The 57,671-nt window shown below is 45.4% G+C and carries 50 protein-coding genes (1 of these 50 running past the window's edge); 47 read left to right on the top strand and 3 right to left on the bottom strand.

Annotation, left to right across the window (positions count from 1 at the left end; translation table 11 throughout):
- The 22 genes from MH117_RS06160 to MH117_RS06055 all read left to right on the top strand — a co-directional run.
- Window positions 1-562, top strand: partial view of a sensor histidine kinase gene (locus tag MH117_RS06160; protein ID WP_239327810.1) — the 3' portion only. Its footprint begins 686 nt before the window's first position; the window shows 562 of its 1,248 coding nt (coding positions 687-1,248); its start codon lies beyond the left edge, outside the window; its stop codon occupies window positions 560-562.
- An 18-nt stretch (window positions 563-580) separates the two neighbouring features.
- Entirely contained in the window at window positions 581-1,234 is a 654-nt protein-coding gene (locus MH117_RS06155) for a response regulator (RefSeq protein WP_239327809.1), read from the top strand.
- The gene (locus tag MH117_RS06150) at window positions 1,227-2,120 is read left to right on the top strand and encodes a hypothetical protein (RefSeq protein WP_239327808.1); all 894 of its coding nucleotides are present in this window, start codon (window positions 1,227-1,229) and stop codon (window positions 2,118-2,120) included. The genes MH117_RS06155 and MH117_RS06150 overlap by 8 nt, the downstream gene beginning before the upstream one ends.
- A gap of 123 nt (window positions 2,121-2,243) precedes the next feature.
- Window positions 2,244-3,797: a nitrate/nitrite transporter gene (locus MH117_RS06145; protein WP_239327807.1), complete on the top strand. Its 1,554-nt coding sequence runs from the start codon at window positions 2,244-2,246 to the stop codon at window positions 3,795-3,797.
- A 13-nt stretch (window positions 3,798-3,810) separates the two neighbouring features.
- Complete coding sequence (locus MH117_RS06140; protein WP_239327806.1) at window positions 3,811-5,085, top strand: molybdopterin molybdotransferase MoeA; 1,275 nt, start codon at window positions 3,811-3,813, stop codon at window positions 5,083-5,085.
- A gap of 16 nt (window positions 5,086-5,101) precedes the next feature.
- Entirely contained in the window at window positions 5,102-5,671 is a 570-nt protein-coding gene (gene mobB, locus MH117_RS06135) for a molybdopterin-guanine dinucleotide biosynthesis protein B (protein ID WP_239327805.1), read from the top strand.
- Window positions 5,672-5,789: 118 nt separating this feature from the next.
- On the top strand, window positions 5,790-9,470 hold the full coding sequence (locus tag MH117_RS06130; protein WP_239327804.1) for a nitrate reductase subunit alpha: 3,681 nt from the start codon (window positions 5,790-5,792) through the stop codon (window positions 9,468-9,470).
- Window positions 9,460-10,929 carry a nitrate reductase subunit beta gene (gene narH, locus MH117_RS06125; RefSeq protein ID WP_239327803.1) on the top strand — a complete coding sequence of 490 codons (1,470 nt, stop codon included), beginning with the start codon at window positions 9,460-9,462 and terminating at the stop codon, window positions 10,927-10,929. The genes MH117_RS06130 and narH overlap by 11 nt, the downstream gene beginning before the upstream one ends.
- Before the next feature lie 43 nt (window positions 10,930-10,972).
- On the top strand, window positions 10,973-11,632 hold the full coding sequence (narJ, locus tag MH117_RS06120; RefSeq protein WP_239327802.1) for a nitrate reductase molybdenum cofactor assembly chaperone: 660 nt from the start codon (window positions 10,973-10,975) through the stop codon (window positions 11,630-11,632).
- Complete coding sequence (gene narI, locus MH117_RS06115) at window positions 11,632-12,312, top strand: respiratory nitrate reductase subunit gamma (RefSeq protein ID WP_239327801.1); 681 nt, start codon at window positions 11,632-11,634, stop codon at window positions 12,310-12,312. The genes narJ and narI overlap by 1 nt, the downstream gene beginning before the upstream one ends.
- A gap of 24 nt (window positions 12,313-12,336) precedes the next feature.
- Window positions 12,337-12,963, top strand: a complete 627-nt coding sequence (gene mobA / locus MH117_RS06110) for a molybdenum cofactor guanylyltransferase (RefSeq protein WP_239327800.1) — start codon at window positions 12,337-12,339, stop codon at window positions 12,961-12,963.
- Window positions 12,953-13,984 (top strand): ThiF family adenylyltransferase, encoded by a 1,032-nt coding sequence (locus MH117_RS06105; protein ID WP_239327799.1) that lies wholly within the window; start codon window positions 12,953-12,955, stop codon window positions 13,982-13,984. Before mobA ends, MH117_RS06105 begins: the two co-directional genes overlap by 11 nt.
- Window positions 13,985-14,023: 39 nt before the next feature.
- On the top strand, window positions 14,024-14,254 hold the full coding sequence (locus tag MH117_RS06100; protein ID WP_239327798.1) for a MoaD/ThiS family protein: 231 nt from the start codon (window positions 14,024-14,026) through the stop codon (window positions 14,252-14,254).
- Between the two features lie 15 nt (window positions 14,255-14,269).
- Entirely contained in the window at window positions 14,270-14,755 is a 486-nt protein-coding gene (gene moaC / locus MH117_RS06095) for a cyclic pyranopterin monophosphate synthase MoaC (RefSeq protein ID WP_239327797.1), read from the top strand.
- 26 nt (window positions 14,756-14,781) lie between these two features.
- Window positions 14,782-15,267 carry a molybdenum cofactor biosynthesis protein MoaE gene (locus tag MH117_RS06090; protein WP_239327796.1) on the top strand — a complete coding sequence of 162 codons (486 nt, stop codon included), beginning with the start codon at window positions 14,782-14,784 and terminating at the stop codon, window positions 15,265-15,267.
- A 34-nt stretch (window positions 15,268-15,301) separates the two neighbouring features.
- Complete coding sequence (gene moaA / locus MH117_RS06085; protein WP_239327795.1) at window positions 15,302-16,312, top strand: GTP 3',8-cyclase MoaA; 1,011 nt, start codon at window positions 15,302-15,304, stop codon at window positions 16,310-16,312.
- A gap of 11 nt (window positions 16,313-16,323) precedes the next feature.
- Window positions 16,324-17,148, top strand: coding sequence for a molybdate ABC transporter substrate-binding protein (gene modA / locus MH117_RS06080; protein ID WP_239327794.1), 825 nt, complete (start codon window positions 16,324-16,326; stop codon window positions 17,146-17,148).
- Entirely contained in the window at window positions 17,145-17,822 is a 678-nt protein-coding gene (modB, locus tag MH117_RS06075; protein WP_239327793.1) for a molybdate ABC transporter permease subunit, read from the top strand. The genes modA and modB overlap by 4 nt, the downstream gene beginning before the upstream one ends.
- An 8-nt stretch (window positions 17,823-17,830) precedes the next feature.
- Entirely contained in the window at window positions 17,831-18,571 is a 741-nt protein-coding gene (locus tag MH117_RS06070; protein ID WP_343224441.1) for a YwiC-like family protein, read from the top strand.
- 227 nt (window positions 18,572-18,798) lie between these two features.
- Window positions 18,799-18,978, top strand: coding sequence for a spore coat associated protein CotJA (locus tag MH117_RS26490; RefSeq protein WP_239328662.1), 180 nt, complete (start codon window positions 18,799-18,801; stop codon window positions 18,976-18,978).
- Window positions 18,975-19,244, top strand: coding sequence for a spore coat protein CotJB (locus MH117_RS06060; protein ID WP_239327792.1), 270 nt, complete (start codon window positions 18,975-18,977; stop codon window positions 19,242-19,244). The genes MH117_RS26490 and MH117_RS06060 overlap by 4 nt, the downstream gene beginning before the upstream one ends.
- 93 nt (window positions 19,245-19,337) lie before the next feature.
- A complete protein-coding gene (locus MH117_RS06055; RefSeq protein WP_239327791.1) occupies window positions 19,338-19,907 on the top strand; it encodes a manganese catalase family protein in 570 nt (189 codons plus the stop codon).
- 312 nt (window positions 19,908-20,219) lie between these two features.
- On the opposite strand, the gene MH117_RS06050 is transcribed toward MH117_RS06055, so the two are convergent.
- The 3 genes from MH117_RS06050 to MH117_RS06040 all read right to left on the bottom strand — a co-directional run bounded on the left by MH117_RS06050 (window position 20,220) and on the right by MH117_RS06040 (window position 23,355).
- The gene (locus MH117_RS06050; protein ID WP_481857247.1) at window positions 20,220-21,053 is read right to left on the bottom strand and encodes a carbohydrate ABC transporter permease; all 834 of its coding nucleotides are present in this window, start codon (window positions 21,051-21,053) and stop codon (window positions 20,220-20,222) included.
- Window positions 21,053-21,937 (bottom strand): carbohydrate ABC transporter permease, encoded by an 885-nt coding sequence (locus MH117_RS06045; RefSeq protein WP_239327790.1) that lies wholly within the window; start codon window positions 21,935-21,937, stop codon window positions 21,053-21,055. Before MH117_RS06045 ends, MH117_RS06050 begins: the two co-directional genes overlap by 1 nt.
- Before the next feature lie 65 nt (window positions 21,938-22,002).
- Window positions 22,003-23,355, bottom strand: coding sequence for an extracellular solute-binding protein (locus MH117_RS06040; RefSeq protein WP_239327789.1), 1,353 nt, complete (start codon window positions 23,353-23,355; stop codon window positions 22,003-22,005).
- Window positions 23,356-23,588: 233 nt separating this feature from the next.
- On the opposite strand from MH117_RS06040, the gene yhfZ reads away from it, so the two are divergent.
- The 25 genes from yhfZ to MH117_RS05910 all read left to right on the top strand — a co-directional run.
- Complete coding sequence (gene yhfZ / locus MH117_RS06035; RefSeq protein WP_239327788.1) at window positions 23,589-24,509, top strand: GntR family transcriptional regulator YhfZ; 921 nt, start codon at window positions 23,589-23,591, stop codon at window positions 24,507-24,509.
- A gap of 149 nt (window positions 24,510-24,658) precedes the next feature.
- A complete protein-coding gene (locus MH117_RS06030; RefSeq protein ID WP_239327787.1) occupies window positions 24,659-25,015 on the top strand; it encodes a PRD domain-containing protein in 357 nt (118 codons plus the stop codon).
- The gene (locus MH117_RS06025; protein ID WP_239327786.1) at window positions 25,009-25,374 is read left to right on the top strand and encodes a DUF2620 family protein; all 366 of its coding nucleotides are present in this window, start codon (window positions 25,009-25,011) and stop codon (window positions 25,372-25,374) included. The genes MH117_RS06030 and MH117_RS06025 overlap by 7 nt, the downstream gene beginning before the upstream one ends.
- 3 nt (window positions 25,375-25,377) lie before the next feature.
- Window positions 25,378-26,724, top strand: a complete 1,347-nt coding sequence (locus MH117_RS06020) for a YhfT family protein (protein WP_239327785.1) — start codon at window positions 25,378-25,380, stop codon at window positions 26,722-26,724.
- A 43-nt stretch (window positions 26,725-26,767) separates the two neighbouring features.
- Window positions 26,768-27,682 carry a phosphotriesterase family protein gene (locus MH117_RS06015; RefSeq protein WP_239327784.1) on the top strand — a complete coding sequence of 305 codons (915 nt, stop codon included), beginning with the start codon at window positions 26,768-26,770 and terminating at the stop codon, window positions 27,680-27,682.
- A 76-nt stretch (window positions 27,683-27,758) separates the two neighbouring features.
- On the top strand, window positions 27,759-28,925 hold the full coding sequence (locus tag MH117_RS06010) for an alanine racemase (protein ID WP_239327783.1): 1,167 nt from the start codon (window positions 27,759-27,761) through the stop codon (window positions 28,923-28,925).
- A 6-nt stretch (window positions 28,926-28,931) separates the two neighbouring features.
- Entirely contained in the window at window positions 28,932-30,137 is a 1,206-nt protein-coding gene (locus MH117_RS06005) for a phosphopentomutase (RefSeq protein WP_239327782.1), read from the top strand.
- Window positions 30,138-30,536: 399 nt separating this feature from the next.
- Window positions 30,537-31,226 (top strand): aspartate/glutamate racemase family protein, encoded by a 690-nt coding sequence (locus MH117_RS06000; RefSeq protein WP_239327781.1) that lies wholly within the window; start codon window positions 30,537-30,539, stop codon window positions 31,224-31,226.
- A gap of 643 nt (window positions 31,227-31,869) precedes the next feature.
- Window positions 31,870-32,817 (top strand): carbohydrate ABC transporter permease, encoded by a 948-nt coding sequence (locus tag MH117_RS05990; RefSeq protein WP_239327780.1) that lies wholly within the window; start codon window positions 31,870-31,872, stop codon window positions 32,815-32,817.
- Window positions 32,818-32,836: 19 nt separating this feature from the next.
- Window positions 32,837-33,673 (top strand): carbohydrate ABC transporter permease, encoded by an 837-nt coding sequence (locus MH117_RS05985; RefSeq protein WP_239327779.1) that lies wholly within the window; start codon window positions 32,837-32,839, stop codon window positions 33,671-33,673.
- Between the two features lie 175 nt (window positions 33,674-33,848).
- Window positions 33,849-35,231, top strand: a complete 1,383-nt coding sequence (locus MH117_RS05980) for an ABC transporter substrate-binding protein (protein WP_239327778.1) — start codon at window positions 33,849-33,851, stop codon at window positions 35,229-35,231.
- A gap of 131 nt (window positions 35,232-35,362) precedes the next feature.
- Entirely contained in the window at window positions 35,363-39,745 is a 4,383-nt protein-coding gene (locus MH117_RS05975) for a polysaccharide lyase family 8 super-sandwich domain-containing protein (protein WP_239327777.1), read from the top strand.
- Between the two features lie 302 nt (window positions 39,746-40,047).
- Window positions 40,048-41,559, top strand: a complete 1,512-nt coding sequence (locus MH117_RS05970) for an alpha-L-fucosidase (RefSeq protein WP_239327776.1) — start codon at window positions 40,048-40,050, stop codon at window positions 41,557-41,559.
- Window positions 41,560-41,687: 128 nt separating this feature from the next.
- Entirely contained in the window at window positions 41,688-42,650 is a 963-nt protein-coding gene (locus tag MH117_RS05965; protein ID WP_239327775.1) for a sugar kinase, read from the top strand.
- Between the two features lie 63 nt (window positions 42,651-42,713).
- Entirely contained in the window at window positions 42,714-43,379 is a 666-nt protein-coding gene (locus tag MH117_RS05960) for a bifunctional 2-keto-4-hydroxyglutarate aldolase/2-keto-3-deoxy-6-phosphogluconate aldolase (RefSeq protein WP_239327774.1), read from the top strand.
- Between the two features lie 273 nt (window positions 43,380-43,652).
- Window positions 43,653-44,306 carry an L-fuculose-phosphate aldolase gene (locus tag MH117_RS05955; RefSeq protein ID WP_239327773.1) on the top strand — a complete coding sequence of 218 codons (654 nt, stop codon included), beginning with the start codon at window positions 43,653-43,655 and terminating at the stop codon, window positions 44,304-44,306.
- 291 nt (window positions 44,307-44,597) lie between these two features.
- A complete protein-coding gene (locus MH117_RS05950) occupies window positions 44,598-47,066 on the top strand; it encodes a glycoside hydrolase family 95 protein (protein WP_239327772.1) in 2,469 nt (822 codons plus the stop codon).
- Between the two features lie 210 nt (window positions 47,067-47,276).
- Complete coding sequence (gene kduI / locus MH117_RS05945; protein WP_239328660.1) at window positions 47,277-48,107, top strand: 5-dehydro-4-deoxy-D-glucuronate isomerase; 831 nt, start codon at window positions 47,277-47,279, stop codon at window positions 48,105-48,107.
- A 41-nt stretch (window positions 48,108-48,148) separates the two neighbouring features.
- On the top strand, window positions 48,149-48,955 hold the full coding sequence (locus MH117_RS05940; protein WP_239327771.1) for a gluconate 5-dehydrogenase: 807 nt from the start codon (window positions 48,149-48,151) through the stop codon (window positions 48,953-48,955).
- Between the two features lie 131 nt (window positions 48,956-49,086).
- Entirely contained in the window at window positions 49,087-50,910 is a 1,824-nt protein-coding gene (locus MH117_RS05935; protein WP_239327770.1) for a DUF2264 domain-containing protein, read from the top strand.
- A gap of 121 nt (window positions 50,911-51,031) precedes the next feature.
- Entirely contained in the window at window positions 51,032-52,219 is a 1,188-nt protein-coding gene (locus MH117_RS05930; RefSeq protein ID WP_239327769.1) for a glycoside hydrolase family 88 protein, read from the top strand.
- A 74-nt stretch (window positions 52,220-52,293) separates the two neighbouring features.
- On the top strand, window positions 52,294-54,060 hold the full coding sequence (locus MH117_RS05925; RefSeq protein WP_239327768.1) for a sensor histidine kinase: 1,767 nt from the start codon (window positions 52,294-52,296) through the stop codon (window positions 54,058-54,060).
- The gene (locus MH117_RS05920; protein WP_239327767.1) at window positions 54,035-55,630 is read left to right on the top strand and encodes a response regulator transcription factor; all 1,596 of its coding nucleotides are present in this window, start codon (window positions 54,035-54,037) and stop codon (window positions 55,628-55,630) included. The genes MH117_RS05925 and MH117_RS05920 overlap by 26 nt, the downstream gene beginning before the upstream one ends.
- Before the next feature lie 40 nt (window positions 55,631-55,670).
- Window positions 55,671-56,474: a carbohydrate-binding protein gene (locus MH117_RS05915; RefSeq protein ID WP_239327766.1), complete on the top strand. Its 804-nt coding sequence runs from the start codon at window positions 55,671-55,673 to the stop codon at window positions 56,472-56,474.
- A 171-nt stretch (window positions 56,475-56,645) separates the two neighbouring features.
- Window positions 56,646-57,671: 1,3-beta-galactosyl-N-acetylhexosamine phosphorylase N-terminal domain-containing protein (locus tag MH117_RS05910; RefSeq protein ID WP_275444550.1), on the top strand; the 1,026-nt coding region annotated here is incomplete at its 3' end.

Here is a 57,671-nt window from a genome sequence, read left to right as displayed (position 1 = left end):
TAGTATTTTGATTCAGACGGAAGTATTAAAAGCCTCACTCGAATCGGAGGAACATCCTGAGGCAGACGAGCTCTTGCTTGCCTTACAGGAATCCATTCGCCATACCATTGAGGATATCCGAGATTTGTCTGTAGAACTGCGTCCTTCAGCGCTCGATGATATAGGACTCGTAGCAGCGCTCCGCAACTACGTTAGGCTGTATGGGCAGAAATTCGGTATTCAAGTGTTGTTCACGATTGAAGGAGACAGCGGACGATTGCCGTCGGCACATGAAATTGCATTCTACCGCATCGTGCAAGAGGCGCTCACCAATGCAGCGAAGTATTCGCAGACCGAAGTGGTCGATGTTAGGCTTAAGCTGCTGCCGACGCTCGCCGAGCTGCATATTCGCGATTATGGGATAGGCTTTGTGATTACAACCGAACTGCGTCAAGGCGTTGGACTCTATAGTATGGAGGAGCGTGTGAATATTCTGGGCGGGGAATTCGAAATGCAATCAACACCAGGGCAAGGGACTGCGATTCAAGTCAAGGTACCAATTGTCGATCAGTTAGTTAAATAAACGGGGGAATCATATACGATGGATATCAAAGTGTTAATTGTCGATGATCATGCAGTTGTTCGAAGTGGACTTCGTGCAGTTCTGGATAGTAAACCGGGAATTCAGGTTGTGGGAGAAGCGGCGGACGGCATCTCGTGCATGAAGAAAGCCTTTGAACTGCATCCAGACCTTGTGCTTATGGATTTGAGCATGCCGAATGGTCGAGATGGTCTATATACGACAAGCGAGCTGCTGCAATCAATGCCAGAGGTCAAGGTTATTATTCTTACGATGCACGATGATGAGCAATACTTATTTCGAGCACTGAAGGCAGGTGCGTCGGGCTATATTCTTAAGTCTGCGCCCATATCGGAGCTCGTGACGGCTATTATGCAGGTCCAACAAGGGCTTGTCTATTTGCATCCAACTGCGACGAAGAAAGTGATCGAAGGGTATTTGCAAGCGCAGACCAGAGAGACAAAAGACGCCTTTGAGACGTTGACTGAGCGAGAAAAAGAGATATTGACGCTTGTTGCAAAAGGGTATACGAACAAAGAAGCTGCTGAGCTGCTAACGATCAGTGTCAAGACGATTGAAAACCATAAGGCTAATATCATGGAAAAGCTCCAATTAAATAATCGTCGCGAATTGATGAAATTCGCTGTTAGAAGGGGGTTGCTTGATTTTGATTAACGAAAGTGACCAGCCGTTGACGATCCAACAGCGAATTCAACTGGAATTGCAGCAGTTGAAATCAGACATGGCATTTGACTTCGTCGCTGTAGCACTCGCGGATGCGAATTATCGGGACATTTATTGGAAAATTGCGCTTGGTGCCAAATCGGAGCGATACAAAAAAATTACAGTACGAATGGGCAACGGAATGGCAGGAAAGGTATTGCAAGCCAGACGACCGCATATAGTCACTTCTTTTCCTGAAGAAGTGCAAGATGAGGTATTGGAGTACCCCATTTTCCTCGTGGAGTCGTTACGCTCTGGAATGGGCGTCTCGGTAGATTCGGCGCGGGTCGAGCAGAAGCAATCTTACGGTGTTTTGCTGGTTGGTCAGCGGGAGGAGCGGGCATTTGGTAAACAAGAGATAGGGCATGTGGAACGAACTGCCGCAAAGCTCGCGGAATTATATGATAGCATCACGATCCATCCTGTATCGGAGGATACGCAAGGTGCTGTGCAGCATGACAAAACAACCCCGCTCCTGCAGCGGCTACGGGATTTTCGTGCTAAAGGTATTATTTGCGAACTATTAGATCAACGTATCACACAATTGTCGCAAGAGCGGCAAGAGCAGATTGCAGCGATTCTCGAACTGCTCGTACGCCCTTGCATCCAAGCGAATACGCTAGCTAAGATCGTGCTGGGGCAGGACGATGCGGGACATACCTTGGTTGAGTATGAATGTGAAGGGGAATGCCATTTATCTCGAGAAATGTTTAATCCCGTTAAAGATCAACTGATCGCGCTAAAGTGCGATTTAGAAATCATGATGGACGAGCGACGCCAGTCGGTGCGATTTACCGTACCCACGCGATTATTGTTAGATGAGATGAACTGGAACTAAATAGTGCAAATCCGAAATTGGGGAATTTCCTAGAAAGCAAATGAGGGAATTCCCCAATTTTTTTCATGACATACTCCACGGATAATGAATCATAGCTAGTCGAGTTCACGAGGAGGAATGGGCATGAGACCATCCAAAGCAATTTTACCCTTACAAACCTTGAGTCTAATTCTTGGATTTGCGGTATGGGGCATCTTATCATCATTAATTGTATTCATCAAAGACGGAATTCCATTAACACCAGGGCAATTATCGTTAGTCACGGCTGTACCCGTTGTACTTGGGTCGATTTTACGAATTCCGTTCGGCTATTGGACGAATAAATACGGGGCGCGCAACATGTTTTTGATCAGCTTCGTCTTGCTGCTCGCTCCTGTATTCTACATCAGTCAAGCGAACAGTTTCTTCGATTTGATTATAGGTGGGTTGTTCTTAGGGATCTCGGGTGCGACATTCTCAGTAGGGGTTACCTCCTTGCCCAAATATTATCCCAAAGAGAAACATGGGTTCATTAATGGAATTTACGGGCTTGGAAATTTGGGTTCGGCGCTGAGTACATTTTTCGCCCCGGTATTAGCGACGCAGATCGGATGGCGTTCGACAGTTCAAGTCTATTTGCTTCTGCTCGCGATCTTTGCTATTGCAAACTTCTTTATCGGGGATCGGAAGGAATCGAAACTTAATGTCGCCCTCATGGAACAAATAAAAGGCATTTACAAAAATGAGAAGTTGTGGCTGATTTGCTTCTTCTATTTCATTACATTCGGGGCATTTGTAGCCTTCACCGTCTTTTTGCCCAATCATCTCGTGAACAATTTCGGTATCAGTAAAGTCGATGCAGGCTTGCGTACCGCTGGATTTGTTACCCTTGCAACCTTTATGCGGCCGGTGGGAGGATGGCTAGGGGATAAATTCAATCCATTCAAAATATTGCTGTTTGTGTTCAGTGGACTCACGATGGGCGGCATTCTACTCGCTTTCTCTCCTTCGATCCCGCTCTTTACCGTGGGCTGTTTGTTGATTGGCCTATGTGCGGGACTAGGTAACGGGACGATCTTCAAATTGGTCCCACTCTACTTCGCGAAGCAATCCGGGATTGCAAACGGTCTGATATCCGCGCTTGGCGGTTTAGGCGGATTCTTCCCGCCGCTCATGTTGTCTTTATTACTTGCGATGACAGGTCATTATGCGATCGGATTCATGGCGCTAGCGATGGTCGCGTTGTGCAGCGTACTTCTTGTACTCTACATGTACTGGCAGGATCGTGTGAAATTAGCAGAACAAATTGTACAGAGCACTTCGCAAGCGGTATTGGTCACCAATCCCAAAGGGCTCATTCTAACCGTCAATCCGGCTTTCACAGAAATTACAGGTTATAGCGGGGAGGACGCTATGGGACAGAAGCCAGGCTTCTTGAAATCCGGAAAGCATGATCAAGCGTTCTATGAGTCCATGTGGAAGCAGCTCAAGTCGAAGCACGCATGGTCGGGAAACATCTGGAACAAAAAACAAAATGGCGAATTGTATCTGCAACATCTAACGATTAACGGAATTCAAAATGACGTCGGAGAAACAAATTATTATGTCGGCGTGTTCAGTGAAATCGACCCTGTAGACATTCAGAACCAATCACGCATAAATCATTCCCGCAAAAACACAACAAATATCGTAATGTAGTGGGGGGATTTACATGAACGGCAGAAAAGAATTGAAAACTTTTATGCGCCATGCCATTAGCGTATCTGAGGCAACACGTCTCGTTCTGGATCGTGTGCGTGTCATGCCAACGGAAGAAGTACCTTTGATGCAGAGCATTGGCAGAACATTGGCTGTAGAGCTTGTCGCACCACAGCCAATGCCTCATTTTCGCCGTTCGGGCATGGACGGTTTCGCGGTTATGGCTGCGGATACAAAACAGGCGTCGATCGGTTCGCCCGTCTCGCTGCATATCGTCGACAATGTTCCCGCAGGGCAGGTGTCAAAGATGACATTACAACCTGGTCAATGCATTCGGATTATGACAGGGGCTGCGGTACCAGAAGGCGCAGATGCTGTGATCAAATACGAGATGACAGCGGAAGAGAGCGGACCGGATGGTACGGAGCTATGTAAGGTGAAGGGGGTTGTTGCCATAGGGGAAAATGTGTCCCCAATTGGCGTCGAAATCACCGAGAGGGAAACCGTCCTGTGTTCGGGTGTTCAGATCGGTGCTGGCGAAATTGCGCTGCTGGCGATGTTCGGTATCCATACGGTACAAGTCTATCAGCAGCCTCGGGTTGCGATTCTTGCCACCGGTGCGGAGCTGCTGCGTGTGGAAGATGCCTTAGCGCCTGGGCGTGTTCGAAACAGCAACGCGTATATGTTGGCTGCCGCCATTACGGCGTTCGGTGGGATTCCCGTTGTAATGGATGAAGTACCAGACGATGCGGTCATTGCGAAACAAATGATCCGTAAGGCAATTTTAGAACATGACGTCGTTGTTACGACGGGCGGTGTATCTGTCGGGGATCATGACATTCTGTATGATGTGACGCAGGAATGGGATGGCGATTTGGTATTCAACAAGGTGATGATGCGCCCAGGAAGTCCGACAACGTTTGGGATGTGGCACGGGAAGCTGATATTCGCGTTGTCCGGCAACCCCGCTGCATGTTATGTGGGCTGCAGATTGTTCCTTCGCCCTGCACTCCGCGGTATGATGGGGGCCGATCTCATCCCTGAACCCCGTATAATGGCGACATTAACCGTGAATTATGTAAAATCGGATCGCTTTACGCGTTTTATCCGTGGACGTATGTCCGAACAAGCAGGCAAACTAACGGCAGCACCCGTAGGCTATGATATGTCGAGTGTAACCGTATCTTTGCGAGATGCGAATTGCTTGATCTGTCTGCCAGGTTCTCCGGACGGGTATCAGGAAGGTGCGCTCGTCGAGATTATTCCCTTAAAGGGAATCTGTGAATAAAGGAGCAAGAAGTGGCATGAGCATTCGATCTGATGACAACTTCATCGTACGAGCAGTTCCCGTTCTGCAAATTATCGGTTACAAAAACAGCGGCAAAACAACGCTTGCTTGCAAGCTTATCGCCGCACTTACTGCGCAAGGGCTGCGAGTCGGCTCGGCTAAGCATGATGCGCACGAATTCCGTTTGGATGACTATGAGACTGATAGTGAGAAGCATCTGTCTCATGGTGCGCTAGAGACCATATTAACTTCATCGACGGCGACACGCTCTATGAGGAAAAGCTCTACATCGCTAGATGAAATTGCGCAGCAGCTGTATGGCAAGGTAGATATTATTATCGCCGAAGGCTTTAAATCGGCTCGATATCCAAAGATCGCGTTGATTCATCATGTTGTGGAGATGCGTGATTTACTCGCTCAAGCAGCAGATATTCGCCTTTGGATCAGTTGGGAGGCGCATGAAGTTTTGCAAGAACAAGGCTCGACACTCCAAATTGCGGATATATCATCAAAATTAATACTGTATATCAAAGAGCAGGAAGACATCCTGCACAAAGCCATTTCCCTCGCTCGATCTCTCCTGTAGTCCATTTTTATCGTCGATATCGGGGAATCCCTACCATGGAATGAGGGAGTTCCCCACTCTTAACCACCAGCTCCAGCCTCTACAATAGAAGTATCATAAGGCGCAAGGAGCTGGAACGATGAACAAGACCAACCCGCTAATACAAAAGCTGAAGTTTTTCCGTAAGCGCGAGACGAATGCGGAAGGGTGGAGCGAAGAATCCACAGCCGATCGTTCTTGGGAGAATATGTACCGGAATCGCTGGCAGCACGACAAAGTTGTTCGTTCAACACATGGCGTAAACTGTACAGGTTCATGTAGTTGGAAAATATTTGTGAAAGACGGGATTGTCACGTGGGAGACGCAGCAGACGGATTATCCAACGACAGGACCGGATATGCCGGAATTCGAGCCGCGCGGCTGTCCGCGTGGAGCCAGCTTTTCCTGGTATCTCTACAGCCCGCTGCGTGTGAAATATCCCTATATTCGTGGCAAGCTGCTGAATCTATGGCGTGAAGCAAAGAGCAAACATGCTGATCCCGCTGCGGCGTGGAAATCGATTGTACAAGATGATAACAAAAAACTAATGTATAAATCGGCTCGCGGAAAAGGCGGCATGGTTCGAGCATCGTGGGATGAAGTATCTGAGATCATCTCTGCTTCCATGATCGATACCATCAAACAATATGGTCCGGACCGTGTGATCGGGTTTTCCCCGATTCCGGCGATGTCGATGGTCAGTTATGCAGCAGGCTCACGTTTCTTATCCCTCATCGGCTCGCCGCTGCTCAGCTTTTACGACTGGTATGCGGATTTACCGCCAGCATCCCCGCAAATCTGGGGCGATCAGACGGATGTTCCTGAGAGCAGTGACTGGTACAACTCGAGTTACTTGCTCGTCTGGGGCTCGAACTTGCCGATGACAAGAACGCCGGATGCGCATTTCATGACGGAAGCTCGTTATCGCGGGACCAAAGTCGTATCGATCAGTCCGGATTACGCGGAATTCGTGAAATTCGCCGATAAATGGCTGCCAGCGAAGCAAGGGACGGATGGCGCACTCGCCATGGCGATGGGGCATGTCATACTGAACGAGTTCTATGTGAAGCAAAGAACGTCGTATTTTGAGAGTTACTCGAAGAAATATACCGATTTCCCGTTCCTTGTACTGCTTCAAGAACAAGATGGTGCATACACGGTGAATCGGTTCCTCACGGCGAACGATCTCGGAATTGAGACGAATAACAAGGAATGGAAGACGGTTCTTATCGATGAGATCTCAGGTGAACTTCGTATTCCAAACGGCACGATCGGCTCACGTTGGGGCGAGGAGGGTAAATGGAATCTGGAGATGACAGATACGTTAACAGGTGAAGAGATCGCGCCGCAGCTTGGATTGCGGGAATCTGCTGACGGCCAGCTTGAGATCAAGCTTCCTTATTTCGCCGAAGAAGGCAAATCTGCGATTTCTCGGTTAATCCCGTACAAGGTGATTAAGGGGGAAGGCGGTGCGGAATATCGTGTCACAAGCGTGTTCGATCTCATGCTCGCTCAATATGGCGTCGATTCGCTCCATGGCAGCGACTACGATGACGCGAGCATCGCATATACGCCTGCGTGGCAAGAACAAATTACGGGCGTTGATCGCGCATCCGTTATTCAGATAGCGAGAGAGTTTGCGCAAAATGCGGTCGAAAGTGAAGGCCGCTCGATGATCATAGTCGGAGCGGGGATCAACCACTGGTATAACTCGGATACGATCTATCGGAGTGTGCTGAACCTGGTCTTAATGACAGGCTGCCAAGGAGTCAATGGCGGCGGTTGGGCGCATTACGTGGGACAAGAGAAACTGCGTCCTGCGGAAGGGTGGTCGAACGTCGCCTTCGCAAGAGACTGGACGATGCCCCCGCGTCAGATGAACGGGACCTCCTTTTTCTACTTTGCAACGAATCAATGGCGGTTCGAATCGAATCCTGTGGATGGACATACGTCAGCCCTAGTCGACAAAGCACGTTATGCGCACTATGCAGATTACAACGTCATGGCTGCACGCTTAGGCTGGCTGCCTTCTTATCCGCAGTTTAACGCAAATTCCATTGACCTGGCTAATGAAGCGGCCGCGCAGGGACATGACACCCCCGAGACGATTGCGAGCTATGTTGCCAACAGGCTCAAGAATCGCGAATTGAAGTTTGCGATCGAAGATCCAGATGCCGAGATGAATCATCCGAAAGTAATGTTCGTCTGGCGCGCGAATTTGATCTCCAGCTCGGGAAAAGGGCATGAATATTTCTTGAAATACCTGCTTGGTGCTCATAACGGTCTATTAAATGATGACTCGGAGACAATTCGTCCTGTGGAGATGACATGGCATGAACAGGCAGCTGAGGGTAAGCTCGATCTCATGGTGGATATCGATTTCCGCATGTCCGGAACAGCCGTATACTCCGATATCGTCCTGCCCGCGGCAACCTGGTATGAGAAGAGCGATCTTTCGTCGACTGACATGCATCCCTTCATCCATCCCTTCAATCCAGCTGTACCGCCATTATGGGAATCCAAGTCGGATTGGGAAACATTTAAAACGATTGCAAAGACCTTCTCGGAAATGGCAGCCACGCAATTCGATGCGCCACAGCGCGATATTGTTGCCGTGCCGCTGCAGCATGATACACCCGATGAGCTTGCGCAGCCTTTCGGCAAGATTCTCGACTGGAGCAAAGGCGAGATCGAGGCGATTCCAGGCAAGACGATGCCGAAGTTCGTGATCGTGGAGCGGGATTATGCCACGGTGTATAAGAAAATGACGGCGCTTGGACCGAACATTAAAGATAAGCCGTACGGCATCAAAGGAATGAACTGGTCTGCGGCAGATGAATACGAATTGATGAAAAAAGTGAATGGAGTCGTCGATGAAGCCGGGATCAGTGAAGGATGCCCAAAACTCGTCACGGATCGTCACATGTCGGAAGCCATTCTCACGTTGTCCTCCACGAGTAACGGGAAAATGGCCGTCAAAGCGTGGGAGGCATTAGAGAAGAAAACGGCACTTAAATTGAAAGATTTGGCGGAGGATCGCATTGAAGAACGATTCACCTTCAACGAGATTACGACGCAGCCGAAGACGGTCATCACTTCACCTGCCTTCAGTGGATCTGAGCAGCATGGACGCCGTTATTCACCATTTACAACGAATGTTGAACGCTTGATTCCATATCGCACGCTGACAGGACGTCAGCATTACTTCTTGGACCATGAGATGATGACCGAATTTGGCGAGAATATGGCGATTTACAAGCCGACGATGAAGCATGCGCCGTTCCATACGAACAAGAAGCGCCCGGCGACGAAAGGAAAGGAAATCGTCCTGAACTTCATGACACCGCATAACAAATGGTCGATTCACAGTATGTATTTCGACTCCTTGCCGATGCTTACGCTGTTCCGCGGTGGGCCAACCGTCTGGATCAACAAAGACGACGCCGCTGATGCGGAGGTCATGGATAACGATTGGATTGAATGTTTCAATCAGAATGGCGCCGTCGTTGCGCGTGCGGTAGTAACCCATCGGATGCCGCGTGGCATGGCCTATATGCACCATGCACAAGATCGGACAATCAATGTGCCTGCGACTGATGTGACAACGACACGCGGCGGAACGCATAATAGCCCGACACGAATTCATGTGAAGCCCACGCATATGATTGGCGGGTATGCGCAGCTGAGTTACGGATTCAACTACTACGGACCAACAGGGAATCAGCGTGATCTGTACGTTGTGATCCGCAAACTTGAGGAGGTGAACTGGCTTGAAGATTAAAGCGCAAATCGGGATGGTTATGAACTTGGATAAATGCATCGGATGCCATACTTGCTCTGTTACGTGTAAGAACACATGGACGAACCGTAAAGGTGCGGAATATATGTGGTTCAATAATGTCGAGACCAAGCCAGGCATAGGATATCCCAAGCAGTGGGAGAATCAAGATAAATATAAAGGCGGCTGGGTGCTTAAGAAGGGCAAGCTGGAGCTTCGCTCCGGCAGTCGCATCAACCGTTTGAAAAATATTTTCCACAATCCGGATCAACCAACGATCGATGAATATTACGAACCGTGGGACTATGATTATGAGAAGCTTCAGCAAAGTCCGGAGCGCAAACATCAGCCAGTAGCAAGGCCGAAATCCCAAATTACAGGCGAATTTATGAACTTGGAGTGGGGACCGAACTGGGAAGACGATCTCGCAGGTGTGCATGAGTCGGGTTATCAGGATCCAAATATGGCGGGCATCGAAGAAGCAGTGCGGATGGAATTCGAGCAAGTGTTTATGATGTATTTGCCAAGAATTTGTGAGCATTGCATCAATCCGTCCTGTGTATCCAGCTGTCCATCCGGTGCGATGTATAAGCGTGAAGAGGACGGGATTGTGCTTGTCGATCAGAACGCATGCCGCTCTTGGCGGTTCTGCGTATCGAGCTGTCCGTACAAGAAAGTCTACTTCAACTGGCAGACAAATAAAGCGGAGAAATGTACCTTGTGCTTCCCGAGAATCGAGCAGGGATTGCCAACGATTTGTTCGGAAACATGCGTGGGACGTATCCGTTACCTTGGTGTCATGTTCTATGATGCAGATCGAGTGGAAGCAGCAGCTTCCGTCACAGACGAACAGAAGCTCTACGAAGCGCAATTGGATATTTTCCTCGATCCGAATGATCCTGAAGTGATTGCCGCGGCACGTACAGCGAATATTCCAGAAGATTGGATTGAGCATGCGCAGCGTTCACCGATCTATAAGATGGCGGTCGATTGGAAAATCGCGCTCCCGCTTCATCCTGAATATCGGACACTGCCGATGGTCTGGTATGTTCCACCGCTCAGCCCGATCACGAACATGGTGGAAGGCCAAGGAGCGACAGCGTCACCAGATGATATTTTCCCAGCGATTGACGATATGCGAATTCCCGTGCAATACCTCGCGAATCTACTCTCAGCTGGAGATACCGAAGTCATCACGAACGTGCTGATGAAAATGGCTGTTATGCGTTCGCATATGCGTTCACTTAACTTGAAGAAGGCGCCTGACCTCGTATTGCTGGAACAATTCGGGATGACAGCTAAAGAGACGGAAGAAATGTACCGCCTATTGGCGATTGCGAAGTACGAAGACCGTTTTGTCATTCCGTCAGCGCATCGCGAGGAATTTGCGGATCTCTATTCGGAGCAAGGTGCGTGCGGATTTACGAATATGATGGGGGGTCCAGGACCCTGCGGCGGTTAAGCCTGTTAATCATCAGATAAGGACGGACAAGGAGGGATCGAACATGAAAGAGTTAACGCGACGCTCTAGCTGGATGCTCTTCTCGCAGCTATTACAATATCCGGATGCTGCGTGGCAGGACTCGGCAGATGAGATGTACGTGAATTGGTGCCATTTGATCCAAGACGAGGAAGCTTCGACTGCAAAGTCGCTGCAAGAGTTTGCGGGTCAATGTCTCGCTGAATTTGTGGGGATGGATACAGAGGCCATTACAGCGGCTTATGTGAAGACCTTTGATTTTAGTAAAAAAGCAAATATGTATTTGACTTACGGACAGCTCGGGGATGATCGTGAACGTGGTCCGGCATTATTGAAGCTGAAACAAGTGTATGAAGAAGAGGAGATTGTCCTCGACACGGATGAATTGCCGGATTATTTGCCGTTGGTCCTGGAATATGTAGCGGTAGCGAGTGAGGAACGAGGGATCGGCTTGCTGGTCTCGTTCCGGAAAGCGTTAGTGAGTATCCGAGATGCGCTCCATCATATGAGTAGTCCCTACCGACATGTGCTCGATGCAATGCTATTCATCATAGATCAATCGGGCATGACGGAAGGCTGCTTTGAGATGACAGCATTTTCCGGTTGTGCAGATACACCACCTTCACTCGGATGCGGACCGATGTGGGCGACTGCGGGGTATGGCAGCGTAGGGAGGAATGTGTAATGTCGTGGGGAAGTCAATTTCTTTGGGTGATCTACCCCTATATGATTCTCATCATCTTTCTGGTAGGTCTCTATTATCGCTATCAGACAGATCAGTTCGGATGGACCGCGAAATCGAGTGAAATGCTTGAGAAGAAGAAGCTTCGGTGGGGCAGCAATCTATTTCATATCGGCATCATGCTCGTTTTCTTCGGTCATGTTGGTGGGATTCTGATTCCGAAGTCGTGGCTCGAATCACTCGGTGTCTCGGATCATCTGTATCATACGATGGCACTTTGGATCGGATCGGCAGCGGGCCTGATGACGCTTATCGGCTGTATCATTCTTGTAATCCGTCGATTCTTGGATGCTCGGATTCGTAGAACGAGCAGCTTCGGCGATATACTGTCGATCATTTTGCTCACGCTCATTGTGGTGGTAGGCATGGCGGCGACGCTGTTCAATATGACCGACCGCTCTGGGTTTGATTACCGGGAGACGATAGGACCATGGATGCGCGGCGTAATGTTGTTCATGCCAGATTATAAGTTAATGAATACCGTACCTATCATTTTCAAAGTTCATATTATTCTGGGTCTAGCACTATTTGCCGTATTTCCTTTTACAAGACTTGTACACATGCTAAGCATGCCGATCAAATACCTATCACGCAGTTATGTGGTGTACCGGAAACGCAAGTAAACATTCAGAGAAGGCGGTGCTCAGATGTTAACAGGTATCATTCTGGCTGGAGGCCGCAATTCTCGGATGAATGGTCGAAATAAAGCGCTCTTGCTATACAGAGGGGAGCGTTTTATTGAACGGCAAATCAAGGTGATGCAATCGATCTGTACGAGACTGATCATCGTAACAAACGATACTTCATCCTATACAAAATGGGTAAAGGACGACGTGATTTATATTCCGGATGTTTATGCAGGGAAGGGTCCGCTTAGCGGATTTCATGCTGGCTTTTTACACGTAGAGACGGAATTTGCCTGGGTCGTGGGGTGCGATTATCCGAAGCTATCTGCTTCGGCTGCCTCGTGGATGCTATCTCAGCTTGCGGCAAGCGATTACGATGCGGTTCTCCCCATTGTCGATGGCAAGCATCAAATGCTGCATGGGGTGTATCGACCTCATCGGATGCTTCCATCTATCATTCAGAGACTCGAATTATGCCAATATCGATTGTCCGGATTACTGGATTCGATGTATTGGCTCGGTCTAGGGGAGAACGATTGGGCAGTAGCGGGAATCGACTATCATTTTACAGAAGATGTAGATACCGAAGAGCAATATGCGGCATTATTGCAAGATTGGAAAGGAGGCAGCAATCCTCATGTCCCATGATCGGTATAGCAGACAACAGAACTTTAATCCAATTGGTATCGCAGGTCAACAAGCATTAATGATGAAGCATGTTCTGATCGTTGGAGCGGGTGCGCTTGGCTCCGGGAATGCGGAACTATTGGCACGTTCAGGCGTTGGCACGATCACGATCATTGACCGTGACTATGTGGAATGGAGTAATTTGCAGCGACAGTCGCTCTACAGTGAGGAGGATGTAATTGAACAACTGCCCAAAGCTGTCGCGGCAGCGAACCGACTTCAGCAGATTAATTCCGATATCACCGTGCATGCGCATGTTATGGATTGTACAGCCTCTGATCTTGTTGAATTGCTTGATCATACGAAGGTAGATTTGATGCTCGATGCAACGGATAATTTTGCAATACGATATATCATGAATGATGTTGCCTATCGATACCAAATCCCATGGATCTATGGTGCCTGCTCGGGCAGTTATGGCGCAGTGTGCAGCTTTATTCCGGAGCAGACGCCATGTCTGCACTGCGTGTTGGAACGGATGCCGATCGGAGCTGCATCTTGTGATCGAGAGGGGATTATTGCTCCAGCGGTGCAGATGGTCGTGGCCATGCAATCGGCTGAAGCGCTCAAATGGTTTTCTGGGAATCGAGCGCAGATGTCGCATCGATTTACTGTTTTTGATCTCTGGTCGAACATGCACCAATCCATTCGATTGAGTATGACGGGAAAGCGTGAGGCTTGTCCGACATGCGGAGCTCAACCGAGCTATCCGTATATGAGGTCGGAGTCGGCCATGCGAACAGAAGTGTTATGCGGTCGATCTTCCGTATGGGTGCGTTATCCACGGCGAGAGCTGCTAGATTTGGATCGGGTAGCCTCTCATGCTGTGCAATTGCATGCCGAGGTGAAGTCGAATCCCTATCTCCTGCAAATTCAAGAGAGCCACTATCGTCTTGTTATTTTCCAAGATGGCAGAGCACTGATTCATGGTACCTCCGACCCGCTGGAAGCCAAGAAGCTGTATCATCGATACTTAACCTAGATCATGGATCTCTCGAAGAGAAGACAGGAAGGTGAGCTTATGAAAATACTATGTTTTGCCCATTTAAGTGAACAGTTAGGTGCATCCAGCATAGAGTTGGAACTCGGTTCGATCACGGTGGCTGATCTATTGCAAGAGTTAAATAATCGTTACCCGACTCTGCTGCTGGATCATGTCATGATTGCGGTCAATGAACAATTTGTCGATTCTTTCTACATCATATCACCAAATGATACAGTAGCATTGCTGCCTCCAGTCAGTGGAGGGTAGAAAGGGGCTATACAGATGTTAGAGGACAATTTGACGCATTTTAATCATCAAGGAAGGGCCCATATGGTCGATGTGACGGACAAAACCGAGACGAAGCGTACCGCGATCGTTAAGAGTCAGATTCACATGCGGGAGGAGACGTTGCAACGCATTCAAGAAGGATCGATTCGTAAAGGCGATGTGCTGGCGGTAGCACAAGTAGCTGGCATTATGGCAGCAAAGAAGACGGCAGATCTCATTCCCATGTGCCATCCGCTGCCGCTCGCGGGCATTGATATCACATTTGCGATCGAAGATGTGCAGACATTATCCTTCAGAGTACAGGTCAAGACAACGGGAGTGACGGGGGTTGAAATGGAAGCCTTAACGGCAGCCCAGGTTGTGGGTCTCACGATTTATGACATGTGCAAAGCGATTGATAAAGATATGCTACTAGGTCCGACCTATTTGGAGCAAAAACAAGGCGGTAAAAGCGGTGATTATGTGCGTGCAAATTCGTAAGCCCGCCCTTAGATAGGAGTGAAAGAATGAATAGCTCGTTGTTTGTGATTACGGATCAGCCGATCGTGCTGGATGAAGTCTTGAATAAAGTGAAACGAAGGGAAGCAGGTGCAATCACGTTATTTCTAGGCACGGTGCGTGAGCTGACTTGTGGCAAACAGACTTTGTATCTCGAATATGAAGCCTACACAAGCATGGCGGTCGCCCAATTGGAGCGAATCGGGCGAGAGGTTCGTGAGCGCTGGACAGATACTGTCGTTGCGGTGACGCATCGTGTGGGCCGTCTAGAAATATTGGATACGGCCGTCGTGATTGCCGTCTCTTCGCCGCACCGCAAAGCGGCTTATGAAGCGAATGAATACGTTATTGAACGGATCAAACAGATTGTGCCCATCTGGAAAAAAGAACATGGTGTGGACGGCTCCGAATGGATTGGCGATCAGGTTAATCAACAGGAGTACCTGGAGGGACGGCCATTGCTTGCAGATATCCCGAAGGAAGATCAGAAGTGATATCAGAAGTTACGTCAGAAAGGAGTGCAGCAGGATGAGCATTCCCCGCTTAATTGATAAATATGGACGAGAGCATCATTATTTGCGAATATCGGTGACAGACCGCTGCAATCTGCGCTGCATCTACTGCATGCCCGAAGAAGGGATGGAGTTCGAGCCCTCGGATAAAATTCTGACGTTCGAGGAAATTGTCGAAGTCGTACGTGTCGTTGCCGGCATGGGCATTCGTAAAATTCGATTAACGGGCGGTGAGCCGTTAGTGCGCAAGAATCTGGAACAGCTCGTGGCGATGATTGCGTGCACCCCCGGGATTGAAGACATCTCACTGACGACGAACGGAATGTTCCTTGCGCCAAAGGCGAAAGCATTAAAGGAGGCGGGGCTTACACGCGTCAATATTAGCATGGATTCTCTTCATCCAGACAGGTTTAAGCTGATTACGCGCGGCGGAGATGTTCGGAAGGTACTTAACAGCATTGATGCTTGCGTGAAGGCTGGTTTATGCCCCATCAAATTGAACGTGGTGCTCATGAGAGGGTTGAACGATGATGAGATCGCAGACTTTATCCGCTTAACGTTGGACCGGGATATTCATGTCCGATTCATTGAATACATGCCAATCGGACATCACGATGCAGGCTGGAAGAACTTGTACATGCCGCTCGCGCGTGTGAAGGAAGTCTGCGCAGAACAGCAATGGGATTATGAACCTGAAGCAGCGGTTCAAGGAAATGGTCCGTCAGAGAATTACCGCTTGGATGGAGCGCTTGGTAGTTTTGGATTGATCCATCCCGTTAGCGAGCACTTCTGTCAGACTTGTAATCGACTAAGGCTTACTGCTGATGGTTATATCAAGCCATGCTTAGCTTGGACAGAGCAATTCCATGTCCGGCGTGTCGTCGGGGATGACGAGGCGATGCGCCAGTTGTTCTTGGATGCACTTGGTACGAAGCCTGAAAATCATGAAATGTCACATTTTCTAAAAAACGATGTAACGATATCACACGCACCTACGGCACGTAGAATGTCACAAATAGGTGGATAGGAGAGATACGCATGAGACATGTTTTAGCCAAAAAAAGATGGGGTTTCCTCGCCATGTTATTGATTACGGTTCTTGTCATCTCGGGGTGCGGCAATCAACAAGCTGGCAAGAGCTCAGGTTCCAAAGGGGATGCTGTTAAGCTGACGGTCTCCGCTGCAGCCAGTCTAACGGATGCCTTGCAAGAGATACAGAAGAATTATGAGTCGCAGACGAGCGGTGTGCAGCTTCATTTCAACTTTGGGGGATCTGGCGCGCTGCAGCAGCAGATTGAGCAAGGGGCACCTGTTGATCTGTTCCTTTCTGCTGCTTCGAAAAATATGCAAGTGCTCGTCGACAAGCAACTCGTTGCGTCGAATCAGCAGAACAATTTTCTTGCCAATGAACTTACTGTGATTACTGCTAGCGAAACATCGGTTTCGGTTCAAGAAGCGAAAGATCTTCTGAAAACAGGTATTCAGAAGATTGCGATCGGGATTCCTGAGACGGTTCCTGCAGGAAAATACGCGCAAGAGGCGCTTTCGAATGCAGGCGTCTGGGATGATGCACAGTCCAAATTGGTCCAAGCAAAAGATGTTCGCCAAGTACTGCAATATGTTCAGACGGGAAATGCCGATGCTGGATTCGTGTACAAAACGGATGCATTAACCGCGAAGGACAAAGTGAAAATTGCCTATACCGTTGATCCTAAATTGTATACTCCGATCACTTATCCAATCGGAATCGTCCAAGCAACAAACCATGCCGAGGAAGCTAAACAATTGTACGACTATCTGCAATCGAAGGAAGCGATGGATGTCTTCGTGAAATACGGATTCTCCGTGCCGGATTCGAAATGAATATGATCCAAATCGATTGGGCCCAGCTATGGAATCCCATTCGATTATCGCTCCAGGTTGCACTGATTGCAAGCATCTTGGGTACGCTCTTTGGTGTTGCCTTGGCATGGCGGATGACAAGAAGCTCGGCGAAAGGGAAGGTGCTGTTAGAGACACTATTTCTGCTGCCTCTTGTCTTGCCGCCGACGGTGGTTGGGTTCCTGCTTCTCGTTGCGCTAGGACGCCGTAGCTGGATCGGCCAGTTCGCAGAATGGCTATTCTCTGCGCCGATCATCTTCTCATGGGGAGCTGCCGTCATTGCATCTGTCGTCGTATCGTTTCCCCTCGTCTATCAGACGATGAAGACAGGGTTTCGTGCTATTGATCATCATTTAGCCGATGCCGCACGTTCGATTGGTGCCAGTGAATGGCAGGTTTTTCGTTATATCACGCTCCCGCTAGCTTTTCCATCGGTCATCACCGCCTATATTCTGAGCTTCGCGCGCAGTTTAGGCGAATTCGGTGCGACGTTAATGGTCGCAGGCAATATTCCAGGGAAGACGCAGACCGTTCCTACAGCTATTTTTGTTGCGGTCGATTCAGGGAATATGATGATGGCATGGTTGTGGACGATTTCTATGGTCGTTATTTCATTTCTATTGCTGCTCTTGACTGGACGACAGCGAACATCATGATAAAGTAGGTGAAGCAATTGAAGTCTGCACAAAAGGGGATTGTGATTCCTCATGAACATGGTGGGTGGGCAATGATCAGCGTTCCGTTCTTATTTGGGATGATGGCAGGTACGCCGCAGTGGGGTCATCTATTATTGTTTATTGCCTGGTTGTTCTTTTATTTAGCATCGTATGCCTCTCTGCAAGCGTTGAAACGGAGCAAACAGCGTGATCATCTGCTGAAGTGGTCAGCCAACTATGGAATCATCGCGCTGGCAGCACTCGCGTATCCGCTCTTCCAGAAGCCCTCATTATGTTATTTCGGGATCCCATTCGTACTGCTCTTGATCGTTAACATCTGGCATGTGAAGCATAAATCAGAGCGAGCCATCGTGAATGATCTGTGCGCGATTCTGATCTTTTCCTTGGGGGGAGCAGTTGCTTATTTGTTTGGCAGTGGCGGTTGGGACAAGACGATGCTGATGGTTACGCTGATTAACTTTTTGTATTTTATGGGGACAGCTTTCTTTGTGAAAACAATATTCCGAGAGCGAGGCAATAAGCAATGGGAGGCTACGGCTCGCACCTATCATGTGTTGATTTTATTCGTGTCATGGGCATGTGGTTATCCTTGGATGACGCTTCCATTTGTTATACCGCTTATTCGAACGTTTCTCTTGGCAGGGAAGCAGATGCGTCCGATGAAGGCAGGGATTTTCGAGATTATGGGTGCCGTGCAGTTTATCGTTATATCATGGATTGTGTTCTAATTAGCATTTCTTCTGGAATGAGACATCCCTGGCCCTTCATAACTTAATAAAGAAGGATACTGATAATCTGTCACCACATCAGGAGGAATGCGTGTATGACATATGCTAATACACCGCACGTCCACTCGGAAACAGCAGGCATAGTTGGGCCAATTCCGAATCATAACCCGAATAACAATGGACCAGGAACTTTACAAGAAGAACGATTCTATGTACCGTTCAGAGGAGTGTGCGACCCGTGCCCTCCGATTGCGTTTAAGACTTATGTAGTACCGCCAAATCAATACATGACGTTTCAGCCCCCCAATCTGCCGCAGTTCTCACCGGAACAGGCTTTATGCATTGGCACATTATGGCCAGCATTGTATAGTTCATACCGACCAAAGCGGGGAGGACATGACACATGACAGGGCACCCGTTCCAATCTCCAGAATATTTCCAACATTTGCGGCAGCTTCAAGAGGTTGACTTTGTGTTGGTAGAGTTAAACCTGTACCTCGATACTCATCCTGATGACGCTCAAGCGATTCAACAATTCAATCATTATGTGAGTGAAAGGACAAAGCTGGCACAAGCGTATCAAGAGCGTTACGGCCCACTACAAAATTTCGGCCGTGATTATTCTGGAACCCCATTTACATGGGTTAATACGCCATGGCCTTGGCAAGTGTAAGGCTAGTTAGGCGAGCAGCTACATCATCTTGTTTTATTTCATTTCTAGTATCATGATTCCCTTGAATCATAGAGCAGCGTGAGGTGAGATGCATTGTGGATATATGAGAAAAAATTGCAGTATCCTGTAAAAGTAAGCAAATGTGATCCACAAATGGCCAAATACTTGATGGAACAATATGGTGGCGCGGACGGGGAACTGGCGGCCGCTTTACGCTATTTGAATCAACGTTATACAATACCCGATAAGGTCATTGGCTTGCTTACGGATATCGGGACAGAGGAGTTTGCTCATTTGGAAATGATTGCAACCATGATCTATAAACTCACAAAAGATGCAACACCGGAACAACTGGAGGCAGCCGGGCTAGGGGCACACTATGCTGCACACGATAGCGCCCTGTTCTACAATAACGCAGGAGGCGTACCTTGGACAGCCGCTTACATACAAAGCAAGGGTGATCCGATAGCTGACCTTTATGAAGATATTGCTGCTGAGGAGAAGGCACGGGCTACTTATCAATGGCTTATTGACCTAACGGATGATGTAGACCTGCAAGATAGTTTGAAGTTTTTACGTGAACGTGAAATTGTTCATTCGCTGCGCTTTCGTGAAGCAGTCGAAATTTTAAAAGATGACCGAGCAATGAAAAAAGTATATTGAAGTAAATTGATGAAAGTGGCGGTTTCATAAGTCTTATAAAACAGATGTGGGCAGCTAAAATGAAACCTTCTTTTTTATGGTCTACCAGACCTAAAGAGGAAGGTTTTTTGTTCATTCCATATAAACTAAAGAGAGTATAAAAAAGGTAGATCTTTACTTGTAGAATGAAGTCATCACAACACCATTACATAAAAGTGGTCCTCCTAGTGAATCATTTTACATCATAGCAGTTGTTATCCGTTCAAATGCATCAAACAAAAAACAACCGAGTTGTGACAGCTCGGTTGTTTTTAATCTGTAGTTATGTTTATTTTATCCTTTGACGCTGCCCGCCGTAACACCTTCTATAATCCGCCTTTGAAGAAGAGCAAAAATGAGTATGACTGGAATAATGCTGATCGTAATCGCAGCGGTCATTGCACCATAATTCATATTAAACTTATCAGCGAAGGCTACGATAGCCACGGGCAATGTACGCAGCTTTTCATTGGACAAGAACAAATTCGCCATCACGAATTCGTTCCAATTGTTAATAAAGTTTAATATAAACACCGTCACTAAAGTCGGAAGCGTAAGTGGAATAATGATTCGCCACAGAATTCCAAACGTATTTAATCCGTCGATAATTCCCGCTTCTTCCAATTCATTCGGTATGGACTTCAAAAAGGCAGCCAAGACAAAAACGGTAAGTGGGATACCAAAGGCGATATAAGGAAATATCAAAGCTAGCGGTGTATTATAAAGACCAAAATCTTTAACCAGCGTATATAAAGGAATTAGCAACGAAGCTGGCGGGATCAACAGTGAGAGCAGCAGCAGTCCATATACGAGCTTGCTTATAACTGGATATTTCATCCGTGTGACGGCATAAGCAATAGCTGTGGACAACAACAAAGTTGACACTGTAGCCACCATTCCAATATAGAGACTATTAGTAAAATAATGCCCAATATATGAATTCGTAAGTGCATCCCTATAGTTTTGAAAATTTAGAACAGCAGGTAGTCCCCACGGATCATTAAATATTTCGGTATTGTTCTTCATCGACGCCGTAATCACAAACAGCAGAGGGTAGAGCACGATTAAAATATATGGCCAAAGGAATAAGTGAGGAGCCAGCTGCTTTAATTTCTTCTTTATCATCATTATTCTGTGGCCTCCCTAGTCTTTACGTTAATAAAATGGAACACCAAAGATAATAATGCGGTAAACAAACTGATAATAACCGCGATTGCATTGGCATACCCAAAATCACTTAACGTATATGCTTGTTTGTACATATAAGAAGCCATCACTTCCGAACTGCCAAAGGGGCCGCCTTTTGTCATAATTAATATAATATCAAGCGCCTTCATTGCGCCAGTAATCGATAACAGCAGAGTTACTACAATAACGGGACGAATCAATGGAATCGTAAGCAGCCATGCTTTTTTCCATCCAGTAGCGCCATCCATCTCACCAGCCTCTAGCATCTCTTTAGGTATGGCAAAGATTGCTGCTAGAACCAGTACGATATAAAAGCCTGTCCACTGCCAGCTGTTGGTCAGCAGTACAGCCAGCATCGCCGTTGCTTCATCTCCAAGCCAGATCCGAGCCCAATGCTCGAGACCAATAGAACGAAGTAATTGATTTAGTAGTCCTGCTTCCGGAGCATAAATGAACTGCCAGATGACACCTATTGAAGCGGTAGACAAAATACTGGGCATAAACACCGTCAGCTTATAGAAATCCAGAAAGCGTCTAACACTACTGACGACGATAGAGATAAATACAATAAACGGAACTTGGATAAATATCGAAAAAAGAACAAAGTACATGTTGTTTTTAAATGAAATCCAGAAATTTTCATCCGTTAATACTTTGGCAAAGTTGCCTAGTCCATAAAATACGGGGTCGTTAATTCCGTTCCATTGGGTAAAGGAGTATTGAAGGGATTGAAATAAAGGTACGAGATAAAATGTGACATAGATAAGCATAGCAGGTACAACAAATACTAGATAAGCCCAATGATTTCGTTGAATGTTGTTCATATCAGCTACCTATCTTCCTCTCACTGGCGAGTATAAGGGAGCCGAAGAAGGCTCCCTAACTTTGACTACTTGTTCTCGGTGTTCGCTTCATCCTGGATTTTTTGCATACGCTCTGCGGCTTTTTCAGGCTCGATCTTTCCGCCTAACAGTTGCTGCATAGTAGATTCCAGCGTCACTTTAATTTTAGGTTGAACCAACGAATCAAATGCAGGGAATGCTCCTTTAGCAGAGCCTTGTGCTTCACCAATTGTTTTGATTAATTCATTGGCTCCTTGCAAGTCAGAGATGCCTTTCATTGCAGGAATCTGGCTTGTCTCAACTAGAGTCCTTTTTTGATTTTCTTGATTATAGAAGTTATTAATGAAGGCTTTGACTGCTGTCAGCTCTTGATCCTTGACTGTTGCTGAGAAACCGTAACCGTTGGACCATCCACCATTGATATAGCCATCCCCAGGGCCGCCTACATCTGGGAATCGGAAGAACCCGGTATCTGCTTTTACAGTTGAAGATTCTCCAGATATCGCATTTACAGCCCAGCTTCCATCAAATAGCATAGCTGCTTTGCCAGTGTAGAAATTGGCTTGTCCTTGAGGAAACTTTAATCCAAGCACGTTGGGATCAATATACTGTTTGTCTACCATCATACGAATCCGTTTGAATGTTTCCACGACAGCAGGATCGGTCCATTTCGTTGCTCCGGTCGCGAATCCTTCTTGCAATTCTGGGCCACCCAGGGCGACGAACATGCTGTTGACAAGCATATTGATGACCCAGCCATCTCCGCTGCCTGCGCCCATTGCAATAGGGGTTATTCCTTTAGACTTTAGTTGCTCCATAGCTGTCACAAGTTCGTCCCAATTGGTTGGTACTTTAGCCTCGGCTTGCTCGAACAGCTTTTTGTTGTAAAAGAAACCTTCGATGTAACCAGATTCCGGTAGACCGTATATTTGTCCATCCACCGTAAACTCACGGAGATCAAAGAAAGAATCCTGAATGTTCAGTTCTTTCAGAATATCGTTTAGAGGCAGTAGTCGTCCTGCTTTGGAATAATTGCGTGTATCAGCACCACCGAATAAACTAAATACCGGTGGCTGTGTACCTGCCGCCATCTCTGCTTTCAACTTGACGTCGCGATTGACAGCGTCTTCAACACCATCAAGCACAAAGGTAAGTCCAGGCACTTCACTTTCCGTCTTCTTTACCGTTTCTTGTAAGATTTCTAATGATTTTTTAGCGGTATCGCGGATATGAATATGACGCAGAACCATGTTAAAAGATTTTGTACCCTCTGCTGCATTTCCCGTTTGATCTGTTCCGTTCGCAGCGCTTGAATCTGATTTTGTGCTCGAACTGCATCCAGTTAAAGCGGACATCGTAAGAAGTACAGCAACGATCAGAAGCAGAAATCTTTTTTTCATAAAAAACATCTCCTCACAGTAAATTGGTACAAATGACTTCCCCTTAAAATAAGAGCAATGAAGAATGGATGTATCATAACGAACTACAGCTGTGAATTTATATTAACTGGCATCACTCCTCTCAGTAGGTGAAGCGGTCGTTTCTTTACATGTCCAAATGATAATGATATGCTAAATAGTACAATATACATTTTTTTGTACCTTTAACAGTGAACATGGAAGGATGAATAACATTGAATACACAGTTATATCAAAAGAGCGGGCTTGCGCTGATGCATTTGGCTAGGATCATGATGACCGTAAAAAAGGGTGATCGGTTGCAAACCATTACCGAATACGAGAAAGAAATCGGTTTTGCTCGCGGTACGATTCAGAATGCGATTAACCGTTTGAAGCAGTCTGGAGCGATTGAATTGGAAAGCAAAGGCCATTCAGGAACCTATGTTACAGATATTGATTATAAAAAAGTATGGGAGCATACGGGATGGGATATATGCTCAGGTGCGATGCCACTGCCTTATTCCAAACTGTATGAAGGGATGGCTACTGGGCTGTACCGATCTTTTCAACAATTCGGTGCTGAGTTAAGTATGGCTTATGTTCGTGGTTCACGTATCCGTTTACAAATGTTATCCAAAGGTGCTTATGACTTTGCAGTGGTGTCGCTCCTAGCCGCTCAGCAAGCAATTGCTTCCGGAGAAGAGATAGAGATTGCTCTTCAGTTCGGAGAACACAGCTACTTGTCTAAACATGTCCTCGTTGTTGCTGATCCTCATATCACAAAGATAGAAGACGGGATGACAGTAGCAATAGATCGCAAGTCGACAGATCAATCGATGATTACGCAACGGCTATGCGAAGGTAAAAACATTACATTAGTTGAAATGTCATACAGTCAAATCGTGTCAAGTATTATGTCACGTCGCATTGATGTAGGCGTGTGGAACCTAGATGAAATCAAAGACAAAGAACTTCCAGTGATATACCGTGACATCACTGATATCGATGGTATTGATAACGTATCTACTGCTGCTGTCGTGACCGCAAAATCAAATAAAGGGATGAGACATATTATTAAAGAGATCATTGCAGTTGACACGGTGCTGAATATTCAACAACAGGTTGTTCGTTGTGAAATCGATCCAAGCTACTAACACTAAAAGGAAATATTCGTTTACAACACTGCAAAACGGTGTTATTATTTCCTTAGAGCAATGTACAAAATATTGTATATTGTACATTCTCTATTGTATATGGATAACATCAAAAATACAAGTAGTTTGTGTAAACAAGGAGTGATGACATGCTACAAGAACGATTGAAGCTTCTGTATGCCTCTCAGCAAATGGATACAGACACATACAAGAGGCTTCCGTCCATGCTGGCCGAATTAGAGAATAAACTTGGTGTACCGTTGCAAGAAGATAATGCTGGTGCTTTTGTGTCTCATTATATAAAGGCCATTCAACGTGTGAAGGCAGGAACACCTATTCAGGATGATCTATCCCTCATTCAAATGGCACAAAAAAAGCCGACATTGTTCCAATGGGCCATCGAATCACTGCATCCTTTTGACACTGATAACTTATCATTGGATGGGGAAGCTGTGTACTTTGTTTCTTATTTTGAAATGATTTTGGGGGAGGAACCTATATGCTGAGATTTGTGGTTGCTGGACTTAACAAAGACAAGCTTGCAAAAACTGTTGCTGCGGCAGGTGGGAATCGAGTATCAGTTCAGGCTTTATCTGATATTGAAGCGGCGCTGCAAGTGAAGAATGGACAAGCTGACTATTATATGGGGGCCTGCAACACAGGCGGAGGTGCGGCGCTTTCCATGGCGATAGGTATTTTAACTTTTGGGAAGTGTGCCACTATTACAAAGAACGGTGAGCGTCCGAATCAAGACATCATTAAGGGGCATATACAAGATGGGGTTGTTGCATTTGGTATGACAGTGGACAGCATAGATGAGACAGCTCGCTGTATAGTCAATGTTTTATTAGAGAGACAGGAGTAGTGCATGTTGAATTTGATGGGCGGTAATATGGCTTTTCAGCTTTGTCTAGTATCTGTACTTTGTGCTTTAACTGCCTATTTATCGCATTGCGGCAGAGCTACCTTTAACGATGGGGTACGGCCATTACTGTCTGAACAGACAGCAGGACGGATGAGTCGAAGAGAGCTGGCTGGAAGATCGTACCGATTAAGTATAGGGTTTGTGTTAACGATGGGGTTGTCTTTTGCTTTGTCCTTTCAACTGCTAAATCCGTGGCTTTTGTTTCTGCCAACGGATGTGCTCGGAGTGTTCGCCTCTAGAAAACGTTACGCCCTACTACTTGGAGCGATATGGGGAATCATTTGCGTTACAGTAATCCATTTTGTGCCGTTATGGCTTCATGCGCTTCCCATTCCGATATTCGATTCCTTGAGGCACATGTCTATGCCTGTTCTGGCTGCTATTGTTTTAGTGCCTTTCATCGCAATATTACAGCAGTTCGGGCGATCTAAGCTGATTGGAAGTATAACCGTGTTCATTATTGCTGTGATCGTGGTATATGTCGCGCAAGGGGAGTCCTTTCAGTCATCAACTTTTCGGGTCACTGACTTCGCTGCGTTTGCGATAGCTCTAGGGCTTCTCCTTCTATTTATAAATAGCTATTGGCGCGATCGAAAAGGGATCAGGGAACGAAAGGCTGCTGCAGAGCAAATGCTGCAACTGCAGGCTGATTCGTACACCCATATAAAAAGATTGATGCCCGTGTTGGCAATGATCGGCGGCTTGATCTCGCTTTCTGTACATATGGGTTGGTTTGCCGGAACTGAATTGTCAGCTCCTTTACTGCGGGATATTTGGAACGAGGGAGGGACTGCATCAGGCATCAACCTTGCTTCGGTGGCGAGTGCGGAATGGATGCGCGCTTTATGTTTTGTGCCGTTATTAGCTACTACGTCTCTTGCGACGGGGGTATACGGAGTTGTTGGGCTTACACTTGTTTACCCTGTCGGGTATTTAGCTCCTGATCCGATATCCGCTGTTGTTTTAGGTGCAGGGTGCATCGTACTAGAGATTCTTCTTCTTCGTCGCATTGCACTTGCTTTGTATTTGCAGCCAACCGTGAGGGAATCGGCAGATTATTTGAGATCGGCCCTGAATACGATGTTTGAACTTGGCATGTTGTTAGGCGGGATGCTGATGGTAATGCGGATGAATACACAGTTCGCTGAGGTAGCCCTTCTATTATACTTGTTCTTTTATGCGATAAATGAGGCAACAGGACGCCCTGTTATGCGTCTGGCAATTGGTCCGGTTGCCGCAATATTAACGGGATTGATATTAAATTTACTTGTTTATTTAATAGCCTTGTAATTCTGGCAAGTGTAGTTTTTATCCTGGAAGAGGTGCATGTAATTTGTTTATTCAAACAGTCCGCGGCAGTATTTCACCAGAGTGTGTTGAAGCAACACTTATTCATGAGCATATCGTTTTTGATCTGACTCCTGTTCGTCATGATCTTGATTCCAGATTGCTTGATGACGACAGCTTGTTTGAAGAGTTTGAACAGCTTAAAAAACAGAAGTGCAATACAATTGTAGAAGTATCTAATCAAGGCATGGGAAGAAATATTCACGCACTACACCGAATCGCAGCTCAACATCAGATCCATCTGATCGCTGCAACGGGTTATTACAAGCAAGAATATTATCCGGAGGAAGTGTTTCAACTTAGTGAAGAAACCCTAGCTGATTGTATGATTGCCGACATTTGTGAAGGCATTCAAGGATCAGGTATTCGCGCAGGCATTATTGCAGAGATAGGCAGCAGCTATCAACAGATAACTGTAGATGAGCAAAAAGTATTTCGTGCTGCTGCGAGAGCACAATTGGTAACCGGCGCTCCTTTAAGTACGCACTGTGAGATCGGTACTATGGGCAGTGAACAGTTGCATCTACTGCTAGGGTGTGGTGTGAAGCCAGAATCGATTTCATTTGGCCATCAAGATTTGAACCCGGACGTAAAGGAGCAGCAAATATTGCTAGATAGCGGAGCGTACATTCAGTTCGATACGATTGGAAAATGCGGGTATCGTTCGGATGAAGAACGCATCAAACAGCTAATTACCTTGCTTGAACTCGGATATGAGGATCAACTTATGCTGTCGTGTGATATTACGAGACAGTCACATCTGCTTTCGCAAGGAGGCCATGGCTACGTTCACTTATTTCATTCGTTTATTCCAAGCTTAAAAGAGGCCGGGGTTACAGATAGCTGCATTAACAAGATGCTCATTCATAATCCGCGTCGATTTTTAACGTTTAAAACCTGATTCTCCCATGATTAAACGGGGAAGATTTACCGAATGGAATAAACTGGCCGACTGATGCTCATAACTAGGAGGCAATATGTTCTTATATAAGACTGCGGAAAGAAATCCTTCCCTTATTAAGGCTGCAATAGAGCTTCATCAGAATGGAAGTATATTGCCTGATACGTTTGTGTTGGACTATGACCAGATACAGCATAATGCTACACATATGATCGAGGTTGCCCAAAAGCATCAGATCGATTTATTTATGATGACAAAACAGTTAGGGCGCAATCCGTTGATTTCGAAAATGCTGATAGAAGTCGGCTTTGCCGGTGCGGTTACAGTTGATTATAAAGAAGCGCTGCTTATGATTCAACACGGAATTCCTTTGGCGCACGTCGGCCATCTTGTTCAGACACCAACACATGTGATACGTGAACTGATAAAGGCAAAGCCTAAGCTAATGACCGTGTTCTCTGTAGACAAGGCCAGAGAGATCCACGAAATGAGTCGCCTGGAAGGTCATGTTCAGCCTATTATGCTTCGTATGATTGGAGAACAGGACGTTATCTACGATTCCCAGCAGGGCGGAATCAAGCTGAGTGAACTGGCAGCAACGGTTGCGGAACTAACGAAGTTGTCGCATATATCCATAGAAGGGGTAACTTCGTTTCCTTGCTTTTTGTATGACAGTGTTCTTCAAGATGTTGTGGCGACCCCTAATGTGCAAACGCTGCAGGAAGCGGCATACCAACTTCGGTATAGGTATGATCAGCCGCTCCAGCATATTAACATGCCTTCAGCCACATGTGCGTATACGTTACCTAAAATAAGCGCCGAAGGCGGCACACAAGGCGAGCCGGGGCATGGTCTGACAGGAACGACGCCAATGCATGCGGTGGCTGATCTAGCTGAAACGCCGTCCATCTTGTATGTTAGCGAAGTGTCGCACAACTTTGATCGCCATAGCTATTGCTACGGCGGCGGACATTATCGCAGATCTGGAGTAGACAGAGCCTATGTAGCCACTAGAAGTGGAGAATTACAAGAAGCGAGCGTGGATGCACCGGAGGCAAGCAGCATTGATTATTATTTCGGCTTAAGCGATGTACACCCGATTGGAAGCACTGTATTGATGGCTTTTCGTTCGCAAATATTTGTAACGAGAAGTGATGTGGCTGTTGTAGGCGGATTACATTCAGGCCACCCGCAATTGCTAGGTGTATACGACAGCTTGGGACAATCTAAATCGGTCAGGTGATGACGGATGGGAAAATTTATAGTGGTGATCATCGATAGCTTTGGCATCGGAGCGATGGATGATGTAGCAGTTGTACGACAAGCAGATATTAAAGCTAATACATGTAAGCATATATTGGAATATCATCTGGCTAAGCGGCTTCCTAATTTGGAACGGCTCGGATTAATGAACGCCCTTGGAGAAGAAGTAGGCAGTATGAGATTTGCCGTTGAGGCACTAGTTGGCACTTCCGATTTGATGCATGAAGGAGCGGACAGCTTTTTGGGGCATCAAGAAATAATGGGGTCTAGGCCATTAAAGCCGTTAATCGCACCGTTTTCAACCGTATTGGACCACGTCCAAAGTCATTTAGAGCATAGTGGGTATGTTGTCGAGCGTATTGGCGAGAGTCCTGCTATCTTATTGGTAAATGGAACGGCTGTTGTTGGTGATAACCTAGAAACAGATTCAGGCCAAGTATATAATGTAACTGGACTTCTTGATCAAATGACATTTGAGCAAATTGAAGAACTGGGACGATGTGTACGAGATGCTGTATTTGTTTCCCGTGTTATTGCTTTTGGAGGAGAGCACGTTTCAATTGAACAATTGCTTGCTGCCAGACAAGTAAAAGAGGGCGTGTATGCGGGGATAGATACGCCATTGTCTGGTGTGTACAAGAGTGGTTATCGGGTTGTTCATCTCGGATATGGAGTGAACAGCGCTGTACAAATTCCAACTATTTTGGGTGAAGCAGGCATTCCCGTTTCTTTAATTGGCAAAGTCGAGAACATTGTGTCTAATGCTGCAGGACGAAATCGCCCAGGCGTAGATACTGCGGACTTACTTGAAATAACATTACATGAAATGCACTTGATGTCCCATGGCTTTATTTGCGTCAACATTCAAGAAACGGATTTAGCGGGTCATGCGCAGGATACAGAGCGCTATATGAATCGGCTTGAAGTATGTGACAGATACGTAGGTCACATCATGGAATTGATGGCTGATGGAGATATTTTAATCATTACGGCAGATCACGGTAACGATCCTACAATTGGTCACAGTCGTCATACTCGTGAGAAAGTTCCCATTCTCGTTTATCAGCGGCAGGGCAAAAGCGGGCACATCGGGCATTATTCTACTTTGTCTTGTATTGGCGCAACAGTAGCAGACTATTTTCATGTTAAGGCGCCAGAGAACGGTACATCCTTCCTTTCCTCAATTGTATAGAGGGAAGCCCATGGTAACTCTTTAGTATCAACGGTGTGCGGCTGGTCAATGAATGACCGCCGCGCTCCGTTCTTTTTAGTTTAATACGCTATTCGATTGCGATTGGGAGTGTTTTCTAAAATCTCCAGGCGAGTACATGGAACGAATATTGACCTGGGATTATGCGATATAGCTTAGCGAGTGGACTATAAGGGATACGTCCTAGATGAGGGCGGCTGGTATGAGTGGGGAACCTATTTGGAGAAAGCGTCAAGGAAAGAGCCAAAGCTGAACTTAGATAGCCTATAGTTCATAACGCAGTTAGTACCAACTGAATATGGTGTAGAAAAACTGCTCTGATGTATAATGGTTACAGTTAAAAAATCAGAATTGATAAATGAATATTCAGGGGGACAATCGATGAAGACTATCGGGCTAATTGGAGGTATGAGTTGGGAATCTTCATCTGCGTATTACCAAATGATCAATGAAGAAGTAAAAAAGAGATTAGGTGGTTTACACTCAGCAAAATGTCTGTTATACAGTGTTGATTTTGCAGAGGTTGAGCGTTATCAAGCTAGAGGCGAGTGGGAAAAAGCCGGAATGCTTTTAGGAGATGTTGCGCTTTCATTAGAAAAAGGAGGGGCAGAATTTATTGTAATTTGTACAAATACGATGCATAAAGTAATTGAATATATCGAAGAAAAAATAAACATACCTGTTTTACATATTGCAGAAGCAACAGCAGCTCATATTAAGAAATCCAATGTAAGTACGGTAGGATTATTAGGGACTAAGTTTACTATGGAGCAGGACTTTTATAAATCTCGAATAGAGTCAAACGGTATAAAGGTTCTAGTACCGGATCTTTCTGAACGGGACATGGTACATAAGGTTATTTATGAAGAGTTATGTTTAGGAAACATTCAGCAAGCATCAAGGGACTATTACAAAAAGGTGATTAAGCGTCTAGTTGATAGTGGTGCGGAAGGAATAATATTAGGCTGTACGGAAATTGGAATGTTAATAAAACAAGAGGATTCAGAAGTCCCTGTATTTGATACCACTGTAATACATGCTATAGAATCAGTAAATGCAGCGTTAGAATAAACATGGTTATCCTAAGTAGCTGCTTACTTCAAAGGAAATAACAAAGCGTACCACAGCCATCAAATTCAGCTGGATACGAAGCAGACCTGCAACAGCCAGGATTATTCCACCGGCTATAAATCCAAGGAGGTCAAGCTGTCGAGCGGTGTCAGCGCGAAGTGGTATACACCTTCCAATACGCCGCTACTGGGTTTCGAACTGGACGACTGGACGGTGACGATCAGTTCCCCTGACGGTAACCTGAGCAAAAGTCAAATCGAACAGGTCGCTGTTAGTGTAGCTAAATGGACTGATAATTAGTAAACCCATTTGATGAATTTGAAGTCAGGGAATCGGTCGAACAGCTCAGGCATGTTGCCATGTCATTGGTGATAAATTCAACAGAATAGCTTTAAAAAATGCCTGTATGGATTACAGGCATTTTTTTGTTTTAGAGACATTTTTCAAAAAAAAGTTGCTGAAAACACAGCTCTTAATAAGCTCTAAAAAAACATTGACTTCCCTCAGCAGGTTTTAAGCCCACCTTTGTCCTTACATGACAAAGGTCAAAATTTTACCCCACTAGGTCATAATCCATCCTTTGTTCTACCTTGTCTGCCGCTTATGATGAAGTCAACAAAATATAAGCTGAGGTGACATCATAGTGGAAGAGACAAAATCAAGTTATCAGCTCCCGAAGCAGCAGGTGGAGCACGTAGTGAAGAAATTTTGGTCGCCACGGAGAAAGGAAGCATTAGTTGGGTGGCTATTTTTAATGCCGGAAATTATAGGTATGTTGCTGCTTAATGTATTTGCTCTTGGTTTCTCGTTGTATTTAAGTTTTACAGATTGGGATTTATTGTCCGGGGTATCAGGAATTAAATTTGCCGGTTTGCAAAACTTCATTCATTTATTTCAAGATCCGACCATATGGAAGGCATTATACAACAACTTAGTCTATACGGTGTTAACCGTGCCATTGCCGATAGCGATTGCGCTTGTGCTAGCGGTTGTTATTCATAGTAAAGTGTACTTTAAAAGTTATTTTAAAGTCGTATTCTTCATACCTTACATTTCTTCGATTATCGCTGTGGCAGCAGTGTGGAGCATTTTGTTCCACCCTTCACTAGGCCCTATTAATCAAATTCTAATGGATCTTGGTGTATCGAATCCCCCGAAATGGCTCGTTGATCCGAAAACATCACTAATCGCGGTTGCCATTATTAGTTCGTGGGCAGGGCTTGGTTATACGATTATTATATATATGGCGGGATTGTCCAATATTTCCGAAGAATTATATGAAGCGGCAGAAATTGATGGGGCGACGGGGCTGAAGAAGTTTTTCAATATCACGATCCCGCTGCTCCGACCAACGACGTTCTTCTTGCTCATTACGATGCTAATTGGTTCATTTAAAGTGTTCGATATTATTTCGTATTTGACCGAAGGCGGCCCTGATAATTCATCAACGGTAATTGTATTCCGCATCTATCAAGAAGGTTTTGTCAACTACAATATGGGCTATGCATCTGCAATATCTTGGCTGTTATTTGCGATTATCGGTCTGATTACGGCGGCAACGTGGAAGATGCGCCAAGAAGAATCATTTTAATAGAAAGGGGAGAATATTGATGCTAAACTTACGTAATAAATTTTCTAAAATTGTCGCTACAGTGTTAATGGGGATATTGTCCATTTTTTTCATCTTTCCATTAATATGGATGGTATCGTCGGCATTCAAATTTGAAAAAGATGTGATGCGCTTTCCGATTGAATGGATTCCGAGCTCCATCAACGTGATTAATAACTTTAAGGCAGTATGGATGGAAAATGTACCGTTCGCCAATATTTATCTGAATTCAATTAAAATATCGATTATCGTTACTGTATTATCGCTAATCATATCAATGATGGCAGCCTATTCATTTACGAAACTAAAATTTCGCGGTCGAAACTTCGTATTTGCCATGCTGCTAGCCATGATGATTATTCCGGATCAAGCGACGCTCATTCCTCGCTTCATGCTGATTCGTTGGATGGGGTTATATGACACCCATGCAGCACTAATATTTATGGGGATGTTTTCAATCTATTTTACATTTTTACTGCGTCAATTTATGGCCGGTGTGAGTGATGATATTTTGGAAGCTGCTAGAATTGACGGTGCAGGGCACCTGCGTAGCTTCACTTCGATTATGATTCCACTCTGTCAGCCCGTGATCGCGACGGTGGCGATTATTAAGTTCATCTGGTCGTGGAATGATTATCAAAATCCGTTAATCTTCTTGCAAACGAAATCATTGTATACCGTTCCGCTAGGCATGACATTGTTTAGGGATGATTACACGACCAACGATGCAATTATGATGATGGCGGCAGTGTCAGCGATTATTCCTCTGTTGATTGTGTTTATTGTATTGCAGAAACAAGTTATTGATGGGATCGCCCTTGGTGGTGTGAAAGGTTAGGCCATACAGACTCATGATCATTCCGTAGACATCATTAGAGTCTTCAAAAAGGTCAAAATCGTTATCGCACAAGCACAAAATTATACACGCAAGCAAGTTGCAAACGTTATATACTGTGTCTGTAAGCGCTAACAAGCCTCTTGGTTAAGACAATACATTTAGGGGGAATTCGCACATGGCAAGAAAAGCTAAACGTAATTTTCTTATGTCCACATGTATACTGCTAGCATTAATGATGTTTACAAGCGCTTGTGGAAGCAAAGCTGCTGACGAATCAGCACAATCGAACGGTACTGCAGATGCAGGGACGAAAGAAGTGACGCTTAAGTACTATAACTGGGATAATGATTCCCAAGAAGGGGCTACAGACGCAATGCTGCGTGAGTTTGAAGCAGCTAACCCAGGTATTAAAGTTGAGCATGTCGTGCTCGTTCCAGGTAATTCATTAGAAATGTTGAAGAAATTAGACTTTCTTATTTCGTCAGGAGATGAAGTAGACGTCGTTCAATTACCAAGTTCATCAGCGGTCGTTGAAAGAGCAGTTCGCAGTGCATTTACGCCACTAAATGAATTCTATGATAAAGAAGGTTTGAAAGCGACGGATGAGTATTATGTAAATCCGGAAGTAGATGGCAAGTATTACGGGATGCAATATACATCAGGTTATACGTATGTAATGCTCAATAAGAATGCTTTGGATGAAGCGGGACTGCCTGTTCCTAAATTCGGCTGGACATGGGATGACTATCGTGACTATGCGAAGAAGCTAACAAAAGGTGAAGGCGTAGATAAACGATACGGCACATATTTCCATACATGGGAATTGTATATGAATGCCCCAGCGCAAACGGTTATGAAAGATCCGTTCCGCTATGACGATGGCAGTACAATTCTGGCTGACCCGACCTATCCGTACTTCTTCCAACTGCGTAAAGACATGGAGAGCGTAGATAAGTCAGCGAAACCATACGCGGATATTTTAGCAGCTAAGCTTAACTATCGCAGTGAATTCTTCGGCGGAAGTGCAGCGGCGATCATGTCAGGTAGCTTCACGATTCCTGATCCAGGTAATCTTGAGCAGTATCCACATGATTTTGTGACTGCTTTCGCGCCAGTTCCTTTGCCTCCAAAGAATGCTTTGCCTAAAGAATATGAGGACGGTAAATACTTTGTTGGTGGTTCGCAATTAGCAATGGGTTCAACAACGAAGCACAAGGAAGAGTCCTATAAGCTGATGCGCTTTATGTCTACAGCAGATTCAACGAATAGACTAGAGTTTTCCGGTTGGAAGAAAGCAGATCAAACTGCACTATTGGAGCGTATGATCGGTAAAAACACGGACAAGTACGATGTAGAGTCGTTAAAATACACACTGTTTGGTGACGATATTAAGTATTTGGATGCTTCCAAGGTGCTAACCACTTCGAGTGCTGATTTAACAAAAGTGATCGGCGATGGCTTCAGCAAATTTATGCTTAGCAACGAGCCAATTGAAAAAGTACAAGCATGGATGGTTGAAGAAGCAACAAAGATTATTAAGGAAAAAGAGAACAAGTAACGATTAGTAAGTAACATCATAAGTAGTAATCCGCTGAAACAAGGCGTCTCTACATTCCATGCTATATATTACGTAAATAGCGTGGATAGGGACGCCTTTGAAGTATATGCTCAGGGCTGGGGTGAAGAGTGATGAAAAGAATACTAAGTTTGTTACTAGTAATTACGATAGTAGTCACGTTGTTGCCTGTTGGTACAGGTGTGGCGATGTCATCTAATACTAATAATGTTGTGCCAAATGGTGATTTCGAAATGACAGCGGTGCCGAGCGGGACTTGGACGCAATATACGGATACAAATCCCGCACCAATTAATTGGGACACATGGATTCCTGTAGGTTCTGGTAAACCCGTTGGGAGAACAGTAAGTGTAACGGTCGATACCTATAATCAGTATAGTGGTCAGCAATCGCTGTTGATTGATGCTTCCAAAACAAGCCGCGTATCTATTAATACAAAGGCACCTGTTGAGGCCGGTAAATCTTACCGCTTACAAGTATGGTATAAAGCCGAAAATATTGCAGGTGGCAGCGGCGTTTATTTTCGCACCTCTGTGCAGAATGCTTCTAACTCAAAATTAATAGATGGACCTATTTCAACGAAAGTGTATGGTACAAATGATTGGACAATGCAGCAAGTTTTTTTGACGGTGCCGGCTGGTGGTGCCAAATTTTTTGTTGAATTGTTTTTAGAAAATTGTACCGGCAAAGTGTGGTTTGATAACATTCGACTGGAGGAATATGACGGCATAACGGGGTTAACGCTTGAACCGACGGCAAGGATGATGACGGTTGGAGAAACGAAACCGCTTACATTATCCATTACTCCAAATCACCTACCATCTCCCAAAGTAATATGGAGTACTACCAATGAGAACGTAGCTGCTGTTGATCAAGTTGGTAATGTAACAGCAGTTGCTGCAGGTGTAGCTACAATTACTGCTGCAACAGAAGACCAGATGATAAAGGCACAAAGTAACATTGGTGTAGACTCCGCAGAAACAACAGCTGCTTATGACCAATTGCGTTCACGGTGGAAGCAGAAGTTAGTCGGTGCTGCAGATGCTAGCCTTGCTGCTGATCCTGCTATTCAGGCACTAGTAGCTGAGATGGACAATAGTGTATCCAATGCCACGAAGAGTGGTTATCTTGATACACTTAGTACTAATGATAACAGTCGCAAATATTTATGGTCAGATCTTACGGATAGTGTTGATACGAAGGAGCAGCATGCCAACAACATGGTTAGCGAGTTTACTCGTATTAAAACAATGGCAACCGCTTACAATACAGAATCTTCCCGTTTCTATCACGATCCACAGCTGCGGGATGCCATTATAGGTGCCTTGGATTGGATGTACGCTAAGCGTTATAACGAGCGTTTATCCTACAGCAGTTCTAGCAGCTGGTGGGGATTTGAAATCGGTGCACCACAGCTGTTAAATGATTGTTTGATCCTTATGTATGATGAGTTGAATGATCAGCAAATAGGCAACTTTATACGGACAATTGATAAATATTGTCCTAACCCAACAAAGCGGGTGCAAAATAGCTCCGTGATCGAGACCGGTGGCAATTTGCTGGACAAAGCGCTTGTTGTAACTCTTCGCGGCGTAATTGGTAGGAATAGCGCTAAAATTACGCAAGGACGGGATTCAATTGCATCAGAATACAACTATGTCACGAATGGTGATGGTGTATATGAAGATGGTTCACTGGTGCAGCATGCGAATATCGCTTATACGGCTGGCTATGGTGCAGTTTGGCTCAGCCGCACGGCGGATATCACCTATTTGCTCAACAATTCACCATGGCCAGTGACTGACCCACGTGTAGCTAACATTTATAAGTGGGTGAGTGATACGTTTGAACCAGTTATTTACAAAGGGCTGTACATGGATATGGTTAACGGTCGGGGGATCTCCAGAAAAGATTCGGGTACGGCTCGCGGTACGATTGTAGCTTTAGCAAGTTTAGCAGAGGGTGCACCTCCAGAAGTTAGCGTTAACATACGTAGTATGGTTAAGGAATGGGTAAGCAAGGATACAACCTTTGATGATTACTATAAGGGCTTGCCGATTTATAGTGTGGTGTTGCTGAAGAAAGTGATGAATGATCCCATTGCACCGCGCGGTGAGCTGTCGCACAGTTACATGTTCAACGGTATGGCCCGTGTTGCGCATCATCGCCCGAATTATGCTTTTGGGCTAAGTATGTTCTCAGACCGCATTTCTGCCTTTGAGATGGGCAATAAAGAGAATTTAAAAGGTTGGGATACTGCTCTTGGCATGACCTATATTTATAATGAAGACTTATTGCAATATCGCGATGGATTTTGGGCAACGGTTAATAGTTTCCGTTTGCCAGGCACGACGACAGACGGTTCTGGAGAAGGGAAGATGCCAGGCGAATGGGCCTATTATTACAATACGAAAAGTCATGTTGGCGGCGCATTACTAGACCATTTGTATAGTGCAAGCGGCATGGATTTCTCATTAACGAAAGTAACGGGCAGTGATTTAAGTGGTAAGAAATCATGGTTTATGTTCGACGATGAAATTGTAGCCCTCGGTACAGATATTAGTAAAACGTCGGCCGCTGTAAAACCGGTAGAGACGATTGTTGATAATCGTAAGTTGAATAGCAGCGGTGATAACGCATTTATAATTAACGGGGTGCAGGTGCCTACAGCATTGGATTATGCAGCAGATCTTGACGATGTAAACTGGGCGCACCTGGCGGGCAATCGTGCAGGTTCTGGTGCAGATATGGGCTATTACTTCCCAACTGCGCCTACACTACATGTCGTACGCGAGGCGAGAACAGGCTCTTGGTATGACATTAACAACGCTCAATCGAAAGATAAGTTGACACGCAACTATGCTAGCATTGCCTTTGAACATGGGACCAATCCACAAGCAGCTAGTTACGAGTATGTGTTGCTTCCGGGTATGACGACGGCACAAACACAAGCATATAGTGAACAACCAGCAGTCGAAGTGCTGAGCAATACATCAACCGTTCAGGCAGTGAGCAATAAACAGCTTGGGATCACTACAGCGAATTTTTGGAGCGCGGGTTCTGTCGGGAGTATCAATGCCAAATCCGCTGCTGCTGTCATCATGAAAGAAGACAGTGGTGAACTGACAATTGCGATATCGGACCCAACCCAAAAGCAAAACACAGTGACAATTGAAGTCCATCAACCGAACTTGACATTGTTAGCAGCAGATACGGGTATGAAAGTTACACCGATACAAGATGGTGTTAGCATTGAAATCAACACTTCAGGATCGCTTGGCAGGACGTACACGACAACATTTGATCTCGGAAAGACTTACACCGTAAATGTGGATGGTGTATCAGCAGATAAACAGGCTGCCAAGAAGGGTGAAATCGTAACTGTTACACTGGATACACCTGTGGGTAAAGCGTTCGAAAAGTGGATCGTAACGCCAGCAAGCCTGACATTAACCCAAGATTCAACAAACACTAACAAGTATACGTTCATCATGCCAGGTGAAGCAGTTAAAGTAACAGCAGCGTATAAAGACGATATACCGGTAGACAAAACCGCACCTACATGGCCGCAAGGTGCACATTTATTAGCTTCAAGTGTTGGTGAAAAGAGTCTATTACTTTCATGGACAGCAGCAACGGATGATACAAGTGTAATCAGTTATAAGATATACAAGAATGGTGTTGAATTCATTCAATTACCAAGTCATATTACGAGCTATACTGTCAGTGGTCTAACAGCAAACACGAGCTATAACTTTGAGGTTAAAGCGGGTGATACAGCAGGAAACTGGAGTGATGGTCTCCCTGTAACGGTAAGGACTGAAGCTAGCTCAACGGGTGGCGGATCGACACCATCACCGGGTCCAACAACACCAACACCTAATCCTAAACCAACAGAACCAACAGAACCTACCGAACCGATAGAACCAGTGAAACCTACTGATCCAGAAACGCCTAAAGTAGATTTGTCAGACATCACAGATCATTGGGCTAAGGCTGCCATTGAAAAATCAGTTGAACTTGGTTTTGTAAAAGGCTATGAGAATGGAACCTTCAGGCCGAATGGTACAATAACTCGCGGTGAGCTTTCAACTATGTTAGCTAGAGCTCTGAAATTGGAGCAAGTGCATACAGCATTTGGTTTTGTGGATGAAAGTCAAACACCAGCATGGGCACGGCCATTCATTCAAGCACTTGCAAAAGCGGGATATATTTCAGGCTATGAAGATGGTACATTCCGTGCAAATAAAGAAGTGACCAGAAGTGAGCTCGTTGTTATGATTGTCCGTGCACGGGGTCTTGAAGTACATCCAAATGTGACGCTGACATTTGATGATGCAGATCAGATTCCAGTATGGGCCAAACCCTTTGTAGCAGCAGCTGCAAAAGCAGGTCTGATAAAGGGGAATGGGGATGGTAAATTTAATCCTAATGTTTCTACAACTAGAGCCGACGCAGTTACTTTAATTCTACGCATGTTAAATGGTTTGAAATAAGTGATGCTGAATTTTGTAGATAAGCGGTCAAAAGTGAATGTTCCGTAAGTTACTGCCAGTTTAGAGTTTTAGAGTTAGTAAAGGTTAAAATAAACAATCGAAAGCCAAGGTCTGATTTTAAGGATCTTGGCTTTCGCTGTTAAGGTCAAAATATTGCATGTTTATAAAAAAATAATACATGTTTCTACCTATCTTTGGTTTGCTATTATGTACCTTAGTTAGTTTTTAATTTCTATATAGATACGAATTATATCTTTTTTATATTCTTCAATATATTGCTAAGGGAAGATGAGAGGGGGGCGATGGTTATTAACAGCGGTGGAGCTATAAGAACAGAGCAAGTGAAAGCGGCAGCGTTGGTGCGGCCGTCAGAGCGACAGTTGGCGATACAAGAGATGGAGTTTTATGCTTTTGTACATTTTACTGTAAATACGTTTACAAACCAGGAATGGGGCAGTGGGCAGGAGCAGCCAGATATATTTAATCCAACGCAACTAGACGCGCGGCAATGGGTGCGTGCTTGTAAGGCTGCAGGGATGAAAGGGCTGATTCTGACTTGCAAGCATCATGATGGATTTTGTCTATGGCCTAGTAAGTATACGGAGCATTCAGTGAAGCATAGCCCGTGGAAAGATGGCAAGGGAGATGTCGTTCGTGAGGTGGCTGATGCTTGTCGTGAAGGAGGGTTGAAGTTTGGAATTTATTTATCGCCTTGGGATCGTCATGAGGCTTGTTATGGGGATTCCCCCGCTTACAATGAATATTTCAAAAGTCAATTGCGCGAGCTGTTGACGAATTATGGGGATCTCTTTTGTGTATGGTTTGATGGGGCATGTGGTGAAGGGCCTAACGGTAAAAAGCAGGTATATGATTGGAATGGCTATTATGCACTGATTCGTGAATTGCAGCCAGAGGCGAGTATTTCGGTTTGTGGACCGGATGTGCGCTGGTGTGGCAATGAGGCAGGGCATTGTCGCAAGTCGGAGTGGAGCGTAGTACCTGCGCAGCTGCAGGATAAGGAGCGAATTCAGGAACATTCACAGCGGGAAGATCATGCTGAATTCGCCAAGCGTTTCACTTCAGAAGATGAAGACTTGGGCAGCCGCGACATTATCGCGAACGTAGCGGAGCTTGTCTGGTATCCAGCAGAAGTAGATACATCGATTCGTCCGGGATGGTTCTATCATGCGAGTCAAGATGATCAAGTCAAGTCGCTGGATGAGCTGCGGAATGTGTACTATGGTTCGGTCGGAGGTAATGCAACACTCTTGCTAAATATTCCTGCTGATACGCGCGGTCTGTTCCACGAGAATGATGTGCAGCGGTTAGAGGAGTTGGGGGCTTGGATTCGTAATACGTTTGAGACAAATGTGGCGCGTGATGCAGCTGCTACGGCCAGTGAAGCGATGGCTGGACATGAAGCTGCCAATGTCTTAGATAGCAATCGAGATACGTTTTGGGCACCTGAGCAAGGTACAGAGGTGGCGAGTATCACTGTCGACTTAGGAAAAGTGCAAACGTTCGATCATATCGTACTGCAGGAGTATCGCTATACGCAGCGGATTGAACGTTTCAGCTTGGAGTATTGGCAAGCTGATGCTGCTGCAACTACAGAGGCAGGCACGAATACAGGTGCAGGCACAGGGGAGTGGCGGCCAATTCTGGATGGTACGATTATCGGCCACAAGCGAATTTGCCATTTTCCAGCCATAAGCAGCAGTCGATTGCGCCTTCAAATCACAGGCTCACGTTGGTGGCCAAACTTGTCCACATTCGAGGTGTTCTATAGTCAGGTTCTTCAGGACGAATCATAGGGAGCTTATATGTGGTAACTAGCAATAGATTTGTAGGCTGGATGTACACGGCTGTCAATGCAGCCTATAAAGTGGCAGAAGATAAAAGCTATGATTATCGGATAGATGGAAAGAGATGGTGATGGTGAATGAACAATATAAATTCTCATCCGGAAGTGGTCACCTTCGGGGAAAGTATGGCCCTATTAATTGCCGAGGGAGGAAAAGGTCTTGAGTACACATCGAATTTGTCGCCATCCTTTGGTGGAGCTGAGACAAATGTTGCGATCGGTTTGTCAAGACTTGGACATTCCGCAGGCTGGTGCGGCCGGCTTGGAGATGATCCGTTCGGGCAGCGGATTTATAAGATGGTGCGGGGAGAAGGCGTAGACGTTACACGCGCTTCATTCACAGATGAAGCTCCAACAGGACTCATGATTCGAGAGAATACGGCTGGAAGAAGCTCTGTTTATTATTACCGCAAGCTATCGGCGGCTAGTAAAATGACGCCTGAGCACTTGGATGAGGAATATATTGCTGGAGCAAAGATTTTGCATATTACCGGGATCACACCTGCGTTAAGCACATCCTGCGCGGAGACAGCGGCAGCAGCTATGGACATTGCGAAGCAGCACGGAGTCAAAGTAAGCTTTGATCCGAATTTGCGCTTAAAGCTATGGGATGTTAAAGCAGCACAAAAGGTTCTTTTGCCATTGGCGCTAAAAGCAGATTATTTCTTACCGGGATTAGATGAACTGAAACTGTTGTATGAGACGGAAGCGATGGATGAGATCGTAGCCAAGCTCAGTGAGCTGTCCGCTGTAAGCATTATTAAAGGTGGCGAGGACAAAACCTATATTCTGGACAACGGTAAACTGTCAGCGGTTCCTTACTATAAGGTTGATCATGTAGTCGATACTGTCGGAGCTGGAGATGGCTTCTGTGCCGGATTTCTAGCTGGTTTGCTGCGAGATAATAGTCTTGTGGAGGCGGTTCGTCTCGGTAATTTGATCGGCTCACAGGTAATCCAGAATGTTGGCGATTGGGAAGGTCTCCCTAGTGGAGCACAAATCGAGCGATTGCTTGCCGGTAAGACGCATGTTGAGCGATAAGGTATTTGGTAAACGGAAATGAATTTCTGATGAAGTAAAAAAGAGATGGGTGAGGAGAACGATATGAAGAAAATGCAGCTTATTCAGAAGATTGTACAGGAAGGTGTCGTTGCCGTACTTCGCGGTGAAACGGCAGAAGAAGTTGTTGCCATGGCCGAGGAAGCGATACGTGGCGGAATTAAAGTGATAGAGATTACGATGACCGTTCCGTTTGCGTTAAAAGCGATTGAGAAACTAGCTCAAACCTATAAATGGGATTCATCGGATGAATCTACTTATGCAATTATTGGCGTAGGAACTGTGTTGGATGCTGAAACGGCACGCGCGGCGATTCTTAGCGGTGCTCAATTCGTAGTGTCTCCTTGCCTTAGCGCTGATACCGTAACCTTGTGTAATAGATATCGTGTACCGGTGATGCCAGGAACAATGACCATCAAGGAAATTCATGAAGCGCTTGAGCTTGGAGCCGATATCGTCAAGCTATTCCCAGGCAACCTGTATGAGCCATCCGTAATCAAGGCGATCAAAGGCCCATTGCCGCAGGCTAACATTATGCCAACCGGCGGTGTATCGTTGGATAACCTTGGTGAATGGATAAAAGCCGGAGCGGTTGCGGTAGGGATCGGTTCCGATTTGACGAATGAAGCCGTAAAGAACAAGGATTTTTCGTTGATTCGGAAGAAAGCTGCCGCTTATGTTAGTGCTTATCGTCAGGCGAAAGAGATATAAAATATAAAGAGCAAGTAGTAAGGCCATGTATGCCTTGCTGCTTGCTCTTTTCTTTATATTTATGTCTTAATTTGCTCGTGAGGATCAATCCTACTTGCATATAGCGATCCAAATCCGTCAAAATGAAGCTAGCACGTCCACAAAAGGATGGATTCAATTTGGATACGAGTCTACAATCCTGCTAGGGAGCAAGTTAAGCGGTGAATCAGTAAGAACGGTTACGAAAACGGTTACATAAACGATTAGAAATCAATAGAAAGGAACTAACAAGAGATGTTAATGGAACAAGCAAGACATGAATTGATAAAATACGGAAAAAAGCTAGTCGAGAACGGCTTGACGAAAGGCACGGGCGGCAATCTTAGCATCTTCGATCGTAAGCAGGGGACTGTGGCCATAACGCCGACAGGAATTGATTTTTACGAGATTGAACCCGAAGATATCGTTATTCTCGACCTTGATGGTAATGTCGTCGAAGGCATGCGCCTGCCTTCATCGGAATGGGAAATGCACTTAGCGCAATATAAAACGCGTGATGATATGGATGCTGTTATCCATGCCCACACGATGTATTCAACTGTGCTTAGCTGCTTGCGTTGGGAGCTGCCAGCTACCCATTATATGATTGCTGTTGCAGGCCCAAATGTGCGTGTAGCCGAATATGCCACCTTTGGTACACATGAGTTAGCGGTTAATGCCACGAAAGCGATGGCAGGACGGAAAGCCGTCATCCTAGCCAACCATGGCGTATTGGCGGGATCACAAGATTTGCTTAATGCCTTCAACATAGTTGAGGAGTTGGAATACTGTGCGCAACTTTACGTGCTCGCGAAGAGTGTCGGTGAACCTATAGTGCTGCCTGATGCCGAAATGCATCATATGGTAGAGAAGTTCAAATCTTACGGACAACGCAAAAGCACTGTCTAAATCATTCGAAATGATATATGAGGATCGGACGAGTCAGCAAGTATGAATCGTCCGATTTTTTTGTGCCGTATGACCAGAAAAAAACGTCTAATGAGTATTGGTTGTTACATGATTTGAATTGAGCATGATGTATGCAGTTGAAACTTCCGATAGGTCAATAAACGACACAAACATGGTCATAATCGTGCATCTATTTTTTAGTGGAATGTCGATATAATGGTGCGAAGTACGATATTGGGAATAGAATACGAGCTATTACACAGGATTCTTTAAAGAAATGAGGGTAGCTTAATGAAGCATGTCAGATGTGACATAAATAAATGCACCCGCAATGAAGAGAGCAGCTATTATTTGCTTGAGCGGACAGCGGCTAGCAAATGGACGGAAGCGTTTCCAATCGGTAATGGGCGCTTAGGGGGCGTTGTATATGGCGGTATACAGCGTGAGCAGATTCAATTGAATGAAGATTCGATTTGGTATGGTGGTGCAAGAGATAACAATAACAGATCTGCGCAGGCGACGCTGCCGGAAATTAAAAACTTGCTGCTGCAGGGGAACGTGCGCAAGGCAGAAAAGTTAGTGTTGAAGCATATGACTAACGTACCACAATATTTTAACCCTTATCAGACATTAGGTAACTTGTTCTTGGATTTTGATTCGGATATAGAGGCTCATGCAATCAACAATTATTGTCGTGAGTTAGATTTGGAGCATGCTTTGGTTCAGGTAAATTATGAATTGGCATGCCAAGATAAGGAAGGAAGAACGGCAACTAAGGCAGCGGGTGAGGTTCAGAAAGATGCAATTCAGTATAGCCGCGAGATATTTTCTAGTGCCGCTGATCAAGTGCTGGTCATCCGGATGACCACGACCGCTGCAGCAGGCTTAACCTTTGCGGCTAAAATCGATCGTAGACCATTCACCGGTAAAATTATTCAGTCCGATGATAGGCAAGCTATTGCCATGCAAGGACAACTAGGAGCAGATGGCGTACGTTATGCCGTTGTGTTACGCGCAGTAGTTGAAGGTGGACAGTGTCAGACGGCGGGCAATTATCTTGATATTCGCCAAGCTCGTGCAGTCACGCTCATTGTAGCAGCACAGACTTCATTCCGCTGTGATGATGCTTATGCTGTTGCTTCGCAACAAGCGAAACAGGCAGCTAAAGTGCCATATGAGACATTGAAGCAGCGGCACTTGGATGATTATAAGCCGTTGTTTAACCGTGTGACGTTAGATTTGGAAGCGGAAAAAGGAAGCAGAACCGAGCTACAGCAGCAGATTCCGAGAGAGCAATCCTTATCCACGTCAGAGCGATTAGAGCGATACCGGCAAGGTGCAGCTGATAATGGACTGGAGGCTCTGTTTTATCAGTACGGGCGTTATTTACTGCTTGCGAGCTCCAGACCGGGAACTCTACCAGCTAACTTGCAAGGGATTTGGAACGATAGCTATACGCCTCCATGGGAATCGGACTATCATCTAAACATTAACTTGCAAATGAACTACTGGCTTGCCGAGACGGGGAATTTAGCCGAATGTCACATGCCACTTTTTGATTTTATTGAACGCTTAGTCATCAATGGACGCCAAACAGCACGCAACATTTATGGTGCACGCGGATTTGTTGCCCACACGAGCAGCAATCTGTGGGCGGATACAGGCATATACGGGGAATATGTGAGCGCCAATATGTGGCCAATGGGTGGTGCATGGATTGCGCTACACATGTGGGAGCATTATTGTTACAATGGCTCGCTTTCATTCTTGCGCGAACGTGCGTATCCCGTGTTGAAAGAAGCCTCGTTATTTTTCTTAGACTTCTTATTGGAGCTGCCGTCAGGACAGCTGGTGACCGTACCATCTCTATCACCAGAAAATTCGTATCGTAGTGAACAAGGTGAAGTCGGGGCGCTTTGCTTTGGTCCTTCGATGGACTCGCAAATATTGTATGCGTTGTTTACAGCATGTATCCGTGCTGGTGAGCTGTTGAAATTGGATTTAGAAGAGAATATGGAACAGGAGGCCAAAGCGGACAAACATCTGATGGCACAATGGAGGCAAGCGCGCAGTAAGCTGCCACAGCCGCAAATCGGCCGCCATGGACAAATTATGGAGTGGGCGGTTGATTATGATGAAGTAGAGCTGGGGCATCGCCATATTTCTCATCTATTTGCTTTGCATCCAGGGGAACAGATCATTCCTCATCGTAGCCCTGAACTCGGACAAGCTGCTAGATTCACGTTGCAGCGGCGTTTAGCCCATGGTGGAGGACATACAGGCTGGAGTCAAGCGTGGATTGCAAACTTCTGGTCAAGGTTAGATGAGGGAGATCAGGCACATCTGAGTTTACGTAATTTATTATGCAAAGCGGTACATCCGAACTTGTTCGGCGACCATCCTCCATTCCAAATTGATGCCAATTTTGGTGGAGCAGCAGCGATACAAGAGATGTTATTGCAGTCGCACGGGGATGAAATCCGATTGCTGCCAGCTTTGCCGCTTGCATGGCAGCAGGGTCATGTTACTGGCTTGCGTGCTCGGGGTGGCTTTACCATTGATATGGCATGGCAGGCAGGCAAACTGCAACAAGCGCAGATTACGTCTGCGATTGGTAATCCTTGTGTTATTTATAGTGCGGTTCCGCTTACTTTTTGTATGGGTAAGCCATCAACGGCAGTGGTCGCAACACAGCCTGCACCACATACCTATCAGCTGGATATCCCGCTTGGAGCTACCGTTACAGTGAACTTAGCGTAGGTTACTCCTGAGTTAGTATACATTATAAGGAAAAAAAGAATTCGAATAGGCAATAAAGTCAAAATTGTTCACAACCGGGCAAAATAATTAGCTTACTATTGTTAAATGCATTCACTATGATGGTTGTAGATCCAATATCGAATGATCGCATTGTTCATTGTGATGATTCCAAGTCTATGAAATCGGGAGGAACTAGAAAATATGCAAACTATGGAGACACGCTATGCGTATGCACCTCAATCGATCGCACGCATGACAACAGAAGAATTGCGCAAGGAGTTTTTAGTGGAGCAGGTGTTTGTTCCCGGTGAAATTCGCTTGACTTACTCGCATAATGACCGTTTGATTTTTGGTGGCGTAACACCTGCGAAAGAGTCGTTGGAGATTAAGCTTAGTAAAGATTTGGGTGTTGATTATTTCCTGGAGCGTCGTGAACTAGGTGTCATTAATATCGGTGGTCCAGGATTTATTACGATTGATGGTGTACGTGAATCGATGAGCAATCAGGATGGCTATTATATCGGAAAAGAGACAAAAGAAGTGCTGTTTGCTAGTGAAGATGCTAGTAATCCAGCAAAGTTTTATATTGCTTCTAGTCCGGCTCATCACAAATATCCGAATGTACGTATTTCCATTGACAACATTAAGCCAATGGAGACCGGTGCTGAGAACACAATGAATAAGCGCAAAATTTATCAGTACATTCATCCGAATGTATGTCAGTCATGTCAATTGCAAATGGGCTATACGCACCTAGAAGAAGGTAACGCTTGGAATACGATGCCGTGCCACACGCATGAGCGACGCATGGAAGCGTATGTATACTTCGATTTGGAAGCTGACAACAAAGTATTTCATTTCATGGGCAAACCGGATGAGACGAAGCATCTCGTTGTTGGCAATGAGCAAGCTGTTATTAGTCCAAGCTGGTCCATTCACACTGGCGTAGGCACTAGCAATTATACATTTATTTGGGCAATGTGCGGTGAGAATATCACGTATACCGATATGGATATGGTCGCTATGGACGAACTAAAGTAGATAGATGAATCGAAATGGTATATAGAGAAGGGAGTATTAAAATGTCACAATTTTCGGTAGAACGTTTCCGCCTTGATGGTAAGGTAGCTCTCGTTACAGGTGCAGTGTATGGGATTGGATTTGAATTGGCATGCGCTCTGGCGCGTGCGGGTGCAAAAATTGTATTTAATGATCGCAAGCCAGAAGGTGTAGAACGCGGTATCGCTGCTTATAAGGAAGTAGGAATTGATGCACACGGATATGTATGCGACGTAACCGACGAGCCAGGTGTACAAGCGATGGTGCAGCAGATTGAAGCGGAAGTTGGAGTTATCGATATTCTAGTCAACAATGCTGGCATTATTAAGCGGATTCCAATGATCGAAATGAGTGCGGAGGAGTTCCGGGAAGTAATTGATATTGACTTGAACGGACCATTTATCGTCTCCAAAGCGGTTATTCCAGGGATGATGAATAAAGGTGGCGGTAAAATTATCAATATTTGCTCGATGATGAGCGAATTAGGGCGGGAGACCGTGTCTGCTTATGCTGCTGCTAAAGGCGGTCTCAAGATGTTAACTCGCAATATCGCTTCTGAATATGGAAAATATAACATCCAATGTAATGGTATCGGCCCAGGCTACATTGCTACGCCACAAACAGCGCCGTTGCGTGAACTACAAGCTGATGGCAGCCGTCATCCTTTTGATTCGTTTATTATTGCCAAGACACCTGCTGAGCGTTGGGGCGAAACGGAGGATTTAGCAGGTCCTGCGGTATTCTTAGCTTCACCAGCTAGTGACTTTATCAATGGGCACATTTTATATGTTGATGGTGGAATTCTTGCCTATATCGGTAAGCAGCCTTAATTTCGAATAGGAAGATCAAAATAAAGACTAACAGGAGCATTTAGCTGTTAGTCTTTGTAATTTCGTTAGGTGCGCAAGGGGAGTGAAGAGGTTTGTCTTGCTGTTAAAACGGATAGAGAGGGAGAACAATCGTGATAGAAGAAATACGTAAAATGCAGTGGAAAAATCGTGACGATATAGCAGCAGCACTACTGACGTTAGTACAGCCGCTAAGGTCACGATCAGCAGAGCAGCCGGGACACTTAGCATTAGGAACCCACGGTACGATCTATACCGAAAGTCGCAGAGATGCCGAAGGATTCTTAAGAATATTGTGGGGATTGGGACCTTTTCTCGTCCATTATGATGACGAGCAGCTTCGACAGCAATGGATGCATGGACTTGCGGCGTGCTGCAACCCGCACAGCGAACACTATTATGGTAAGATGAGGGACGGAGATCAGCTGCTGGTCGAGATGGCATCGATCGCAACTACGCTGCTGCTTGCACCAGACAAAACGTGGGATGTTCTATCCGAGACGGAACAGCAGCATTTGGCAGACTGGTTATGGCAAATTAATGAACGTCGTTTGGCACCGAATAATTGGCATTTCTTTCGTATCTTAGTTAATGTGGCACTGAAACGGCTAGGCATGAATTATTCTCAGGAGATGATTGAACAAGATTTTGCCCTGATTGAGTCGTGCTATGTCGGCGATGGCTGGTATTTTGACGGTGTGGATCAGCAGTTTGATTATTATATCCCATGGGCGTTTCATTACTATAGCTTAATCTACGTTACGTTTATGGGAGATGAAGATCCAGAGCGGGCGGCTAGGTTAAAAGAACGGGCTATTCTTTTTGCACGCAGCTACCAGTATTGGTTCGATAGCAAGGGAGAGGCGATTCCTTTCGGTCGCAGTCTAGCGTATCGCTTTGCGCAAGCCAGCTTCTGGAGTGCGCTTGTGTTGGCTGATGTTGAAGCGCTACCATGGGGCGTTATTAAAGGTTTGTATGCACGCAATATGCGAAGCTGGATGAATCATAATATATTTACGGCAGATGGCGTGCTAAGCGTAGGCTATCATTATCAAAACTTGGTCATGGGCGAGGGCTACAACGGTGCGGGTTCCCCATACTGGGCGTTCAAAAGTTTCTTATTGCTTGCTGTTTCGGATGACCATCCGTATTGGCAGGCAGAGGAAGTAGAGCAAAAGGTATCAGTGGATCGACTGTCGCTGCCAAGCATGAAGGCGATGATTGAACATACGCATCATTCGCAGCATGTGCTTATGTATCCGGTAGGTCAATTTATTGGCTATCAGAACCATGCTTGCGCCAAGTACTCTAAATTTGTCTATTCGACTGTGTTTGGCTTTAGTGTGCCGCGCAGTAATTATTACTATTACGAAGGTGCTTTTGATAGTGTGCTTGCTGTTAGTGAGGATGGCGTACATTTTCGTGATAAGCCGCTCGACACGAGCTATGAGCTGCATGAAGATCGACTTGTGCATAACTGGCAGCCGCAAGCGGGAGTTATGATTCGGAGTACGATTGTCCCTTGTGGTGACAGCCACGTACGCATTCACGAGTTGGAAACCAGCCGTGCATTAATTGCTTATGATGCCAGTTTCTCTGCGCCGTTTGCCACGGTTAGCAGTGACGACACAGCTGTAGTCGAGGCGAGCTGGGCAAGTTACGATTCGCCTGTCGGGAACACCATCGCCAAGGCGGTTACAGGATTCACACAAGCAGAGATGATTCGCGTCGAGCCTAACACCAATCTATTCTATGAGCGTACATTGATGCCTGCACTGCGTGCAGAACTTCAGCCAGGCACACATGTATTAGTAAGTGTGATGGCAGGAGTTCCTGCTGGTTGCGAGTCGCAATTGCCTGAGGTGAAGCTGACAGAAGATCAAGTAATTGTGCACTATAACGAGCAAACGACAACGGTGAAAGTGAATAGAAGGTAAGGAAAATAAATCAAAAGGTAAAAATTGTGCACACATCTACAAAAAAATACGCTTACATTATGCGGGATGTTTCCGCTATCATATAGTTAGCATTGAGTTATTTTTCTGAGAGAGGACTGAAATGCAGATGTCTACAGAGGGAACGCAAACAACGGTGATGCAAGCAAATAAACTTTACACACATGCAATTGAAGACATTCTAGCGAAAACGCTAATCAATATTGAGAAGTTTGGAACTCAGTTTCCGCATATTAGCCTTAATGGGAAATATCAACTAAACGATAACAACGACTGGACAAATGGCTTCTGGTCGGGAATATTGTGGCTGTGCTATGAGTATTCACAAGATGAACGTTACCGGCAGGCAGCAGAAGCTACAGTGGCTAGTTTCCGTCAGCGGTTGGAGCAAAAAGTTGTATTGGACCATCATGATATTGGCTTCCTATTTAGCTTGTCTTCCAAGGCGCAGTGGATCATTACAGGCGATGATCGTGCTCGTGAGTTGACACTGGATGCAGCTGATCATTTATTGAATCGTTGGCGTAACACGAGCGATGGCAGCGGCTACATTCAAGCTTGGGGAGCGCAAGATAATGAGCAAGAAGCGGGTCGAATCATTATCGACTGTTTGCTTAATCTGCCATTGTTGTATTGGGCAAGCGAACAGACCGGTGATCCGAAGTATCGAGAAATTGCAGAAATCCAAGCAGAGAAAACGCGGCGCTATATCGTTAGAGGTGATGATAGCTCGTATCATACATTCTTCTTTGAACCCAAGACTGGTGTTCCAATCGGTGGTGCTACTCATCAGGGCCATAGCAATGGTTCGACGTGGACGCGGGGGCAAGCTTGGGGCGTATATGGTTTTGCACTTTCCTATCGATATACGAGAAATGCAGCATTTTTGGAGACTTCTAAGCGCATGGCGCGCTATTTCCTTGAGCATTTGCCTGAGGACAATGTTGCTTATTGGGATTTCAACGCACCTGTGGCGGCTGATACGTACCGCGATAGTTCAGCATCAGCGATTGTAGCTGCCGGACTGGTGGAGCTTATCTCACATCTGGATGATGCTGACCCCGATCGCCCCTATTTCGAGAAGATGCTGGCAACCAGTATGGAGTCGTTGATGAACAACTACGCTACGATTGGTGACGATGCAGCGGAAGGTTTGCTTAAGCATGGCTCGTACTATGTCCATGGTGGGTTGTCCCCGGATGATTATATGATTTGGGGCGATTATTATTACTTAGAAGCACTAATGCGTCTTGCACGCGGTATTCCTGGCTATTGGTATGAGCGTAAATAGAAGTAAGAAGATAAAGTCGATGATTTGGTCTGAACAGTAACGGATGTCAAAGGAAGGGAAGTGACGCAAACATCATGTTCAACTTAACTTATTATAAACGAATGTTACTTTCCTTCTTGCTGTTTATTATCGTACCGATGGTAGCTGTATCTGTGCAATCGTTTTATTTAATTAAAGAATCGATGCTGGATAAGCTCCATGCAACGAACGAAAACATGTTGAATGTAATCGGTGCAGAATTTAGCAAAACGATCGATGATGCTACATTTGCCTCCCATTATATTGTAAACGATACAGGCTTCAAAACGAGCTTGCGTCAATTTGCGGATGTGAAGCAGTTAAATAGTTTTGCTGATTATGAGAATTTCTCACAAATCAAAGCTGTATTTTCGCTTATCAATTCGAAAACGTTGAATAGGCAGACGCATATGTACTTAATTAACCGCCAGCATTTTATTATCCCTTCAGGAGATGATGAGCCGGCTAAATTAATACCACATTTGCCCGAATTGTATAGCAAAATTAATTTCCAACAGCCAGAACGGCTACAGTGGTTAGGACTACTCGAAGAAGAAGGCGCGAGTAAATATTATATTGCTCGTGTCATCTATGATCGTGTCAGTAAAGGGCATACGGCAGTGCTGCTGATTGGAATTGAACAGTCCTATTTCGAAAATGCATTAAAATCGGTTAAGTCATGGGATGTTGCCCTCTTAGATGATCATGGTGAGCGGATTGCTGGCTCAACACAATTGCTTGCATCTGATACAAATAAGATGGACAGTCGTATGCGTTCCGAAGTCGTACTAAGCAAAAACGGGTGGAAGCTTGTGTATGAGATGAGCAACAACACGTTTAGAGGTATCTTTTCAAGAACACTTTATATCGGTGCTGCTGAAGTCATGCTTTTTGTCCTTATATTCTCTTTATTTGCGCTGCTGATCTCTAAACGACTGCACCGTCCAATTGAGCAATTACAGCAGGTAGCAGGACAATTTGGTAACGGTAAGCTAGATGTCAGGTTACAAGTTAAGGGAGAAGATGAGCTAGCAGCGGTGAGTAAGACGTTTAACTTGATGTTGGATCAGCTGCAACAGTCCATTTATGAGATGGAGCGGCAGCAGGAGCAAAGACGTGTGTTGGAGCTGGAGGCGCTGTTTATGCAAATTCGCCCCCACTTTCTGTTGAATACACTTAATTCAATTAAGTGCAGCTTAATGCTGCAGGATGATCGACTGCATAGTGGCAGAATTGACTCTTTAATGAGCTTACTGCGTGCCTATATGAAATTTAATACATTGGCAACCGTGCAAGAAGAGTGTGAGTTAATGGCTCACTACATTGATATTATGCAAATGCGCAGTGACATTCCAATTCAACTGCAAGTCGATGTAGAGCCACAATTGCAGTTGCTTAAGTTTCCAAAATTATTACTACAGCCGTTAGTTGAAAATGCGATTATACATGGCTTTGTCGACACTGATGTAGATATAGAGGATATATTGGGCAATGATACTATGCGCAAGCAATCTCAAATTTGGATCTCTGTCTATCAGGACTCAGATACAATCATTATTGAGGTTGCCGACAATGGAGCAGGTATGGATGAATCCATGTTGCATCGGCTGAATGAAAGCGTGCTGCGCTGCAGTGATGAACCTGATCCTAGTTATGAGCGGGTCGGATTGGTTAATGTCGCTCAACGCTTGATACTATCTTTCGGTTCAGATGCTACGCTTTCTTTTGCACATAACAGGTATAATGGGATAACGGCACGGATGCAGATTCCAGTGACATCAAGCGGGGGGACAACCAGTGATATACAAAGTGATGCTTATTGATGATGATGTGCCAATGCTCAAATTGTTGCAGCAAATGATAGATTGGGAACAATTACAGTCGAAAGTTGTAGCTGCCACGTATTCCAGTGTAAAAGCAATCCACCTGTTTCAGCAGACCGTTCCAGACATTGTGATAACGGATATCGGCTTGCCACAGACGAATGGGATTGAGCTAGCAGAACAGTTTCGCCAAATCAAACCGGATGTACGTGTCATTTTCTTAACCTGTCATGAAGACTTCAACTATGCGAGACAGGCGCTTAAGCTTCAGGCTGACGATTATTTAATTAAAGATCAGTTAACAGCAGAGCAGTTGCAGCAAAGTTTGTTGAAGTCACTGAGCTTACTGAAAAAGCAAACCTCGTCTGTAAGTGTACAACCTTCAACCTATAATTCACAGTTATTCAAACAAGGTTTATTACAGAGAGTGCTTGATCGAACGAATGTGGACGAAATCCTTAATTATGCTGCTAGCATTGGAGTAAGTTGGAACAGTCCTTTCTATATGCTCAGTCTTGTTCACGTACAGTATGCTAGTTACGATGAACATTACTCACAGCAATCGTTATCGTTAATTTGTTATGCCGCCTACAATATTGCGGAAGAGCTAGCACGAAACTATGAAGGGATCACACCATTTTTGCAGCAGCAGCATCTTGTCATTGTGTATAACTATCACGATAATTTAGCAGATAACAACGTGCTGCACTTCAACAGCTATTTGCAAAAATTGAAAGAGCGAGTTACACAATATATGAAATTGAAGCTGGTAAGCGTCGCGGTTAGTGATAAGCTGCAGCTTAAGCAACTGGGTACGTGTTATCACTCCTTATTAAGCCATAAATATGAGTTTTATGGTGGGGAGTCGATGCTGATTACTGATCAGCAGCAGGCGATGGGGCGAACAAGGTTGCAATTGCCTGCAGGGGAGTTGGACAACTATAAGGTTGAACTGAAGCAGGCATTAGCTATTCATGATATAGATGGCATACAACGTATTATTGGGGATATGAAGCAAAATTTTCAGGCGAGAATGATTGAACCTGCTGCATTCCTGCATGAGCTGCAAGCTTGCTTACGCGAGCTGACGATTGGAGCTTCGGTTAGACTCAATGAAGCAATTTACAATTATATGGAGCAGTCACGGACCCTTGTTGATGTGCTTGCATTAGCGGAACGCCCGCTAACTGCGATGGCCATGTCTAATGATAAACAGGGGAAACAAGGGCGAGGTACACAAGCTAGCAGCCATGAACCTAAGTTACAGCAAATTCAACATTATATCGATCAAAATTTAGCCGATAGTATTACTTCCATTGATATTGCGCGTTATTTGTATTTGAATCCAAGTTACTTCTCACGCTATTTCAAACGCTTGACTGGCAGCAATTTTACTGATTATGTACATCAGTACAAAATGAATATTGCTTCACAAATGTTGAAAACATCTGGGCACACGCTGGAGCAGATAGCACTGACACTAGGTTACTCAGACCGTACCTATTTCTCTAAAGTATTCAAAAAGTATATGTGCGTAACACCTAGTGAGTATAAGAACGAATATTCGTAAATCTTTCAAAATATAAATTAAGGAAAGAGATGATCATCTTATGACACCACTAACGCAGTTTACGATTGAAATTCATGATGTAAATCATAGAGTATTGGCCACTACAACTGATCAGGGGCAAGCCCAGCTTGTATATCATCAACCTTATCAGGAAGGTGACCAAATTGTTGTAAAGAGCGAGCATCCCAACCAATATGTCATGTTGCAGCTTGATGATACGATGCCTGAAACGTTCGTATATTTAGCGACAACTTGCTATCGACTTACTATTCCATGTGGAGAGAAGAAAATTTCCTATAATCCGAAATCATACAGTGGGGACATCCATGCGCTTAGCGTGCGTCTAGCGACTGCGGCGGAAATCTCCAGTTACAAAAATGTAGCCCTTAATCCGTTCGACCAACATGAGAATGACAGTTGTTATCCGCATGCAATTGCGAATGTGGAAACACGTGGAGAGTCCGTGTTTGCCGCACGCAATGCCATTAATGGTAATTGTTTTAATGCAGGTCATGGGGCGTGGCCATTTGAGTCGTGGGGCATTAACCAACAAGATGACGCTGAAATGAGCGTTCAATTTGGGCGCACTGTAGAAATTGACTGCATCGCTCTTACGCTGCGAGCGGACTTCCCTCACGATAACTATTGGGAGCAAGTAACCGTCTGCTTCTCCAATGGTGATTGTGAAACGATTCATCTAACAAAAACGAATGCAAAGCAGGTCATTAAGCTTACGCCGCGTCAGGTAGAGTCCCTGACAGTAAAGAACTTAATCAAGTCTGCTGACCCGTCACCGTTCCCTGCACTAACGCAAATTGAAGCTTACGGCTATGAAGTAAAGTGAGCGAATAAAAGATATAGATCGTAACCTGCAGCGAGCAGGGGGGATCTATATCTTTTTTTGTAGGAAAGGTCAAAATTTTACCCGTGGAAGGTCATAATCCGTCCTTGGGTCTCTCTTTCTCACTGAGTATGATGTAATCAACAATCAGTTATTTGGAAGGAGCATATTCAAATGGTCGATCAGAACCAGAACAAACAAAGCAGCGGGCGCCTTACCATCCCTACCGATCTTGATATCGTAGGAGAAACGCTGAAAACGATGAAGTTGTGGGGCGCAGATGCTGTGCGTGATGCAGACGGTACAACTTTTCCGCAAGAGCTAGCTGAATGTGGAGCGAAAGTATACGCTACTTACTATACAACCCGCAAAGACAACAATTGGGCGAAGGCAAACCCTGACGAAGTACAGCAATGTTATATTTCAACGAAATTTGTTGTTGCTACAAATACTGAACTTTCCATTCGTTTATTGGAGGGGATTAGCGAAGACTTGTTAGAAGTCAACAACCGCGATGATATTTACCGCTGGTGGGAAGTTATCGATCGCACCACTGGCGAGGTCGTACCTACCAATCTCTGGCGCTATGATGAAGCTAGTGGACAGGTAATCATTACAAACACGATACCATACCATGAATATAGTGTGAGCTTCTTAGCCTATCTGATTTGGGATCCCGTTCATATGTACAACGCCGTTGTAAATGAGTGGAAGGATTTCGAACGACAAATTACGTTTGACGTACGTCAGCCTAAAACAAAGGAATTCTCTAAAGGCAGACTGCGTGAATTTTTGCGAGACAAGCCTTATGTAAATGTAGTACGATTCACAACGTTCTTCCATCAATTCACCCTCATATTCGATGAACTGCGTCGAGAGAAATATGTGGATTGGTACGGCTATTCCGCTAGCGTCAGTCCTTATATTCTCGAACAGTTCGAGCGTGAAGTTGGTTATAAGTTCCGTCCGGAATATATTATTGACGAAGGTTACTACAACAATCAGTATCGGATTCCATCCAAACCATACTTGGACTTTATGGCTTTCCAACGTCGCGAAGTGGCACTGTTAGCTAAAGAGCTCGTTGATATTACCCATGAAGAAGGTCGCGAAGCAATGATGTTTTTAGGTGACCATTTTATTGGCACCGAGCCTTATATGGATGAATTTAAATCCATCGGGCTAGATGCAGTCGTCGGC

The organism is Paenibacillus sp. ACRRX (assembly GCF_022346885.1).
Taxonomy (GTDB): Bacteria; Bacillota; Bacilli; order Paenibacillales; family Paenibacillaceae; genus Paenibacillus_B.
The sequence above is the reverse complement of the archived record's forward strand: the minus strand, read 5'-3'. Positions and strand labels throughout refer to the sequence as shown.

Bases quoted from the DNA above. Each gene is read 5' to 3' on its own strand.
- MH117_RS06155 (WP_239327809.1), top strand. From the start codon at position 581: ATGGATATCAAAGTGTTAATTGTCGATGATCATGCAGTTGTTCGAAGT.
- MH117_RS06145 (WP_239327807.1), top strand. From the start codon at position 2,244: ATGAGACCATCCAAAGCAATTTTACCCTTACAAACCTTGAGTCTAATT.
- MH117_RS06140 (WP_239327806.1), top strand. From the start codon at position 3,811: ATGAACGGCAGAAAAGAATTGAAAACTTTTATGCGCCATGCCATTAGC.
- mobB (WP_239327805.1), top strand. From the start codon at position 5,102: ATGAGCATTCGATCTGATGACAACTTCATCGTACGAGCAGTTCCCGTT.
- MH117_RS06130 (WP_239327804.1), top strand. From the start codon at position 5,790: ATGAACAAGACCAACCCGCTAATACAAAAGCTGAAGTTTTTCCGTAAG.
- narJ (WP_239327802.1), top strand. From the start codon at position 10,973: ATGAAAGAGTTAACGCGACGCTCTAGCTGGATGCTCTTCTCGCAGCTA.
- narI (WP_239327801.1), top strand. From the start codon at position 11,632: ATGTCGTGGGGAAGTCAATTTCTTTGGGTGATCTACCCCTATATGATT.
- mobA (WP_239327800.1), top strand. From the start codon at position 12,337: ATGTTAACAGGTATCATTCTGGCTGGAGGCCGCAATTCTCGGATGAAT.
- MH117_RS06105 (WP_239327799.1), top strand. From the start codon at position 12,953: ATGTCCCATGATCGGTATAGCAGACAACAGAACTTTAATCCAATTGGT.
- MH117_RS06100 (WP_239327798.1), top strand. From the start codon at position 14,024: ATGAAAATACTATGTTTTGCCCATTTAAGTGAACAGTTAGGTGCATCC.
- moaC (WP_239327797.1), top strand. From the start codon at position 14,270: ATGTTAGAGGACAATTTGACGCATTTTAATCATCAAGGAAGGGCCCAT.
- MH117_RS06090 (WP_239327796.1), top strand. From the start codon at position 14,782: ATGAATAGCTCGTTGTTTGTGATTACGGATCAGCCGATCGTGCTGGAT.
- moaA (WP_239327795.1), top strand. From the start codon at position 15,302: ATGAGCATTCCCCGCTTAATTGATAAATATGGACGAGAGCATCATTAT.
- modA (WP_239327794.1), top strand. From the start codon at position 16,324: ATGAGACATGTTTTAGCCAAAAAAAGATGGGGTTTCCTCGCCATGTTA.
- modB (WP_239327793.1), top strand. From the start codon at position 17,145: ATGAATATGATCCAAATCGATTGGGCCCAGCTATGGAATCCCATTCGA.
- MH117_RS06060 (WP_239327792.1), top strand. From the start codon at position 18,975: ATGACAGGGCACCCGTTCCAATCTCCAGAATATTTCCAACATTTGCGG.
- MH117_RS06050 (WP_481857247.1), bottom strand. From the start codon at position 21,053: ATGATGATAAAGAAGAAATTAAAGCAGCTGGCTCCTCACTTATTCCTT.
- MH117_RS06045 (WP_239327790.1), bottom strand. From the start codon at position 21,937: ATGAACAACATTCAACGAAATCATTGGGCTTATCTAGTATTTGTTGTA.
- MH117_RS06040 (WP_239327789.1), bottom strand. From the start codon at position 23,355: ATGAAAAAAAGATTTCTGCTTCTGATCGTTGCTGTACTTCTTACGATG.
- MH117_RS06030 (WP_239327787.1), top strand. From the start codon at position 24,659: ATGCTACAAGAACGATTGAAGCTTCTGTATGCCTCTCAGCAAATGGAT.
- MH117_RS06025 (WP_239327786.1), top strand. From the start codon at position 25,009: ATGCTGAGATTTGTGGTTGCTGGACTTAACAAAGACAAGCTTGCAAAA.
- MH117_RS06020 (WP_239327785.1), top strand. From the start codon at position 25,378: ATGTTGAATTTGATGGGCGGTAATATGGCTTTTCAGCTTTGTCTAGTA.
- MH117_RS06010 (WP_239327783.1), top strand. From the start codon at position 27,759: ATGTTCTTATATAAGACTGCGGAAAGAAATCCTTCCCTTATTAAGGCT.
- MH117_RS06005 (WP_239327782.1), top strand. From the start codon at position 28,932: ATGGGAAAATTTATAGTGGTGATCATCGATAGCTTTGGCATCGGAGCG.
- MH117_RS06000 (WP_239327781.1), top strand. From the start codon at position 30,537: ATGAAGACTATCGGGCTAATTGGAGGTATGAGTTGGGAATCTTCATCT.
- MH117_RS05985 (WP_239327779.1), top strand. From the start codon at position 32,837: ATGCTAAACTTACGTAATAAATTTTCTAAAATTGTCGCTACAGTGTTA.
- MH117_RS05980 (WP_239327778.1), top strand. From the start codon at position 33,849: ATGGCAAGAAAAGCTAAACGTAATTTTCTTATGTCCACATGTATACTG.
- MH117_RS05975 (WP_239327777.1), top strand. From the start codon at position 35,363: ATGAAAAGAATACTAAGTTTGTTACTAGTAATTACGATAGTAGTCACG.
- MH117_RS05970 (WP_239327776.1), top strand. From the start codon at position 40,048: ATGGTTATTAACAGCGGTGGAGCTATAAGAACAGAGCAAGTGAAAGCG.
- MH117_RS05965 (WP_239327775.1), top strand. From the start codon at position 41,688: ATGAACAATATAAATTCTCATCCGGAAGTGGTCACCTTCGGGGAAAGT.
- MH117_RS05960 (WP_239327774.1), top strand. From the start codon at position 42,714: ATGAAGAAAATGCAGCTTATTCAGAAGATTGTACAGGAAGGTGTCGTT.
- MH117_RS05955 (WP_239327773.1), top strand. From the start codon at position 43,653: ATGTTAATGGAACAAGCAAGACATGAATTGATAAAATACGGAAAAAAG.
- MH117_RS05950 (WP_239327772.1), top strand. From the start codon at position 44,598: ATGAAGCATGTCAGATGTGACATAAATAAATGCACCCGCAATGAAGAG.
- kduI (WP_239328660.1), top strand. From the start codon at position 47,277: ATGGAGACACGCTATGCGTATGCACCTCAATCGATCGCACGCATGACA.
- MH117_RS05940 (WP_239327771.1), top strand. From the start codon at position 48,149: ATGTCACAATTTTCGGTAGAACGTTTCCGCCTTGATGGTAAGGTAGCT.
- MH117_RS05930 (WP_239327769.1), top strand. From the start codon at position 51,032: ATGCAGATGTCTACAGAGGGAACGCAAACAACGGTGATGCAAGCAAAT.
- MH117_RS05925 (WP_239327768.1), top strand. From the start codon at position 52,294: ATGTTCAACTTAACTTATTATAAACGAATGTTACTTTCCTTCTTGCTG.
- MH117_RS05915 (WP_239327766.1), top strand. From the start codon at position 55,671: ATGACACCACTAACGCAGTTTACGATTGAAATTCATGATGTAAATCAT.